40 protein-coding genes, 1 pseudogene and 1 riboswitch are annotated in these 41432 nt (G+C 38.5%); of the genes and pseudogenes, 22 read left to right on the forward strand and 19 right to left on the reverse strand.

Translation table 11 applies throughout. The annotated features are described in order from the left end of the window. Window positions 1-378: 378 nt before the first annotated feature. The 4 genes from VXK47_RS16660 to VXK47_RS16675 form a co-directional block, all read right to left on the reverse strand. Window positions 379-1359 (reverse strand): OmpA family protein, encoded by a 981-nt coding sequence (locus VXK47_RS16660; RefSeq protein WP_435549910.1) that lies wholly within the window; start codon window positions 1357-1359, stop codon window positions 379-381. A gap of 37 nt (window positions 1360-1396) precedes the next feature. Further along, complete coding sequence (locus VXK47_RS16665; RefSeq protein WP_435549911.1) at window positions 1397-1783, reverse strand: DUF4398 domain-containing protein; 387 nt, start codon at window positions 1781-1783, stop codon at window positions 1397-1399. 113 nt (window positions 1784-1896) lie between these two features. Next, window positions 1897-2166: a YtxH domain-containing protein gene (locus VXK47_RS16670; RefSeq protein WP_435549912.1), complete on the reverse strand. Its 270-nt coding sequence runs from the start codon at window positions 2164-2166 to the stop codon at window positions 1897-1899. A gap of 287 nt (window positions 2167-2453) precedes the next feature. After that, entirely contained in the window at window positions 2454-3551 is a 1098-nt protein-coding gene (locus VXK47_RS16675) for a transposase (RefSeq protein ID WP_435549913.1), read from the reverse strand. Window positions 3552-4052: 501 nt separating this feature from the next. Between VXK47_RS16675 and VXK47_RS16680 the strand changes: the two genes are divergently transcribed. From VXK47_RS16680 to VXK47_RS16690, 3 genes are all read left to right on the forward strand, one after another. Beyond that, window positions 4053-4277 (forward strand): hypothetical protein, encoded by a 225-nt coding sequence (locus tag VXK47_RS16680; protein ID WP_435549914.1) that lies wholly within the window; start codon window positions 4053-4055, stop codon window positions 4275-4277. 160 nt (window positions 4278-4437) lie between these two features. Next, window positions 4438-4854 (forward strand): nucleoside-diphosphate kinase, encoded by a 417-nt coding sequence (gene ndk, locus VXK47_RS16685; RefSeq protein WP_435549915.1) that lies wholly within the window; start codon window positions 4438-4440, stop codon window positions 4852-4854. Window positions 4855-4856: 2 nt separating this feature from the next. Further along, the gene (locus VXK47_RS16690; protein WP_435549916.1) at window positions 4857-5627 is read left to right on the forward strand and encodes an RNA methyltransferase; all 771 of its coding nucleotides are present in this window, start codon (window positions 4857-4859) and stop codon (window positions 5625-5627) included. On the opposite strand, the gene VXK47_RS16695 is transcribed toward VXK47_RS16690, so the two are convergent. Continuing rightward, the gene (locus tag VXK47_RS16695; protein ID WP_435549917.1) at window positions 5624-7279 is read right to left on the reverse strand and encodes an NAD+ synthase; all 1656 of its coding nucleotides are present in this window, start codon (window positions 7277-7279) and stop codon (window positions 5624-5626) included. The genes VXK47_RS16690 and VXK47_RS16695 overlap by 4 nt on opposite strands. A gap of 5 nt (window positions 7280-7284) precedes the next feature. Continuing rightward, window positions 7285-7551 (reverse strand): hypothetical protein, encoded by a 267-nt coding sequence (locus VXK47_RS16700; protein ID WP_435549918.1) that lies wholly within the window; start codon window positions 7549-7551, stop codon window positions 7285-7287. A 144-nt stretch (window positions 7552-7695) separates the two neighbouring features. Here VXK47_RS16700 and VXK47_RS16705 point away from each other — a divergent pair, with 144 nt between their 5' ends. The 6 genes from VXK47_RS16705 (at window position 7696) to VXK47_RS16730 (ending at window position 12069) form a co-directional block, all read left to right on the forward strand. Further along, the gene (locus tag VXK47_RS16705; protein ID WP_435549919.1) at window positions 7696-9219 is read left to right on the forward strand and encodes a MarR family transcriptional regulator; all 1524 of its coding nucleotides are present in this window, start codon (window positions 7696-7698) and stop codon (window positions 9217-9219) included. A 140-nt stretch (window positions 9220-9359) separates the two neighbouring features. Continuing rightward, window positions 9360-9599 carry a DUF4160 domain-containing protein gene (locus VXK47_RS16710; RefSeq protein ID WP_435549920.1) on the forward strand — a complete coding sequence of 80 codons (240 nt, stop codon included), beginning with the start codon at window positions 9360-9362 and terminating at the stop codon, window positions 9597-9599. After that, window positions 9580-9852 (forward strand): DUF2442 domain-containing protein, encoded by a 273-nt coding sequence (locus tag VXK47_RS16715; RefSeq protein ID WP_435549921.1) that lies wholly within the window; start codon window positions 9580-9582, stop codon window positions 9850-9852. Before VXK47_RS16710 ends, VXK47_RS16715 begins: the two co-directional genes overlap by 20 nt. Before the next feature lie 175 nt (window positions 9853-10027). Next, entirely contained in the window at window positions 10028-10240 is a 213-nt protein-coding gene (locus VXK47_RS16720; protein WP_435549922.1) for a DUF2281 domain-containing protein, read from the forward strand. A 102-nt stretch (window positions 10241-10342) separates the two neighbouring features. Then, window positions 10343-10567 carry a hypothetical protein gene (locus VXK47_RS16725; protein ID WP_435549923.1) on the forward strand — a complete coding sequence of 75 codons (225 nt, stop codon included), beginning with the start codon at window positions 10343-10345 and terminating at the stop codon, window positions 10565-10567. A 347-nt stretch (window positions 10568-10914) separates the two neighbouring features. After that, entirely contained in the window at window positions 10915-12069 is a 1155-nt protein-coding gene (locus VXK47_RS16730; RefSeq protein WP_435549924.1) for an ATP-binding protein, read from the forward strand. A gap of 592 nt (window positions 12070-12661) precedes the next feature. On the opposite strand, the gene VXK47_RS16735 is transcribed toward VXK47_RS16730, so the two are convergent. The 6 genes from VXK47_RS16735 to VXK47_RS16760 all read right to left on the reverse strand — a co-directional run bounded on the left by VXK47_RS16735 (window position 12662) and on the right by VXK47_RS16760 (window position 19745). Then, entirely contained in the window at window positions 12662-13093 is a 432-nt protein-coding gene (locus VXK47_RS16735; protein ID WP_435549925.1) for a DUF1566 domain-containing protein, read from the reverse strand. Between the two features lie 26 nt (window positions 13094-13119). Further along, window positions 13120-14757, reverse strand: a complete 1638-nt coding sequence (locus tag VXK47_RS16740; RefSeq protein ID WP_435549926.1) for a reverse transcriptase domain-containing protein — start codon at window positions 14755-14757, stop codon at window positions 13120-13122. A 117-nt stretch (window positions 14758-14874) separates the two neighbouring features. Further along, complete coding sequence (locus tag VXK47_RS16745; protein ID WP_435549927.1) at window positions 14875-15264, reverse strand: four helix bundle protein; 390 nt, start codon at window positions 15262-15264, stop codon at window positions 14875-14877. A gap of 92 nt (window positions 15265-15356) precedes the next feature. After that, window positions 15357-17474 carry a DUF1566 domain-containing protein gene (locus tag VXK47_RS16750; protein WP_435549928.1) on the reverse strand — a complete coding sequence of 706 codons (2118 nt, stop codon included), beginning with the start codon at window positions 17472-17474 and terminating at the stop codon, window positions 15357-15359. 382 nt (window positions 17475-17856) lie between these two features. Then, window positions 17857-17967, reverse strand: a riboswitch (cyclic di-GMP riboswitch). A gap of 165 nt (window positions 17968-18132) precedes the next feature. Continuing rightward, window positions 18133-18696: a hypothetical protein gene (locus VXK47_RS16755; RefSeq protein WP_435549929.1), complete on the reverse strand. Its 564-nt coding sequence runs from the start codon at window positions 18694-18696 to the stop codon at window positions 18133-18135. A gap of 773 nt (window positions 18697-19469) precedes the next feature. Continuing rightward, a complete protein-coding gene (locus VXK47_RS16760; RefSeq protein WP_435549930.1) occupies window positions 19470-19745 on the reverse strand; it encodes a hypothetical protein in 276 nt (91 codons plus the stop codon). An 840-nt stretch (window positions 19746-20585) separates the two neighbouring features. Here VXK47_RS16760 and VXK47_RS16765 point away from each other — a divergent pair. The 12 genes and pseudogenes from VXK47_RS16765 to VXK47_RS16820 all read left to right on the forward strand — a co-directional run bounded on the left by VXK47_RS16765 (window position 20586) and on the right by VXK47_RS16820 (window position 33350). Further along, window positions 20586-21227 carry a succinate dehydrogenase cytochrome b subunit gene (locus VXK47_RS16765; RefSeq protein ID WP_435549931.1) on the forward strand — a complete coding sequence of 214 codons (642 nt, stop codon included), beginning with the start codon at window positions 20586-20588 and terminating at the stop codon, window positions 21225-21227. A gap of 13 nt (window positions 21228-21240) precedes the next feature. Then, window positions 21241-23154, forward strand: coding sequence for a fumarate reductase/succinate dehydrogenase flavoprotein subunit (locus VXK47_RS16770; RefSeq protein ID WP_435549932.1), 1914 nt, complete (start codon window positions 21241-21243; stop codon window positions 23152-23154). Further along, the gene (locus VXK47_RS16775) at window positions 23151-23915 is read left to right on the forward strand and encodes a succinate dehydrogenase/fumarate reductase iron-sulfur subunit (RefSeq protein ID WP_435549933.1); all 765 of its coding nucleotides are present in this window, start codon (window positions 23151-23153) and stop codon (window positions 23913-23915) included. The genes VXK47_RS16770 and VXK47_RS16775 overlap by 4 nt, the downstream gene beginning before the upstream one ends. Window positions 23916-24051: 136 nt before the next feature. Beyond that, complete coding sequence (locus VXK47_RS16780) at window positions 24052-25302, forward strand: DNA-methyltransferase (protein WP_435549934.1); 1251 nt, start codon at window positions 24052-24054, stop codon at window positions 25300-25302. 8 nt (window positions 25303-25310) lie between these two features. Then, window positions 25311-26558, forward strand: a complete 1248-nt coding sequence (locus VXK47_RS16785; protein ID WP_435549935.1) for a glycosyltransferase family 4 protein — start codon at window positions 25311-25313, stop codon at window positions 26556-26558. Between the two features lie 95 nt (window positions 26559-26653). Then, window positions 26654-27247: a cysteine hydrolase family protein gene (locus VXK47_RS16790; protein WP_435549936.1), complete on the forward strand. Its 594-nt coding sequence runs from the start codon at window positions 26654-26656 to the stop codon at window positions 27245-27247. Window positions 27248-27371: 124 nt separating this feature from the next. Continuing rightward, entirely contained in the window at window positions 27372-27566 is a 195-nt protein-coding gene (locus tag VXK47_RS16795; protein ID WP_435549937.1) for an addiction module protein, read from the forward strand. Window positions 27567-27604: 38 nt separating this feature from the next. After that, window positions 27605-27865, forward strand: a pseudogene (locus VXK47_RS16800) (hypothetical protein); the annotation flags it as partial. Window positions 27866-28165: 300 nt separating this feature from the next. Then, window positions 28166-28435, forward strand: a complete 270-nt coding sequence (locus tag VXK47_RS16805) for a hypothetical protein (protein ID WP_435549938.1) — start codon at window positions 28166-28168, stop codon at window positions 28433-28435. Between the two features lie 27 nt (window positions 28436-28462). Next, the gene (locus VXK47_RS16810) at window positions 28463-30313 is read left to right on the forward strand and encodes a DNA methyltransferase (protein ID WP_435549939.1); all 1851 of its coding nucleotides are present in this window, start codon (window positions 28463-28465) and stop codon (window positions 30311-30313) included. After that, window positions 30313-32907: a DEAD/DEAH box helicase family protein gene (locus VXK47_RS16815; protein WP_435549940.1), complete on the forward strand. Its 2595-nt coding sequence runs from the start codon at window positions 30313-30315 to the stop codon at window positions 32905-32907. Before VXK47_RS16810 ends, VXK47_RS16815 begins: the two co-directional genes overlap by 1 nt. Window positions 32908-33095: 188 nt before the next feature. After that, on the forward strand, window positions 33096-33350 hold the full coding sequence (locus VXK47_RS16820) for a glutaredoxin family protein (RefSeq protein ID WP_435549941.1): 255 nt from the start codon (window positions 33096-33098) through the stop codon (window positions 33348-33350). Window positions 33351-33436: 86 nt separating this feature from the next. On the opposite strand, the gene VXK47_RS16825 is transcribed toward VXK47_RS16820, so the two are convergent. The 6 genes from VXK47_RS16825 to VXK47_RS16850 all read right to left on the reverse strand — a co-directional run bounded on the left by VXK47_RS16825 (window position 33437) and on the right by VXK47_RS16850 (window position 40386). Further along, on the reverse strand, window positions 33437-34738 hold the full coding sequence (locus VXK47_RS16825; protein WP_435549942.1) for a helix-turn-helix domain-containing protein: 1302 nt from the start codon (window positions 34736-34738) through the stop codon (window positions 33437-33439). Window positions 34739-34755: 17 nt separating this feature from the next. After that, window positions 34756-35418, reverse strand: a complete 663-nt coding sequence (locus VXK47_RS16830) for a thymidylate synthase (RefSeq protein WP_435549943.1) — start codon at window positions 35416-35418, stop codon at window positions 34756-34758. Between the two features lie 10 nt (window positions 35419-35428). Further along, complete coding sequence (gyrB, locus tag VXK47_RS16835; RefSeq protein ID WP_435549944.1) at window positions 35429-37876, reverse strand: DNA gyrase subunit B; 2448 nt, start codon at window positions 37874-37876, stop codon at window positions 35429-35431. Further along, complete coding sequence (gene dnaN / locus VXK47_RS16840) at window positions 37873-38994, reverse strand: DNA polymerase III subunit beta (protein ID WP_435549945.1); 1122 nt, start codon at window positions 38992-38994, stop codon at window positions 37873-37875. The genes gyrB and dnaN overlap by 4 nt, the downstream gene beginning before the upstream one ends. A 256-nt stretch (window positions 38995-39250) precedes the next feature. Then, window positions 39251-39769, reverse strand: a complete 519-nt coding sequence (locus VXK47_RS16845; RefSeq protein ID WP_435549946.1) for a hypothetical protein — start codon at window positions 39767-39769, stop codon at window positions 39251-39253. Window positions 39770-39771: 2 nt separating this feature from the next. Beyond that, complete coding sequence (locus VXK47_RS16850; RefSeq protein WP_435549947.1) at window positions 39772-40386, reverse strand: recombination-associated protein RdgC; 615 nt, start codon at window positions 40384-40386, stop codon at window positions 39772-39774. Between the two features lie 118 nt (window positions 40387-40504). Between VXK47_RS16850 and VXK47_RS16855 the strand changes: the two genes are divergently transcribed. Next, complete coding sequence (locus tag VXK47_RS16855) at window positions 40505-41284, forward strand: endonuclease Q family protein (RefSeq protein ID WP_435549948.1); 780 nt, start codon at window positions 40505-40507, stop codon at window positions 41282-41284. Here the strand turns inward: VXK47_RS16855 and VXK47_RS16860 are convergent. Then, window positions 41281-41432 (reverse strand): ISAzo13-like element transposase-related protein (locus VXK47_RS16860; protein WP_435549949.1); only part of this gene is annotated, 152 nt, incomplete at its 5' end. The two genes, VXK47_RS16855 and VXK47_RS16860, sit on opposite strands and share 4 nt — an antisense overlap.

Here is a 41432-nt window from a genome sequence, read left to right on the forward strand (position 1 = left end):
ATAGAGCATTCTCTTTATTAAATCAATATGTTATTTGGTATTTCAACTGCTTTTTATAAAAATAATCGGATCAATGCGAGACTTTTGAAATTACCTCTAGAGTATAATCATAATATTTTATAATGTATTATAGAGAACTGACAGGATATTCAGCTCATTTATATAGAAACAATTCAAAAAGCATAAACATGTTCTTTATTCCGTAATTTGATTGTCCGGACATATTTTTTTTGGATAGTTGACTCATAACTTCCCTTTATTGATTTGCAACTTTAGGTACTATTGTTATGAGTCAACAAAATCTATCATCCTTTGGACATATTATATTTTTATTAAGCATTTCATCAACTTGCTTAGAGATAAAGCACAGTCAACAAATTATTGCGCGGTTTCCGCAGTATTGGAAATAATTATTTCCACGCGGCGATTTTGCTGCCGGCCGGCAGAGGTATCATTGCTTGCCACAGGATAGACCTCGCCCTTGCCTATAGTTTGGATTCTTGCCTGGTCGATCCCTCTTGCAACAAGGGCATCCCGAACCGCATCAGCGCGTCGCTGTGAAAGACCAAGATTATAAGTGTCGCTTCCTCTGCTGTCGGTGTGGCCTTCAATTACAACCATTCGCTCGGCATGCTTCTTAAGAAACTCTGCGAGTTGGTCTATAGTGCGCATAGCTCCTGGTTGAAGGTTTGCCTTGTTGTTGGCAAAAAGCACATCGCCTAAAGTAAGCACAATGCCCCGATCGGTCTGTTTAGCCTGAAGCTTATCAATCTCCGCTTTAAGCTCTGCTGCCTTTTTCCGGGCTTGTTCAGCCTCAAGAGACATGGCTTGAGATTCCTGTTTTGCCAATTCAAGCTTTTTCATTTGTTCCAGAGCTTCCTGCTGTTTTATTTCAAGTTGTTGTGCTTTTTCTATTGCCATCATCTTGGCTTGATTTGCTTCCTTAGTGCTGGCATCGGCCTTTATATTGGCCTGCTTAGCTTCCAGGCTGCGACTCTCCATCAGTATACGATTCCGCTCCTGATTAAGCCTCTCAACCTCAGCTTCAGCCTTTTTTTTCTCCGCCATAGCCACAGCGATCTGAACCCGCCTTTCCGCAAGATAAGCTTTCTGGTCTATATCTTTCAGCTCTTTAGCTGCCTCAGCAAGTTCCAGTGACTTCTTGGCGTCATACATGGGCACTTGTGCATTAGTTACTATATCAGGATTAGCGATTGCATCAGAGTAAGCGGTGCGAGCACGTTCCAGTGCCTCATTTGTCTTGGGAGTTGAAGCGCAACCAAGCATCATGCTTGCTGTCATCGTTACAATCATCAAAAGTCCCAGATAGATGTTTACATTTTTCTTTGTTTTCACCATGGTGTGTCTCCTCCTTAATCCTTAAAACCGTTGATTTCTATTTTGATTGCATACGATTGATTTCTGACTGAAGGCTTTTAATGCTTTCCTGAAGCTCTCCGGTGAATTTTTTCGCCTTTGCTTCATTTGATTTTGCTCTCGCAAGGGTGGCATCAACTAAGGCTTTATCCGCCAGCCCCTGAGCCTTTTCATATTCTTCGTTTTCCATGGCAGCCTTGGCAGCCTTCAGATTATCCTGCGCCAATCTCAGTTCCAGCGGAGCATAGTTGTTGGCATCACTTTCTACTGCCTGTTTAATGTTCATTTCCGTGTTTGCTATTTCATTTGTTGGTGGGGTACCAGTCGTTCCACAACCGCCAAGGGTCAAGAAACCCAAAATAACTGAAACAGCAGTTGTTATTACAATATGTTTCTTTGCTTTCATATCTCTTTTCCTCCACATTATCTGAAAATTATAAATAGCGATACTTTATGGTAATTCCAAACCGGCTCGTACAAGAACACAAATAATTATAATTTAAAAACTTCTATACTCTATTATTCTTTTTCGAGCATCTCCTTTTTATAAGCTTGTTTACCAGTCTCTACAGCAGCCGAAAGTGCAGACTTTTTTTCTTCCAGAACATTCTTAGCGCCTTCAACTGAAGAAGCAACTTTTTCTTTCATTGATCCTGCATAATCTTTGATTTTTTCCATTGTTTCCTGGCCCGATTTGGGTGCTAGAAGAATTGCAACACCTGCTCCGATTACACCTCCAAGAATAAATGAAGCTAACAACGCTCCCTGGTTATTGTTTTTTTCTTCCATATTAAATTCCTCCTTTTATGATATTTTTAGCCAAAAATCATACTTCCAAATTATTTTGTCTATAAAACCTGCCACACTCTTAAAAAGTTAATCTAGAGCTAATTTCAAAACGATTAAAGGCGGCTTGTTAAACAGGTCAACAGTTGAAATCCCGGCAATAGAGCGGACTTAAGGGCTCCGATTTTCATTGGAGAACCACAAAAGGCAATAAATGCCGAGTTTTTGACAATACCTGCCCGATCGTTTTGTAAAAACGTTATTATAAACGAAAGCTTATTCGTTCTTTGTCATTGAAGCAATCGAAATATCTGCATAGCTGTGATCGATATTATCCCGAACATCAGATGGGCCATGACTTTTGTGGCTCCCTGTACTCTGATGTTGCGGCCGCCATAATTATCCTTGAGATTGGAGTTGACTCGTTCAGCGCTGGTTCTTTGCGCAAAACGAGATTTTGTTGCAGGATCCATCAGAACCTTTTCCCCACATCTCGGGTTATTATCAACAATCGGCCTATGTCCCAGTGATTTACTGAATTCATGAATTTGCGGTGAATCATAAGCCGCATCCATTAAATCATAAAGGTTGGCAACCCGCTTTGAACTCATCTGTGCAAGAGGTATCGCAACCTGAGAATCATGCAATGAGGCCGCTGTAAGAATGGCGCTTATCGGAATATCCCCATCAATGCAATCAAGGTGAAGTTTATAGCCGATCCAGGTTTCCTTATAGCCCTTGCTGTTCTTTTTGGTGCCGACGTTACAGTGGGTCGGCAAATCATTTAAATTGTCTTCCAAACTCCTGGTGGCCTGGAGATCCACACGTTTTTCCGGTTTGGAAGGTAGAACTTCACCTTTACGTGGCCTGCCACGTTTACGTTTGGGGCCAGGGGTTACTTCATCTTTTTCTGTCTTCACCGGCTTTTCACGCGCTTCAATGGCCGTAGCATCGCGGCTTATGTGACCAGCAAGCTTTTGACCACAATACTTTATTACCATGGCTTCATGAATATTCTGCGGCAACCTGCTATCGGCGAACTCCTTGAAAGCCCTGGAGAAAGTTGCCTTGGATGGTATTTGGAATGCATTTTCCCATCCGCATAGCCGTCTGGTATCATCGCATTTCTTCAGATATTCAATAAGAGTATCTGTGTGGTCAAACTTGAATACCATCTTTGCAACAAAGGCTTTTGCAATACTAATGCGATCTTTTCTTTTACGCCCGAACCCGTGCCACCTGAATTTATTCATATGGCTCCTCAAATCCAGCAGAGAGACAATCTTTATGAATTCCTTATCCTTTGCGGAAATTGGACCAAGTTCATTTTCTAATGCTGGAAAAAGTTGTCTTTGTATGGTATTCCAAATGTCAAAGAGAGTGCTCATATTATCATCCTTTCTTGAATTGGTGAATTTAAGAAGATAATAGAGCATTCTCTTTATTAAATCAATATGTTATTTGGTATTTCAACTGCTTTTTATAAAAATAATCGGATCAATGCGAGACTTTTGAAATTACCTCTTAATGTCAGGAATATAACATTTCATTTCGTTTAACTCTTAATATTCCACGCAAATCAAATGATATTTTCAAATGTATCACTTTATTTTACAATTGAAGCTTAGCTCAAATATCATATCTTTTTGGTCTTGTATAGTATCCCAAAGTATACCTTTTATGTTTTTTTTGTATAATTATGTTTCTCTTCCGATATACAAGTCATTATTGCCAAACATCTTCTTTTATTAAAAAAAATAAAAGCCTCCATATAACAACGCTACTTACAAATGACCTACAGATTGAGTAAATAATGAATTCTTTCTCATTTAATTTTCCTTTTATATTTCGCCAAAATTAATCTGAACCCTATTATTGATCCGGATTTTATGTCTGAATCTGAAACATATGATCTTAGGACGAATGCTGTCTTTCAATATCAACAATTTATTGAAAGCTGCTATATTCACTCAATGTCAGTTTTTGGCAAGATTGAAGACGGCAAACCATGGCGGGGAGCTAACGGATTTTCCTATAGCCAGAATGTCAAAAGCATTGAAGGGTTTTTAGCAAAATCGCTTTTGTTTCCGGATACCGGATCAAGTCCGGCATGACGGTTTGGGTGTTTTAGATGGCATACTAATTCCAAACGCGTTTACCCTGACATAGTTTCCCGGCGTTATTGACTTCAATATCTGCTTCTGGTAAATCAGCACAAACAATAAAAACATGGTTATTAACAAAGCCGCAACACTTGAAAGGATTATATAAATTATGGAAAGATCATTGTCTATTATAAAACCGGATGGAGTATCACGTGGTCTGATAGGTGAAGTAATCAGGCGTTTGGAAAAAAACAATATTAAGATTGCCGCCATGAAAATGATATACATGACCAAGGCTCAGGCTCAGGGCTTTTATGACGTTCATAAAGAACGCCCTTTTTTTGCAAGTTTAACCGATTTTATGTCTTCCGGTCCTGTTGTGGCCATGGTGCTTGAAGGCGAGAACGTAATTCCGAAGTACAGGGAATTGATGGGGGCAACCAATTATAAAGAAGCGGCCCCCGGAACAATTCGTGCGGATTTTGCTACTGATATTGAAAAAAACATTGTACACGGTTCCGATTCCCCTCAAACGGCAGCTTTTGAAATCGGTTATTTTTTCAATAGTTTTGAAGTAATAAGCTGATTGTGCAAAGAGTAAATTCCGATAATATTACAATTGTCATGGTCCGGCCCAGATTTCCTGAAAACATAGGATCATCTGCAAGGGCCATGTTGAATATGGGGATAAGAAATCTTGTTGTTGTTTCTCCTGAAAATTATGATCTTGAAAAAATCCGAAAGCTTGGAACCCACTTTTCTTCCGATGTTATCGACGGTATCCAACTGTTTGAAAACCTAAAAGAAGCTCTTGCTTCATATAATTATGTGGTCGGAACCACTGCCCGCCTCGGCGGAGAGCGTGCGATACTTTCAACTCCTTCGGGCATGGCAGAAAGGCTTGCAGATCTTTCCCAAAACAACAAAATCGCCATTCTGTTCGGTTCTGAAGACAGAGGGCTTGTAAACGAAGATATCCGCCTTTGCCACGAGCTTATAAATATTCCTTCCTCGGATTTTTCTTCGCTCAATGTTTCTCAGGCGGTTTTACTGGTGTGCTACGAGCTTTTTCTTGCCGGGATTGAAGAGAAGACAAAATATTCTCCGAGGCTCGCATCAAGACATGAGTTAGACGGGATGTACGAACAGGTAAAAGATATTCTTGTAAGGATCGATTATATAAATAACGAAAATCCCGACTACTGGATGAATAAGCTGCGTCATTATTTCACAAGGCTTAAGCTCAGGGCCGGGGAAGTAAGCATCATCAGAGGGATATGCCGTCAGATTGACTGGTATGGAAAAAGCTCTTATAAAAAAGGGGCTGAAGAAAAAATAAATCCGAAAGGCACTCTTTAAATATCTCTTTGAGTGTATCTCTGAGCCAGCGGATATCTTCTGCCATAGCCGAAAGCCTTTGATGTAACCTTGAGTCCGGGGGCGGCCTGATGCCTTTTGTATTCATTTCTGTCAACCCGTAAAATCACATCTTTAACTGTTTTTGCATCAAAACCTTGAGCAATAAGCTCTTTCGCCCCTTTCAAATCTTCAATATATCCTTTTAATATGGCATCAAGAAGATCATAGGGCGGAAGATCATCCTGGTCTGTCTGGTCCGGCTTCAGTTCGGCTGAAGGGGCTTTCTTTATTATATTTGCCGGAATAGTTTCTTTGCTGCGATTTATAAAGTGAGAAATTTCATATACAATTGTTTTTGGAATATCCGATATTACGGCAAGCCCTCCGTTCATATCTCCGTACAAAGTGCAATAACCTACGGCAAGTTCGGACTTGTTTCCGGTAGAAAGAAGAATACGGTTTTCTCTGTTTGATAAAGCCATCAGTATGGTTCCTCTGATTCTGGCCTGGATATTCTGCTCAGTTACTTCGGGCTCATTTTGTTTAAATGAAGGAGAAACAAGTTTTAAAAATCCTTCAAAAACACTGTCTATAGGAATGATTTCATACTTTGTTCCGATATTTTGAGCAAGTTTTTGCGTATCCCCATAATTTTCTTTTGATGTGTAGGAAGACGGCATAAATACCGTCAGCACATTTTCCGGGCCTATGGCTTGCGCTGCAATAAAAGCCGTAATCGCTGAATCTATTCCGCCGCTTAATCCAAGCACTACTTTGGAAAAACCGCATTTTGTCACATAATCGCGCGTTCCCATAACGAGAGCCTTTAAAACGGCTTCGGTGTTGCTTGCGGATACCGGGTGCATGTTTTCCTGCAAAAGATTTCCGGATGGATTGTCAGTATCATAAAATATCAAATCCTGATCAAAATCACGGGCAAGAGCGATTATCCTGCCGTTTGTGTCAAAAACAGCGCTTGTTCCGTCAAAAAGGACGCTGTCATTACCGCCTACCTGATTAGCAAAAATAAACGGAACCTTATATTTGCGTGCTATAGCTCCGAACATGTTTTGCCTGAATTGTTGTTTGCCCATATGAAACGGGGATGCTGAAATATTTATAATCAGGTTTGCTCCGTTTTTAATCATAAGACTTACCGGATTTAAATGATATTTTTTTTCCCCGGAACTGTTATCATCGTTCCATGCATCCTCACATATTGCAATGCCGATTATTTTGTCTTTATAGCTATAGGGAGCAAATTCTGCGCCTGCTTCAAAATATCTGCTTTCATCGAATACATCATATGTGGGAAGCAGTCTTTTATTTGTTTTGTGAAGGATTTTTCCGTTTTCAAACAGAACCGCCGAATTATAGAGAAGATTTCCTTCATCTGCTTTATCCGCAAATCCGCAGATTACACCTATTCCCCTTATTTCATCGACAAGCCGGGAAAGATATGAAAGATTTGCTTCAATGAAATCTTTTTTTTCCAGAAGATCACGGGGGGGATAACCTGTAACAGAAAGCTCCGGGAAAACCACAAGATCACAGTTTTGTTTTATGGCTTTACCGGCAAAGCTCTTTATCAGGTTAAAATTATATTCAAAATCACCAATAACAGGGTTAATTTGCGCTATGGCTATTTTCATATGGGTTACTTTCTGAAAGATTCATTTTCCGCAATCAGCGATCTTGCTATTTCAATATCATAAGCTTCATTGGGGTTAAATTTAGAACCATCATATAGTGGGATCGCCTGTTTTATGGCGCTGTAAGGAACCCATCCATGTTCTTCCCATAGTTTAGAGTCATCATTATTCCAGAGTCTGAAACAAATCTCATCTTTTGACTTATTTACATACATGCGAACTTTCTGGTTCTGAGGGAAAGGATAATAATACAAACCCCGTTTGTCTTTCATATATAGCTTCCTTAATAACTGTTCCTTTTATAAAATATAAAGCATTTTTGATATCATAAAGCCTAACCCGGACAAGCCGGAACCAAGAATTTTTAGTTAAACCATGCTAAAATGAGTGTAACATTTTTAGCATGGAGGTTTAGTATGTTGATTACCGAACGATATAAAGAGCAAATCACGGGTGTTCTTTCATGTTACGACCGTATTGTCATCCAGGGCACCCTGCCTGGATGGTGTTATGATCAGGGGATGACCGCTTTTCTTTACTCCCAGGGCATCAGGATATTCGATTATCCCGGGTTTGCGCAAGGTCTTCGGGAGGAGATCAGACAGAATGCTGAGCGTATTGCCGAAGAACAGGGCATTCAGATTGAGTTCATCCGTAAGATCAAGGCGTTTCGTAAAGAGGCTCGTATCAAAGCCATTTTGAAAGAGCGAGGGCAACATCCCGGTCTTGTGCATATCTTTTCCGCCATGGAAGCCTGTACCAGTTATAGGCCATGGCATGACAAAAATTCAGGCAAGACATTCCTCCGTTATGATTCCGGTAAATGTCTCCATTATTACTTTTATTTCATCGACAAGGTTTTCGGCCTCTGTTATCTCCGGGTTCCCACATGGTGTCCTTTCCGGCTACAGTTTTACTTTAACGGTCATAACTGGCTGGCTCATCAGTTGGATAATGCCCAGATACCATATGTCATGAATGAAAACGCCTTTCTTGATATTGACGACTTCAGTAAAGCCCAGGATATCTCGGACAGCATCAGGGTTGAAGCGTTACATGCAGCCATGGATGTTTTTGCCGAACAATACTGCCCCGTTATCAAGAACTACGACCTGCGTTACCGCTGGAGCATCATGCAGGCCGAATACGCCACCGATATTGTTTTCAAAAAGCAGGCTGATTTGAAAGAACTGTATGAATCCATTGTTCGAACCGCCATCCACTCCGTGAAACCGGAGAACATCGCCTCTTTTCTGGGGCAAAAGCTGCATGGTAATTATCAGGGAGAAATGGGCAACCGTTTCAATACGCGAATTCTCGGAACGAGAATCAAGCACCAGATGGGTGCAGTATCCCTCAAGATGTATGATAAATTCGGTCTGATCCTGAGGATTGAAACCACAACCAATGATGTTTCTCAGTTCAAACACTTCCGTAAAGTTCAACAGAGAGACGGCCATTCGGTTGTAAAGAATGCCTCTATGAAAAAGAACATCTACAGTTTGTTCCCCCTTATGAATCTTCTAAAGGCTTCCAATCGTCGCTACCTGGAGTTTATCTCCACCTTTGATGATCCAAGCCATGGGGTCAAACAACTCCGGAAGATTTCAAAGACCGTCACCGCTGATAACCGCTCCTACAAAGGAATCAATTTCTACAGTGATGATGATCAAGCGCTTCTAAAAATCCTGGCACGGGGAGAGTTCAACAGCAACGGCCTGCAGAACCGTTCTCTTCGTCAATATCTCCCCGGTAAAGGCAGCGGCGCTGTCTCCAGAATCCTCAAACGATTAAAAGCCCACGGTCTCCTTAAAAAAGTTCCCAAAACCTATAAATACTATCTGACTAAGTTGGGCAAGGCCGTTATCGTTACCGGTTTAATGATCAGGGAGATGTTCGTAATCCCTGAACTGGCAAGACTCAGAACCGCTTGCCAATAAATTCTTTTGCCATTTTTGCAAGAACTTTACAATTAAGGGACTAACAACGTACCAATTACTACTATAAAAAATATTTTTAGATATTGTAGATCGTAGAGAAAAATGATAAAAACAATAGTGATTAAAATAAAAGGGGAAAAATGTCACCAGCAGTTTTGAGGTCAGGACCATACAGGTTTTATTTTGTAAGTCATGACTTGCACGAACCACCGCATGTCCACATTGACCGAGATGCCTTCTCAGCCAAGTTCTGGCTCAATCCTGTGGCGTTGGCATACAATCTTGGTTTTCCGGCAAGAGAATTGCGAAAATTGGAAATGCTTACTACGGAGAACCAAAAAGAATTATTGGAGGTATGGAATGAATTCTTTGGAGCCTAAAGCGGGAGAACGCGTAAGGGATGTACACATTACTGATGATACCATTAGTGTGGATCTTTTTGATGGACGAACCATAACTGTCCCGATAGCGTGGTACCCACGTTTACTGCATGCCACACCAAAGCAGCGCGCAAACTGGCGAATTGCCGGAGCGGGATACGGAATACATTGGCCGGATGTTGATGAGGATCTAACTACCCAAGGTCTTTTGCAAGGAGCCCCCGCTCCACGGGGAGCTGCAAAAGCCGCATAGACAGACTTATCCTTTTTCATAAACCGCTTTGCGCAAAGACATCATGCAGGATTGCATAAAAAACATAGAGGTCCCGAACTACCCCGTTTGCTGTATAAACAAATTGATATTATTTGTAAAATAATGGTATAATTATTAAAAAATCAATTAAGCGCCATAATAGAGGAGTTGTCTTATGAAATTTCAAGATATCGAAGCTAAAATTGATAAATTACCGGCACATGTAATTCCCGAAGTTAATGACTTTATAGATTATTTATTAGTTAAATATGGCGAAAAAAAGGTTAAGAAAAGCAAATTTAAGTTTGATTGGGAAAGCGGTTTATCAAATTTAAAAAATGAATATACTTCTGTAGAGTTGCAACATAAAGCGCTGGAGTGGCGATAGTGTATCTGCTTGATACGAATATATTTATAGAAATTCTACTACAGCAGGATAAAAGCAAAGACTGTAAATTCTTCATAGTTCATAGAAAAGGGTATCGGCAAGTTGAATATTTCTGATTTTTCTCTACATTCTATTGGCGTGATTCTTTTTAGAAAAAATAAAGAACAGATTTTTTTAAAATTTATTTCAGATATTCTATCGAAAACAAATCTAATTTCCCTTCCTAAGGATGATTATAAGGAAGTTATAATCATTAAAAAGAAAATCCAATTAGATTTTGATGATTCTGCGGTAGTCGGGGAAACTGTACAGTTGCTTAAGTGGTAGAGCTGTTCTAAAGCCTTATTCACAAACCTCTTTCAATATACATCATATGAAATCGCATAAAAGCATAGACATCACGATTACTACTCTCAACAAAAATATACTCCCGAAGGCAAATTAAAAATCCCCTTTGTTTATACTTTCATAATAGTTTAATAATATGGCATATTCTATATAAAACTATAAAAATAAAGGGCTCCAAGTAACCCCTTTATTTTTTAGGTAAACTGAAAAATGTTTATTGCGAATGCTAAAAAAGAGTTGCAAACTCCATAAATATATGCAAAATGGAGTTATTAAGGCCAAAATGAACTTCTTGCTAAAAACATCTAATTTTTTAAAATCCCAAAATGGAATCAAATAAAATATTTGAACGAATTATTGCTTTAGCCCCAGATAAGAGCTGTTTTCTATTTGGTCCCAGAGGAACGGGCAAATCTTTCTGGTTAAGGCGGCAGTATAAAAAAAGCATTTATATTGATCTATTGGAGTCGGAAACATATTTTCGTCTTATAAGTTCCCCTGAAAAACTTGAATCCTATATTCCCGAAGATTTTTCAGATGTAATCATCATCGATGAAGTGCAAAAGGTTCCCAAACTCTTGGATGAAGTTCACCGATTGATTGAAAAATTTGGATACCGGTTTATACTGACCGGTTCCAGCGCAAGAAAACTAAAGAAGTCAGATATAAATCTTTTGGCAGGCAGGGCGTTAACGGCTTATATGCATCCTTTATGCTGCAAAGAACTTTCTTCCTATTTTAATTTAGCACACTCATTGAAATACGGTCATTTGCCATGTGCATACACTGAAAAAGACCCTGCTTCATATTTAAGCTCATATGTGGTTACATATTTAAAAGAAGAGGTTTTTCAGGAAGGGTTGACCAGAAACATAGGGGGCTTTTCAAGGTTTTTGGAAACGGCCAGCTTTTCCCAGGGAGAAGTATTAAACCTTTCTGAGATTGCAAGAGAGTGTTCATTAAACAGAAAACTTGTTGAAAGCTATTTTTCCATACTTGACGATCTGCTGATTTCCTTGCGATTGCCTGTATTTACAAAAAAAGCAAAAAGAAGAATGATACAGCACCCGAAATTCTATTTTTTTGATGTGGGTATCTTTCGAACAATCAGACCAAAAGGCCCGCTTGATTCCCCGGAAGAAATTGAAGGCCCTGCACTTGAAACCTTGTTTTTACAGGAGCTAAGAGCGATAAACGATTATTATAAACTCGGATATGATATTTACTATTGGCGCACGTCAAATCAGGTTGAAGTAGATTTTGTCTTATACGGAGAAAAGGGCATATTTGCTTTTGAGATTAAAAGGAAAGCAAAATACTCAGCCAAAGATCTTAATGGGTTGAAACTGTTTTTACAAGACTACCCGATGGCAAAAGCTTTTTTGCTATACGGGGGCACTAAACGATTTTATGAAGAAGGAATTCAAATTATTCCGATTCAAGAAGCAATAACACAAATGTATCAATTATTGAAATACTGATTTTAGAGCTTTGACAAATAGATGTGCGTTATTGTTAAAAAGGGAAGTAAAGGCCATTTTATTATAACTGCATATTTTACTGACACCATAAAGAGGTGTGAAGCATTATGGCAGAAGCAATAAAAGTTTGGTATGATAAAGAGGGAGACTACCTTGAAGTTCTCTTTGAAAGGAAAGCCGGTTATTTTAAAGAGACCGAAAATGAATCATTCAACATCTGAAAAAGATAGAAAATCTTCCACCGGCTCAACAAAAAAACATCTCGCTTAAAACCATCCAAAACCATCCAGGCGATATCCCCGAAGGAACACTAAGGGCAATCTTGAGAGAAGCCGGTATTGCTCCGGATGATTTTTTAAAAAAGAAATAAATCTACATCCTTCTTCACAAACTTCTTTCTATAAAGACATTATACTTATAAAATCATTGCGTTATATATAAACGGATAAAGTAAATGCCCCCGGTATACTCCCGAAGACAAATCGAAAACCCCGGGCTTTTATTTGGGGGCGGAATCGTGATGTTTCGTCTGAATTTCTCACTCATTTCCACCCCCGGCATCCGCTAAATCACCAAATATTCAAATCACCAATCACTGTCCACCGCGGACGGCACGCACATAATAACTAGAGGACTTATGGCCGTGGTTGACGCTGCCGTAGTAGAAACTCACGAGCCACGCGTAGGCCGGGTAACTAGCGCTAGTAGTGGACGACCAATAATAGGACGACATCGCCCCGGGAAACGCCACAGTATCGATGGCAGGATTGTATTTCGAATAATCGACGAGGGATTGAAGCTCGTTGCGATTCGGCAGCCGCCAATCGCTGTAACCGGCAAGCTGAAGGTTTTCACAGTAAGTCAGGGCAGCCGTCCAGGTCATCGTTCCGGCTCCGGCCTGCTGCCACATGAGCCCGGTTTTCGTATCAGTCACTGTGCCATCGTTATTGTCTACTAAATCAGCGTATGCCGCTGAACAAAAAACAAACAAACTCATTATTAAAATCAAAAAGCCTTTACGCATTTTTCCAATCCCCTTTTTTAGAATAGTTATAAAATACGATAGAGGTCATCGACATATCGCTTCTTTACATATTTGCCGGCTCCAGCCTCTCTGATCACGGCCACGTCTCTTCCCATCTCAAGCAGTTTCTTGATATTACGCGGTTCAAAGCGAAGTGGAAAACCGGCCGAAACGCCTATCCCTCTCTTGTTCTCCTGAAGGATAAGCCCCAGCGCCTTTCCGGCGGATACGGCATCACCATCATATATTTCCAGGAAAAGCCCCACCTCAATCAAAAGCACAGTATCTTTCAACTTTGCCCTAAAAAACCCAACCTGCGATCTCAAAGACCGAAAGCTTCCCTTGTACACAAGCTTTCTTGTCAGTTTTTCCCCGTTGAAAGTGAAATATTCGTTCAACCATGGGTGCTTTAAAAAAACAGTACGCGTCAGACGATAGCTGTCGGCATGCTTGAAATGACCAAGATAGGATGCCAGTGTCTGCATCAAATCATCTGTTGCATCTGGGGTCATCTTCATTTTCAAAATCATTCGGCCGTTCACATCTTTCCGGCATTCCACCATTTTCTTATGGTGTTCGGCCAATTTTTCTTTCATGGCATTGACGACCCGATTCCTGACCAGGATATACTTCGGCCGCACGATATATCCCAGAAAATCGGCCCCCTCTGAAACCGTTTTTACTCTCCACCCGTCTTTGAGTGTCAACAAAAGCTTCTTTTCGAGATAATCGGCAATTTGAAGCACCCATTGCTCAAGACGGGTCGGGCTATCAGCCAGCAAAACGAAATCATCAACATATCTCACGTAATAGCGGCACTTAAGCCCGTGTTTGATAAAGTGGTCCATTTCGTTCAAATAAACATTCGCAAAAAACTGCGAGGTCAGGTTGCCTATCGGAAGCCCCTTGCCTTCGCCGACCTTGAGAAGGCTTTTATGCGGCGGCACCTTGTCGAGCATGACCGGATTTCCCTTGAAAACAAAATCCCGCTCGCAGGAATGATAAATAATACGGTGCAGCAGATAGAGCAGAACCCATGAGCTTGTGTCGCCCTTTGTTGAAAGTTTGCGTTCAAAAATTCCGAAAAGCACATCCTTATCGATACTCATGAAAAACGACCGTATATCGAGCTGAATCATCCACGCCTGCCGCTTGCCGTTATTTGTTGCCTTCAGCATGAAATTCTGAAGTCGGTGAACGGCGCCATGAGTTCCCTTTTCCTTTCTGGAAGCGTAGGAATCAAAAATAAAGTAAGGCTCCCATACTTTTTCCAGCTCCCGGACCACCAGGTGATGCACAATCCTGTCCGTAAAATCCGCTGCGAATATTTCCCGCAGCTTGGGGCTAGTTGTGATAAAGCAAACAGAGCGGGCCGGCCGGTACGTTCCTTGTTGTAATGACATCGCCAGATCAAATATCTTATCCAGAGATCCGATCTCGAATTTAAGCGCATTAATCGTACCCCTCTTCCGCTTCCGGCAATCCAGATAAGCTCCGTACACCGATTCAAAAGAGAGCAGCGAACACTTTCCACCGCGGACGGCACGCACATAATAATTATTTGACTTATTGTTGTTGTTGACGTTGCCGTTGTTGAAATTCACGTTCCACGCGTTGTCCGGGTTATTAGCGTTAGTAGTGGACGACCAATAATTGGACGACATTTCACCGCCTCACTTTATGACATTTACGTCCACCGGAAACCGATCGCTCGGCGCCCTGTATTTCAATGCCTTGCTTTTCGGCAAGGCGGAGGCGGCGCACAGTGTTCTTCAGCACGCTCATCTACCCGCTCTTTCGGGCGGTTGACAATTCAGGCTCTTTTTGCTGCTCTTAAGCCAGCCTTCACTCTGTTTGCTCAGTAAAACAGCCATCTTTGATAGCTGCTGAAATGAATTAAAGTTATCGAACGCCTTACCTTCCTTTGCGAATACCAGCATCGTTTTGAAAAGCTCGCAATTTTCAACCAGTTCCTGAAGCACTTCCGATCTGCCGGATTCGGTCGAGTTCGCACGGACGATCAACCGAATGATGCGTATGGATACTTCCCTTAATTCGGAACCGATCGAGTACTTGTTATACCGGCTGAACTTTCTGACCACGCCCTGGAGAAATATCCCCAGTTCCATCGCCAGCTTGTACGCCGGTAAGTGTTCGTATCTGGCCATCATTCACCCCGTAAAAACGACCTGCCGTCCACTGAAATGGCAACCACCACACCGCTGCTCAAATCACCAAATGACCCCAATCACCCAATAATCAATCACTGTCCACCGCGGACGGCACGCACATAACAACTATAGGACTTATTGTCGTAGTGGACGTAGCCGCGGTAGAAATCCACGAGCCACGCGCCGTCCGGGTAACTAGCGTAAGTAGCGGACGACCAACAAAAGGACGACATAGTGTTCTGAAAATATGTTGTATTGATTGTCGGCCCGGGATAGGGTTTATCAGCATGCACCAGCATGGAAAGCTCCATGGCTGTGGGAAGACGCCAGTCCAAATGCCCGCCGAAATTGCTGTTATTGAGCTGGGTAATAAAGACGCTTTGGGCGTCATACCAGGTATAATAATTATCCTTATCGTGAATTCCGCCGTCATCAGTTTTATTTTCCCAGATCAGGCCAGTTACATTATCTTTGACCATAACCCATTGGCTGGCGCTGTCCGGAAGGGCGTTTCCGTTTGCATCCAGCTTGGTATAAGATTGAGGATTAATATTGTAGTCCGAATCTTCGCCAAAGGTATTAGTATAAGAAGTGGTTTGGCCGGTGTCGGGTATTTTATTTGTTGTTTCGACCACAGGTTCAACGATATCGACAATTCCGTTTCCATTACTATCCAGACCTTTCCTTATTTCAGCAACTTGAGCTATACAGTTATTGATAAATTCATCTACCTCATCAGGATTATAGTCTCTTGTTAAAAGGCACTCCATACCGATAAATCCATCATATCCAAGACGTTCAGCTATTGATTTTATGATATCAATTCGCGAACTGGAAGCAGCGTTAACATAATCAGCAAGTAGCGACTCATCTCCTCCAAAAGAATAATAATCCCATAAATATTGACGAGCGATAAGTAGGTCTTGGCTTTGCTGTATTGCAGAGCAGTAACCTCTAATCGCAATAGGATCAGTTGCAAGCCTAACTAAATCATTCAATACTACACCAACACAAGCTTCCATATTGCCTGTGATATAGGTTTCTGCCATACATACGGCATGATTTGTGATTAGCTGCGCCAACTCATCGCTGAAAAGAACACCTGTAAGAGAAATAGACTTTCGAATACCTAATTCGATTAGTTTTTCAGGCCCCAAGCTGCTTAATTGCAGCAAACTAGCAGCGTTTTCAGTAAGTTTGGTAAGCGTTTGTAATGCCTTAGCTTCATCATATTTGTTTTCGGCACTGGCAAGAATCATCTGTTGATGTGCTTCGATATTTTTTGAAACATCCTTCATAAATATTATCGCATCAAGCCTCTGACTGCAATCCGGTGATATCTTGAAAAAACTATTTAAATTCGGGATGCCGCAAATAGTATTAGGCCGTATCACGCCATAGACACCAGATTTTATGGCACCTGGGAAAGGCGGGTATTGCGATATCAATTCATTGCCCACGATACCAACCCTATCAACAATGGCCATCATATCCGCATCCTGACCTTTAATTATCTTTGCTAAATAAAGATTTTCTCCTGAAATTGTTGAATCTGGTAGTGGAAATGCCAGCTCGGCGTTTTGCAAGAGTTCCTTGTCGCCTATATTAAATTCCATGATGCCCAATATATCTACACTTTCTTTCATATCTGTATCGATTCTAAAAGAATCAATATCCGCCGATGCGAGTGAAACAATAGTATCCTCCGGCAACGCACCACCAGGGATTATTGCCTTTAGGCCCTGCTGACTAGATATGACTCCGCCTTCAGATCCTATCACAGCAGCAGCCTCCGGTATGGTTGCATGAACAGTTTTTGTAAAGGTAAATCTCGCCACTTTCGGATTATTAAATTTTATTCTCTTACTACCGGTTGTTTCTCCGGACAAAAATTGACCAGTATTCGTCATATATTCAAAATAAGGTTTTCCTTCGGAAGTAACGCCATCCGCATTCGCAACAGTTACATCAGGCGTACTTATGCTGTCGATTACAATTTTAATAGGAGTCAGCAAAACTTCATTTGAGATATTCTTCACCGAAACATCCAGATAATTTTGGCTGGTTAAACGATCAAACAATAATCTTGACTGGATAAGCTGTACCTTATCAGAAACATCGGTTTCCGCAAATACTGCTGCCGGAAGCCCCATAACAGCCATAAAAAAAATACCAATTACTATCGCATAGCTTTTTCGTAATATTGTCATTCTCATGTCAGCTCCTATTTTATTTCATATAATTTATTGATATTCATTATTTTTTAGCAGTATCTGGCAGTTTTTCCTGTTCCCCTTCCCCTCACCCTGACCCTCTCCCACAAGGGGCGAGGGAAACATTGGATGATGTCATCCGGCATCCGGAACTAATTTAAATTCCTGGATACCGGCTTTCGAGGCTGTGACGCAATTCATTTTTGTGTCATTTCGAAGCGAAGCGAGAAATCTTGGTTTCAATAAATTCAGAATGTTAAGATTCCTCGTTATTCTGTCTTCTGACTTCTGTCTCCTGTATTCTCATGCTTCGTTGTGCCCGCCCCGGGCATGGGGAGGTTAGTCAAAAAAAACCGGGCCGCAAAAGTTATTTTAAACTTCTGGCAACCCGGCTATTCTTTCTTTGAGAACCCGTGGCTTCCCGTTCTGCCTTTTTTCTATAAAAGATCAATTTAGTTTTAAGATCACAGGCAGTTTGGCTTTATCAGAAGTATATTCAAGTAGTAAGAGCCACTTTCAAAACGTTTCAGTTTGGTCAAGCTCAAGGCGGGAGAGAATTTCAACCACAGGAATACATTGAGTATTTCGAGGATTGAAATTTGAGCCCAACGCAGAGATCGGCCAAAATGGGGCGTTTTGAAACTGGCTCGTAAATTTATAAATTTTTAAGAATCTTTCTTCTTCCGATACCAAACAAACCGGCTATTCCAATACCTAATAAAATGATCGATCCTGTCTCAGGAACTGGAATGGAAGCTATTTGTAAATCAATATTAGAAACTGTTGCTATTGTATCTGCATACCAATCATTTGCTTCCAAGCCAAAAGCCAAGCTTATATAAGATCCCTGAAAAGGAGTCATATCAATAGAACCTGTTCCAGATAATATTTGAGTGTCAACATCAGAAGAGTTCCAATCTCCAATTTCAAATTCATAAATAGAATCTATCTGGACTATAAGATAGTCTTCATTATCCGGCCCCAGTTCCAATAAATAGTCAAATGTTAAAGCAGTTGCATTCGGATCAACAAAGAAATTATCATTATAAAAGTAAATACCATAAGAGTTGATATCCTCTGTAAAGTTTACGATACCGCCACTCTCACTAACCCCAACATCGGCTGTAAAAGTGCTTAAATTCAATGGGTTTGCTAATAAAACATTTGCCCACAATAAAAAAGTAAAACAGGTCAACAAACAAATCGAAATGCGCTTCATGAACAGGTTCTCCTTCTGCTATCAAAATTCTTTATATTATTTCTTTAATACAAGATTTATTTTACCGCTTATTTGCAAGCAATAATAATACCATAATAATATTATATAATAATGATAGATAGATAGATAGATAGATAGATAGGATGTTTTGTTATTATTAAAAAGTGTAAACTTTTCCGACAGTTTTTGAGAGAATTTTCAGTATTTTTAAAACAAAATCATATGATGTACTTATTTAATAATTTAAATAACTAATTATTTGCATCAGTTATTATCATATTTTGCTGCACCATGGCTTTTATTCAAAATTGTAAAGAATCCCGACGTTTTTAGCAAAATAAAGGCGTATATCCGCAATATACACTGAATATTTCATATTATACAATGTGTTACATTGATAATGGTTAATATTTTTTTTTGTAAAGAATCCCGACAGGTAAAGTTTCCGGAGTGGAAATTTGGCCGGTTAATATAAGAGATCTTTATGTTACCGGCTTGAAACAAAATCTGTTTGTTAAATGCTCTTTCATTTACACTAATATCTTTTTAAAATCAAATGATTATTGTTGAAGATTTATGTTCAAGACAAGTTTGTTATCAGGAAAAGCGCAACATATGGAATTGTAATCTTTGGCAAATGATGGGGAAGTTGAACACTATAATAAGATTTTGGAAACGTGCAGTGCGGATTGCTTGCCGATCTTGTAAGCTGAGGCAGAAAATCCTCAGTTACTAAAATCGGCGTTTTCATGAAAGTCTTCACTGCCGTCGGTTTATGCGATAGGCTCTGAATCAACGCTTCGCATAACCGGCACGTTCGTACGTAATAGAACCTGTTTAACCGGTTGTGGAAAATCTACGAGAACAAAATACCTGGCCGGGTACAAGTAGTCTTCACCTTCATTATCAATAACCCGTAAATAATCTGATTTTGCAGCATTGTCATCAGGCAAGACTTGATAGACCATGCGTGGTGTGAGTAAATCAGGGTCATCTGTATCTACGCAAATTGCAAACCGAATTGATAAATTTTTATGTTCATTAATCATGGCTTAGTCCAAAAACTTTTTAATTCTAATTTTCTTTTTTCCGATGCCGTGAGCTTCAAACCAATGCAATTCTGCAAATCGAAGCGTTCCATCACTCAAGCGGACAGTGGCAGTACCTTTTAGTTTCTTCCAATTCCCTGCACCATATTGTTTCCGTAAAAGGGGCAGTATCCGAATACTACTCCCAGAGGCGATTGTTTCAGTTCGAATAATCGGAGTTACAATCTCAAAATGCATTATATGATCACATATCCGTCATGAATGAACAAGCATCCCGACAACAATTGATATTCGCAATCTTTAAGTTAACAGGCTTGAAACAAAATTTGTTTGTTGAATACTTTTTTTTACACTAATATCTTTTTAAAATCAAATGATTATTATCGAAGATTTATGTGTAAAACGTATTTTATGAAAATATAAAAAGTTGGAAAATTTATATTTCTCATGCCGGATATGATAAGCCTGCCCCGGCATGTGGTAAGCCGGGGGGCATCCAGTTAATGTTCTGGATACCTGCCTTCGCCGGACATGACGGTTTATGATATTATATGGGTTTGGCTGAAATTGTAAAGAATCCCGACAGGTGAAGTTTCCGGAGTGGAAATTTGGCCGGTTTTTTGCTGTCGTTTTGCTTTGAAATAGTTCTTATTATGATCAGACATTGTTGAACCGCTACTATGAATATTTATCTGTTTTCAAAATTAAAATAGATGGAGTTATTACAAGGCTACTAATTTTTTATTGACACAGAGTGTATAACTCAATATTTAAATTCCACTAATAAAGAAAGCGTTATGCAAACATCTTCAAAGGTCTCTTTTCAACGGAGGAAGTGTGATGAACTGGTTTATAAGAACCTTAACAAGTTCCATAGGCAAAAAATGGCTTATGGCAATTACGGGGCTTAGTTTTTGCGGGTTTCTTACTTCACATCTTTTAGGAAACCTGACATTATATGCAGGAAGGGATGCCTTTAATTCATATGCAGAACACCTGCATTCTCTTGGAATACTAATCTCGGTTTCCGAAAAAGGCCTTTTATTTTTTGGAATAATTCATGTTTTTACCGGCCTTGTTCTTTTCATCCAAAATATCAAATCCAGGCCGGTAAGATACTCGGTTAAAAAAAATGCGGGGGGCCGGACCATAGGTTCTTTCACAATGCCTTATACAGGCTTGATACTCATTGCCTTTATAATAATACATCTGATCAATTTTCATTTCGTCGATAAAACCGGTACAACAATATTTGAAATAGTGAAGAATGCGTTTTCCAGTCCAGTTTATATAGCAACTTATGTATTTGCCATGATTGTGGTTGCCGTGCACGTGAGTCACGGGTTCTGGAGCGCTTTTCAGACACTTGGAGTAAACCACCCAAAATATATGCCTTTTATAAGAAAGGTGAGTATCGCCTTCAGTATTATAGTAGGGCTTGGTTTCGGCTTCATTCCGGTTTTTATTTCTCTTACAACATAAGGAAGGAAATATTATGCAGCTTGATGCAAAAATACCGGCAGGTCCTCTTGCTGAAAAATGGGACAAACACCGTTTCGAGCTGAAACTTGTCAATCCGGCAAATAAAAGGAAATACGATATAATTGTCGTTGGAACCGGTCTTGCCGGAGGTTCGGCATCGGCATCCCTTGCCGAACTTGGATACAATGTAAAAACATTCTGCATACAGGATAGTCCGAGACGCGCTCACAGTATTGCAGCCCAGGGCGGAATCAATGCTTCAAAAAACTATCAGAATGACGGAGACAGTGACCGGCGGCTTTTTTATGATACGATAAAAGGCGGCGATTTCAGGGCAAGAGAAGCTAATGTTTACAGACTTGCCCAGTTAAGCGGCAATATTATCGATCAATGCGTAGCCCAGGGAGTTCCGTTTGCCCGTGAATACGGAGGCCAGCTTGCAAACAGAAGTTTCGGAGGAGCACAGGTTTCAAGGACTTTTTATGCAAGGGGCCAGACAGGACAGCAGCTTCTCTTAGGAGCATACAGCGCACTGTCAAGACAGATTGCAGCAAAAAAAGTTGAGATGTACACCAGAAGGGAAATGCTGGATGTTGTGCTGATAGATGGCCAGGCAAGAGGAATAGTTGTGCGCAATCTTGTTACCGGTGAAATTGAAAAATATGCCGCTGATGCGGTTGTCCTCGCCACAGGCGGCTACGCCAATGTCTTTTTTCTTTCAACAAATGCCATGGGATCAAATGTTACAGCAACTTACAGGGCATATAAAAAAGGCGCTTTTTTCGCCAACCCCTGTTTTACCCAGATTCATCCCACGTGTATACCTGTTCATGGAACGTATCAGTCAAAACTCACTTTAATGAGTGAAAGCCTGAGAAATGACGGCCGTGTCTGGGTTCCGAAAAAACCGGGAGATAAAAGAAAGCCTTTCCAGATACCCGAAGCGGAACGTGATTATTATCTTGAAAGCAAATATCCGAGTTTCGGAAACCTTGTTCCCCGTGATGTGGCATCGAGAAACGCCAAGGAGCAGTGCGATAAGGGAAAAGGCGTTGGTGAAACAGGGCTTGCCGTTTATCTTGATTTTGCAGATGCGATAAAAAGAGACGGAAAAGATACAATAGCAAAAAAATATGGAAACCTTTTCCAGATGTATGAGAAGATTACAGCCGATAATCCTTATGAAACACCCATGATGATTTATCCTGCTGTCCACTATGCTATGGGTGGGTTATGGGTTGACTATAATCTGATGAGTACTATCGACGGCCTTTTTGTTCTGGGGGAAGCCAATTTTTCAGACCATGGCGCAAACCGTCTTGGGGCAAGCGCTCTCATGCAGGGTCTTGCGGACGGATATTTCATAATCCCTTATACTATAGGCGGATATCTTTCTACAGCTTCGAAAAAACAGGTGAAAACGGATCATCTGGCATTTAAGGAATCTGAAAAAAAGATCAATGATTTTACCAATAAACTCCTTTCCATAAAAGGAAAGCGGACAGCCGATGATTTTCACAGGCAGCTTGGAAATATTTTGTGGGAATATTGCGGTATGTCCAGAAATGATGCCGGTCTTGAAAAGGCGCGAAAACTCATACAGGAGTTAAGAGGAGAATTCTGGAACAATGTTCTTGTGCCGGGTTCCGGCATGGAGTTTAACCAAAGCCTTGAAAAAGCCGGACGTGTTGCAGATTTTCTTGAATTCGGCGAATTACTGGTAATAGATGCTCTTTCACGCAAGGAATCCTGCGGAGGCCATTTCAATGAAGCCCATCAAACGGAAGAAAATGAAGCAATGCGGGATGATGAGAATTTCTGCTTTGTTTCCGCATGGGAATATAAAGGTGACGGAAATGATCCTGTTCTTAACAAGGAGCCGCTTACTTTCGAAAATGTCAAGCTGACACAAAGGAGTTACAAGTGACAAAGACTCTTAACTTAACACTCAGGGTCTGGCGGCAGAAAGGGCCGGACTCTGCCGGAAAACTTGAAATATATAACGCAAAAAATATTTCCACGGACATGTCGTTTCTGGAAATGATAGATGTAATAAACGAGCAGCTTACACTTGAGGGCAAGGAACCTATAGCGTTTGATCATGATTGCCGGGAAGGCATATGCGGCATGTGCGGCGCCGTCGTAAACGGCCGTCCGCATGGTCCTGAAAAGGGAACTACCTTGTGCCAGCTTCATATGCGTCATTTTTCGGATGGTGATACAATTGTTATTGAGCCCTGGCGTTCGAGGGCGTTTAAATTAATAAAAGATCTTGCCGTTGACCGGAGTGCTCTGGATAAAATCATACAGGCCGGAGGCTATGTTTCCGTTAATACAGGAGGCGCCCCCGATGCCAATGCCATGCCGATCTCACAGGAAACAGCCGAAAAAGCAATGGATGCCGCTGCATGCATAGGCTGCGGAGCATGTGTGGCTGCATGCCCGAATGCTTCTGCAATGCTTTTTGCAAGCGCTAAAATTTCTCAACTGGCACTTCTTCCCCAGGGAAAACCGGAAGCAGCTAAGCGGGCTATAGAAATGGTACGGACAATGGATAAACTGGGATTTGGAAACTGCACCAATGAGAGGGAATGCGAAGCGGAATGCCCGAAGGAAATTTCTATTGTTAACATCGCCCGAATGAACAGGGAATTTTTTAAGGCTTCTTTTTTTTCAGATGTAACATAGCCGCTATTGTAGCATGTTTTAAGTGTTAGGTGTTAGGAAATACAGTGTAATCAATTTAGTTACTTAACACCTACACCCTTACACTTATAAAAAATATATGACGAACCATACCATTTATATAGCTGATTCACGTATAATGTCTGAGGTTTGCGACAAATCTGTTCATCTTGTTATTACTTCTCCGCCTTACTGGCAGTTAAAAGATTATGATGATATCCGGCAGATAGGTTTTTATGATACATATGAAGAATATATCAACAATCTTAATCTGGTCTGGAAAGAATGCCACCGCGTTTTAAAAGAAGGCTGCCGCCTGTGTATAAATATCGGAGACCAGTTTGCAAGGGCTGCATATTATGGCCGCTATAAAGTTATTCCAATCCGAACGGAAATAATCAAATTTTGTGAATCAGCAGGTTTTGATTATATGGGAGCCATTATCTGGCAGAAGGTTACGACCTGTAATACAACAGGAGGAGCTTCTATCATGGGCTCATTTCCTTACCCGCGAAATGGAATTTTAAAGATTGATTATGAGTTTATTCTGCTTTTCAAAAAACCGGGCGATCCCCCTTCTGTTGAAAAAGAAATTAAAGAAAAAGCAAAATTGTCAACAAAAGAGTGGAATGAATATTTTGCCGGGCACTGGATTTTTCCGGGAGAAAAACAGAATAAACATCTTGCGATGTTTCCTGAAGAACTTCCCAAACGCTTAATCAGGATGTTTTGTTTTGAGCAGGAAACTGTTCTTGATCCCTTTTCGGGAAGCGGCACAACATCTCTTGCTGCCAAAAATCTTAACAGGCATTCAATAGGCTATGAAATTAATGAATCATATTTACCTGTTATAAAAAAGAAATTGGGAACTGAGCAGGTTGATATTTTCACTGATTTTTCTATTAAAATCAAAAAACCCAAGCGTGATATTGCAGACTACGGGCAAAAAATAAATCAATTGCCATATATATTTTGTGACAAGATCAAATTTGACAAGAAAAGCGATCCGAGAAAAAATACATACGGTTCAAAAATTGAAGCAAAGAAAAAAGAAAAAGTTAAATATTTAAGATTAAGACATGTGATTGCTCCAAACATCATAGAGCTTAACAATGATCAGACAGTAAAGCTTATCGGCATAGCTGCGAAAGCAGGAATGGAGACAGAAGCCATGAAGTGGCTTGAAGACAAATTGAAGGGCCAAAGCTTTTACTTAAAATCCGATCAAAGCGAATGTGACGAAAATAATAATCTTCTTTCCTATTTGTATCTTAAAAATAAAACATTTATCAATCTTCATCTTCTTCGCACAAACTTAGTGGAAATAGACGAGTCCTTACCATTTAAATATCATAAAAAGTTCAAAGCTGTTCAGGAAGAAACAAAATAAATTAATTGATGAAACAAAAAAAGCTCAAAATTCTTCATCTGCTCAGCCAGCGTCCCGATTCAACGGGAAGTGGTTTCTATGTCCAGGCCATGCTGCGCGAATCTTCATTGTGTAATCATGAAAACTTTCTGGTAGCAGGCATACAATCCGGCCTGCCTGCCGATCTTGATTGTATCAGTATCGACCAGTGTGAATTTGTAAAGTTTTTTGATGCTGATGTTTCCTGCCAAATTCCGGGTATGAGCGATGTTATGCCCTATGAAAGCTCAAAATTTTGCAATCTTTCATCGGGTGATATAAAACAATATATAAATTCGTTTACAGAAAAACTTGAAAAAGCCATAAATGCTTTTAAACCGGATATCATACACAGTCATCATTTATGGATAGTTACCTCTTTAGCAAGGCAGCTTTTTCCCGAAATTCCTATAGTAACTACCTGTCACGGAACGGATCTGCGTCAATTTAAAAATTGCTCTCATCTGCAGAAAATGGTTTTAAAAGGTTGCCGCAAACTGGATGCTGTTATGACTTTATACGAGATACAAAAAAAAGATATTGTAAACTTGTATAATATACCGGCGGATAAAATTTTTGTTGCCGGAGCCGGATACAATGAACGGCTTTTTACATTAACATCAAAACCTGATCCTAATCCCGTGCAACTGGTATATGCCGGAAAGCTAAGCAAAGCCAAAGGCGTGCCCTGGTTTTTAAGGGCGCTATCTACCATAGATCATCCCTTGTGGCAGTTACACCTTGTTGGAAGCGGAAGCGGCGAAGAACGCGATTATTGCCTTAAACTTGCAAAAGAACTGGGCGAACGGGTTGTTGTCCACGGCGCTGTTTCGCAAAAGAATCTGGCTGAAATTATGAAGCAGTCTCATATTTTTGTGCTGCCTTCTTTTTATGAAGGATTGCCCCTTGTTTTGCTGGAAGGCCTGGCAAGCGGTTGCAGAATAGTTGCGGCCGATCTTCCGGGAATAAATGAAATATTCGGAGGTATCCAAGCCGATTTTATCAGTTTGGTCAAAACTCCCCGTCTCAATATAGATGTTCCTTATAATGAAGATGAAGCATTATTTGAGAAAAATCTGGCATATGCTCTAAAAACTCAAATTTCTGCTTCTTATAAAAATCCGGGCATAGACATCTCGCTTATTCGTGATAAAATAGCTCCTTATTCATGGACGGATGTATTTAATAAAGTTCAGAAAATATATTATAATGTTTTAACGAGATATAATAATTTGTAGCTGCTCAGATTCACAGTTCAAGATTCAAGGCGAGCAACCGTAAACCGTGAACCTAACAACCTGAGTAGTTTCATTTTTTAACAAAAGGAGAAAACATGGATTCAATCAAAGATACCTGTATAGAAATTTCCGATATTTCACCTAAAACAACAGCTTTATTGATAATCGATATGCAAAACGATGTTATGAATATGGTGCCTCCGGGCAGGCAGGTTATCCCGGTTATAAAGCAAGTTCTCGATGCCTGCAGAAATAAAGGCATTTCTGTAATTCATAAAGTCAGAATTCAGCGTCCTGATGGAATCGATGTTGAACGATTCAGGGTTGAGATGTTTAAGAACAAACCATATCTTGTTGAAGGAACGCCAGGCGCTGAAATAGTGCCTGAATTAAAACCTGCCAAAGGAGAATTTCAGGTAAAAGGTGCTCGTTTCAGCGGTTTTTTTCAAACAGACATGCAGCTGGTTTTGACAAGACTTGGAGTAAAAAACCTTGTTATTTGCGGAGTGCAGACGCCTAATTGCATCCGTTCGACAGTTACAGATGCCATCGGCTATGATTACGATGTTATTTTACTCAAGGATGCAATTGCCGCACAAACCGAGCAGGTTCACGAAGCAAATCTGTTTGATATGAAAAATATGGGAGTTACAATAATACTATCTGATGAATTTTTAGGCATGATATAGGAGTTAATTATGTTAAATGTAACGGAGGAGATGACTGGGTTGTACCGACTCTTGAATTTTACAGAAAAAAGGAAAAATAAAAACGGAAAGAACAATTGAAGATATAACAACTGAATTGATCAAATTGCCGAAAAAAGATCGTCTGGAACTAGCGAGATTCCTCCTTTTTCTTGATAATCGATCTATAGACTCTAATGATGTTGATTTAAGTTGGGAAAAAGAAATCACCGAAAGAGTTCGAGCTGTTGAACAAGGGAAAGCAACAGGCATTGATTATGCCAAAGCAATGAAGAGCATTGAAAAGCGATTTGAATCATGAAAATAATAATGCTTCAGTAAGCATTTGAAGAACTAAACGATGCTATCGAATATTATGAAGAACAAAGGGCGGGATTAGGTCTGAGATTGAAGGAAGAAATCGATCAACATGCAAAATGGATTACTCGAAATTCTGATATACCAAGGATTCGTAAAGGTGGTTACCGCCGTGTTAACATCAAAGTCTTCCCATGTTACATCGTTTATATTATACATGAAAATATTTTATGGATTCTCGCAATTGCAAATAGCCATAAAAAACCTGAATATTGGATTAAAAGAAAGGACGAGGTCAGCTAATCGGGTAGATGAAGTTTTTCTATCTCATCCGCCACGGCACTAATGCATCCAGGCCCGCACTGTGCGTTTCCAAAGTTTTTACAGCTTCCGACCCGTCCGCCTTTCCCCAAAAATTACAATTCTTATTTTGCGCTTTTTCTGGCAATAAAACATGCTTCACACATAAATCATCAACAATAATCATTTGATTTTATGGAAATATTAGTATAAAAAAAGCCAATCAAAATAATAGATTTGTTTCGAGCCGGTAAATTAAAAATTACGCATATCAATTGTTGTGGCACTAAATAAGTAATAATTATGGAATATTGGAAGAATTTATCGAACATCATCCAAGCAATTATCACATCTATAGCAATAGTCATTGGTGGTATATGGACATACTTATTATTTGTGCGACAGCGGTTGAATTTTCCGAAAGTAAATATTGATTTAATTATTGAAGATAAATTGATTTCAGATTCCCACCGCCTGGCGCACGTTAAAGTATCAATTAATAATGTTGGTAGTGTAGTTCTGCGTTCAAATTTTGCAGAACTTCGTATTCGTCAAGCTTTACCTGTCTCTTAATAGAAATCACACGATAAAGGATGCAATATGGCAAAGAACTTTAATGATAAGCTGATCGAACTGCTTAGGTCAGATTCCCGGTTCGTTGATGATGAAGATGAACTGGTCAAAGCGGCGGTAATTGATCGGGCATGGAAGATAGACCGTGATTTGGTGAAGCTTCTGCTTGGAAAGCCGGAGATAAAAGACAAATTCTTTGACGAGATTGAAGGACATTGGATTTTCAATATCAACACATTTATTGAATATATTGCCGATAAGAACTTTTTGGCAAATTCCTATACTCGTTTCAGAAACAAAATAGGCCTGAATATAGACGGTAAATTTTTGCGGGAGCGGGGTGAGGTGTCGCTTGTATGGCCATATAAAGATTGCGTGCTGGAAGGCGGACAGACAAAAGAGGAAGAGAAACGCAAAGAGATATTTTTCAATGAAATTCTTGCGCAGGATGAGATTGACCGATTATTTGACACTAAGGTGCTGGCCAACTGGAAACGATATACAGTTGAAGGCGAACAGAAAGTAACGGAAATAAAGCGGGACGAAAACGGTACAATCCGGGAGAATCTGATTATCAAGGGAAATAACCTGTTGGCATTGCATACGCTGAAAAAGCAGTTCCGGGGCAAGGTGAAACTGATTTATATTGACCCCCCGTTTAACACAGAAAGAGATAGCTTCACTTACAATGATAGTTTTTCGCATTCGACATGGTTAACATTTATGAGAAATCGGTTATTGGCAGCGCATGAATTCTTGACGAAGGATGGAAATATTATTGTTCATATTGATAACAATGAATCTCATTACCTAAAAATATTGTTAGATGAAATCTTTGGAAGAACAAATTTTGTTAATGAAATAATTTGGCATAAAGGCAGAGAAGGTGGCAGCTCAAGGTCGCATTCGGCAAGCTCATCAATGCCAACTGAATATCAGAATATCTTTGTTTATGCAAAAGAAAAAAGCATAAGATATTGGTCGCTTCCTTTAGGGCCTTATAAAAAATCCACAATCGGTGGAATCGATAAAGATGAAAAGGGGTGGTTTTACACAAGGGGGCGCATGAGTAGAACGCCTGCTGAATGGGAGTTGGCGGAAAAGGCAGGACTAAAGACATATGTTTCAGACAGAATTGATCTTGAAAAAAGTGAAGTAATAAAACTTATTACCGCATCAGATGCAAAATATGTTGCTTTAGGTGACGTTTGGGGCAATGACTTCATAAAAAACACAAAGGAAGCCGATTATGATACGTCGAAACCTGAAGGTTTGCTAAAAATAATTATAGAAGCAGCAACTCAACCAAAAGATATTGTACTTGACTTCTTTCTGGGAAGCGGAACAACAGCGGCTGTTACTATTAAGTTAAACAGACAATGTATTGGTATAGAACAGTTATCAGGAGGGATGAATATCTTATTGCCGAGATTGAAAGAAGTCATCGGTAAAAAAATTAAAAAAGATGGGAAGATATTTGAAGAAATTGAGTGCGATCAGGGCGGTATTTCCAAATCCGTCAACTGGCAAGGCGGTGGCGATTTCATCTATTGCGAATTGATGAAATACAACGAAGACTTTATAGACAAGATACAGGCAGCCGCATCATCCGAAGAGTTGGTCGATCTTTGGAAAGACATTGCTGAAAACTCCTTTTTGAACTGGTATGTTAATCCTGAAATGCCGGAAGAGGCAGTGAATGATTTTATCAAAATCGGCAAGAGTGAAAATGGGCTGGATAAACAAAAGAAACTGCTCGCGGAGCTACTGAACAAGAACCAGCTTTATGTCAATCTTTCGGAAATAGATGATGCTGATTTTGGTGTCAGCAAAGAAGATAAAAAATTGAATCGGTCATTTTATGGGGAGTGCTTGTAATGGCTGATAAGTTTTTATATGAAACACTTGATTCCGCTTCCGAATTGGGATTTTTGAAAAAAGAAATTCCCGATTTTATCAAAGATAACATCGATCCAAAGTTTGAATTGCGCGCTTATCAGCAAGAAGCATTTGCCCGTTTTTTTCACTGCTTGAACATCGAATTTCCGGGCAAGATCTTTCCGCTGCATTTTTTATTCAACATGGCAACCGGCAGTGGCAAGACCCTGATTATGGCTGGGCTGATCCTTTACCTTTATAAAAAGGGCTATCGCAATTTTCTGTTTTTCGTCAACTCCTCCAACATAATCGAAAAAACCAGGGATAACTTTCTCAATCCTTTGTCATCCAAAGTTCTTTTTGCTGAAAATATCCGGTTCGGAACAAAGCGGGTTGCTGTAACGCCGGTTGCCAATTTTGAAGGCGTCAACGAAACCGACATCAACATATGTTTTACAACAATTCAGAAACTGCATTCTGATTTGACCACGGAAAAGGAAAACTCCGTTACTTACGAAGATTTTAAAAACAAAAAGATAGTGTTGCTGGCGGATGAAGCGCATCATATCAATGTGAGCACAAAAGCCCAAATAGACTTTGAGGAATTAAACTGGGAAAGTACGGTTGAACGAATTTTTCACCAGAATGAAGACAACCTGCTTTTAGAGTTTACCGCTACACTGGATTACTCTCATAACCATATTGCAGATAAATACAGGAATAAAGTCCTGTACCGGTATGATCTACGACAGTTCAGAAATGACGGGTATTCCAAAGATGTTTATATAGTTCAGGCGGAATTTGAGGAAAAAGAGCGGATCATTCAGGCGCTTATCCTGAGCCAGTATAAACAGGAAGTTGCGGCTAAACACAGAATCAACCTGAAGCCGGTAATTTTATTTAAGGCGCAAAAAACTATTGCCCAATCAAAAGAAAACAAGACTAATTTTCACAAGTTGATTGAACAACTTTCGGGAGCCGATATCAGGCGGATACAGGATAAATCCGATATTCCATTGGTAAAAAGGGCGTTTCAATTTTTCAAGGAAAATAATATCGCAGCCAACCAACTGGCAGAAAGGCTACGCCGGGAGTTTGATGAAAGCCGCTGTATTTCCGTCAACGAGGAAAAAGAAAAGGAAAACCAGCAAATTCTGCTTAATTCACTTGAAGATATTGACAACCGTATCCGGGCTATATTTGCCGTGCAAAAGCTTAATGAGGGGTGGGATGTTCTGAACCTTTTCGATATTGTCCGGTGTTATACAGCCAGAGATTCAAAATCGGGCAAGCCGGGAAAAACAACTATTGCCGAAGCCCAGCTTATCGGTCGTGGGGCGCGGTATTTTCCCTTTACTACCGATGAACATAATGACCGTTACCGACGGAAATATGACAATAGTCTGGAAGATGAAATGCGGGTTTTGGAAGAATTGCATTATCACAGCATCAATGACTCCCGGTATATTTCAGAGCTTCGCACAGCCCTGATTGCAGAAGGCATGATGGATGACCGCGAAGTCAATAAACCGCTGAAACTCAAAGACGCTTTTAAGGAAACGGATTTTTATAAGGCCGGATTGATATATCTCAACGAGCGGATCAAAAATGATTATCTCTACGTCCGATCATTCTCAGATATGGGCGTTACAAAGAAGAATTATGCGCATACCCTTTCAAGCGGTCGGGGCATGTCGGGCGCCTTGCTCAACGAGAATGGAAATATTGAAAGGGTCGCCGAATCCGGCAGAAAAGATGTCAAAGTAAAAGAGATGCCACGGCACATTGTTTATAACGCCATATCACGTAATCCATTCTTCACGTTTCAATCCATTCACAAATATTTTCCACATGTTTCCTCAATGCGGCAATTTATCGAATCGGATGATTACCTGGGTTCTCTTGAAATCACGTTTCAGGGCGTTTCTGCTGACCTATACAGCCTGTCCAATAAAGCTCAACTTGATAGCTTGACCGGACTGCTTGAACGGATTGAATCCGAATTGCGTAAAAACATCACAGACTACAAAGGTACGGAAGATTTCAAATTGAACCAGGTTTCCACAGTCTTTTCAGACAAAGTACTTAAACTGATTGAAGGCAGTGAACGGGCCAACGGCGATGAGCAGTTTGTGGCGGATAAGGGCTGGTATGTTTTCAACGCCAATTACGGAACCAGCGAAGAAAAGGCCTTTGTTAAAATGCTTGACCGCCAGATGGACACGCTCAAAGAGAAATATGACGGCATATATCTTGTTCGTAATGAAAGGCATTTCAAGATTTATAGTTTTTCCGACGGGCAGGCATTTGAGCCTGATTTTGTACTTTTCCTGCGTGAGAAAAACGGGAGCATGTTGACCTATCAGATATTTATTGAGCCAAAGGGTAAGCACCTGAAAGAGTATGATAAGTGGAAACAGGAATTCCTTAAAGAAATTACTGAAAAATTCAAGGGAAAAACACTGGAATTTAAGACACAGCAAAGGACGCAGAAATATAAGCTTGTGGGTGTGCCGTTTTATAACAATGAGGATGAGAATAAATTCAAACAAAGCTTGTATGAGGTAGTGGAAGGCAGAAATGTGGTCTGTTAGATTTTAAGGTTTTGTAGCTAAATCTACTATTTGTTTGATATGAAAAATATGGGAGTTACAATAATCCCGGCTGAAGAGTTTTTAAGCAATATTGCTTAAGATGATCTGAAAAGTTAATTATTTCAGGATCAGCTGAAAAAAAGCTGCTGATCTTATGAAGAACAAAAAATTTATAAAGGAAACTTATTATGTTAAAAGTTTATGCAGCCAAGTGGTGCCCTCATTGTGTAAAAACGATTCAATTTCTTAAAGATAACTATATCGAGTTTAACTATATCGAGATAGAGGAACAAACTCAGGATGTAATTAAAATCGTTGCTGATGCCAACGGAGGAGATTGGATTGTGCCAACCCTTGAATTTAATGGATGCTGGCGTCCTGGCAAAATATACAAAGAAAACGAACTCAGGAAAGATCTTAAAGAAATGGGGGTTATAATGTGACCCAAACAGCTGATTGATTAAAGTTTTTTATCATGCACATGCGATTTTCTATCCGGAAATTCCGGAGAAAATATAAAAAATATTATCTACTTTATATTTAGCCATAGAAGAGCTGCTGTTTCTGTGTATGGGTTTCTCCATTGTGTGGGTACTTCTGTTGTAAGATATATCAGATCACCTGCTTTAGCGGTATGCATTTTGTTTTTCAGTTTAAATTGAAGTCTTCCTGATAATACATAGCCTACCTCATCTCCTTTATAAATGAAAAAATGCGAAGATATGCTTGTTTTTGGCGGTATGTTGATAAGACAAGCTTTTACTCCGGAGTCGAGTTCTAACGGCATTAGAGTCTTGCCGTTAATAACTCCTTTGGCTGAATTTGAAAATTGAATGCCGGTTGCCTTTGATGGCGAAAAAACCACTTGTTCTGAGACAGTATCTAATTCGCCGAAAAAGGAACTTATCTTAACGGAAAGTGTCTCAGCTATTTTTATAAGAGCCGGAAGAGACGGATATATCTGATTGCTTTCAATTTGAGATATTGTGCTTGAAGTTACACCGATAAGTTTTGCAAGCTCTGTCTGAGAAAATCCCCTTTTGGAGCGTATTTCCTTCAAGCGTGTTCCAAGATCAAGCTGTGTCTGTGTCCGCTTCTCAAAATCAATATTTATATCAAGACCCTTATTCCAATAACAAAAAGACTCATTGAATATCTCAATATTTCGTTTTTCGGCTTTAATTACAGAAAGAAATGTTTTGCCCCGTTTAAGTGAAAGCTCAATCGCAACCTGGGCAATTTTATTTATGTTGGCTTTTAAGCGCTGGGAATGGGCTTCTTTTTCAACAACCCAATATGCTACAGTATTTAATTCATAAAGCCGCGGACAGGAATGTGAATAAAATTTTTGTATTTGCTCTTCTCCTCCCCACAGTTCCTGCATCCCTGTAAGACTGTCAAAAATAAAACGCACATCACCCTTCATGGTTTTATGAAGACCATAAAAAGCTCCCGTTACATGATCTGCATTACGAGGCTCATCAATTGTAATAATCTTGCAAGCTTTTTTTGATTCATCTTCTTCATAAAACTTGAGAAAAATCTCGGCCCCATCTCCCTTTCCGAATGTAAAACAATCGAGTATGGTTAATTTATCATAATCGGATAGAGTACCGAGCCGCTCCATAAGAGTTTTAATTGAATGGTCAAAATTTATATAAATAATAGATTTTTTTTCTGATTGAGAGATTTTTATGAAATTGAGGTAAAATACGGGGGCCAAACTTCCTGCATTATCGTACCAAACTACATTATCGCCTATACGAAGTCCGCCAAGAAGTTGATCCAGCTGATTTACACCGGATGCTACCAGAGGTTTTTCGGTTAACATGAACTTTTTGTCACAATTCAGTATTCTGTTCTTAATGTTCTGAGCTTGGCAAGTTCCCAGATATAATCATATAAATGAAGGCCTTTGCTTGCAGCAATTATCTCACCGTCCTGCACACCTATTTCTAAAGACATGTATTCTTTTAAAAGCTGTATCGCACCAAGATTGGCGGGAAAGCCGTTCCATAAATCCCAGGATCTGAAATAAACCATAAAATGTAGTTTTCCATATCTTATTCTTGTATCTATACCTCTTAAGCAAGGGGGATCTCCAAGGTATATAGTCGATGGATCACCTACTGTCATATACGCCTGGTTTGTTCCATGCCCGTCGTTTTTATACATCTGTATGACTTCTTTTATCTGGCTTTCAAGGTATTGACCGTAGGTATAATCTTCATTTTCACATTTTGCAGATGTCATAAGATATGGCAGATATTCTTCAAGATAACCTTCGGCAACAGGATTCGGTATGTTTAAGGCATGCGGAATATCCGGTATAAGCGGACGCGTTCCGGGGTGTTTAATATGTACCGTGATATAATCAAATTCCAATCTTTCCTGACCACAAAAACTTCCTCTGTCAATTACGTATTTATGCCCATGCTCTATTATATTATAAATACATTGAAACCAGGCATCCGGAATATCTCTTGCCGTAATTGAAACTATATTTAACATAATTTTTCCATTATATATCAAGCATTCTTACGTCAAGCGCATTGTTTTGAATAAATTCTCTTCTGGGTTCAACATCATCACCCATAAGAATAGTAAAAATTTCATTTGTATCAACAGAATCCCCAACTTTTACCTGAAGAAGATTTCTTTTTTCAGGATTCATGGTTGTACTCCACAACTGATCCGGGTTCATTTCTCCAAGACCTTTATATCTTTGTATAACAAGCCCTTTTTTAGCTTCTTCCAGTATAATTCCAAGCAGTTCCATTTTATCGTTTATCTTTGTTTCGGGATTAACAGGCTCTGTATCATCCTTCCCGGTTATATAAAAAGGCGGTTTGTCGTACTTAAAAATATTCTGGCCTATATTTACACATTTCTGATAATCAGCGGAATAAATAAGGCCTATACCTATTTTTACCCTGTTTGTTTCATCTTTTACTAAACCTTCCTGTCTTTTATTATCAGATAAACCTTCCGGATATTCTACAGTTAATTCATATATATTTCTTTCGGGATTCCAGTTTATTTCTTCAGTCTTATATTTTTTTTCACTTAATAGATTTTTTATATAAGACATTTTATCATAATCTTGCAGAAAAGATTTATCTTCAACATGATTTTTTAATAAAATTTCAACAAAATCAGCTTTTATCCCATTTCTTTCAAGCCTTCTTAAAACAGATGAATACTCCGCCAGATTAGTAACAAAAAGATAAAGACCGTAATCGGATAGCGTTTGTGTATCGCTTTCTATAAAAAGCTTATTTTGCTCACAAAATATTTTTATTGTGTAATCGTTTAGCTCCTGCTCATCTTTAAAATATTTTTCATTTTTACCTTTTCCTACTTTCAAAAGCGGGGGTTGTGCTATATATAAATATCCCTTTTCAATAACTTCCGGTAGTTGTCTGTAAAATAATGTGAGAAGAAGAGTTCTGATATGTGAACCGTCAACATCGGCATCCGTCATTATAATAATTTTATGGTATCTGATATTATCCACAACATTTTCTTCACCACCCACTCCGGTTCCAAGAGCTATTATAATATTTTTTATTTCTTCGCTCTTTAATATCTGATCGATTCGTGCTTTTTCTACGTTTAAAATTTTTCCTTTAAGCGGAAGAATGGCCTGAAATTTTCTATCTCTTCCCTGTTTTGCACTGCCTCCTGCAGAATCTCCCTCTACAAGAAAAATTTCTCTTTCCGATGGTTCGGATGACTGACAATCTGCAAGTTTGCCCGGCAATGTCGCATCAACCATAGAACCCTTGCTTCTTACCAGATCTCTTGCTTTTCTTGCTGCAAATCTTGCTCTTGCTGCATCAATAGCTCTGGATAATACTTTTTTTGCTATGGCAGGATTTTCTTCAAAAAACATCGCCAGTTTTTCGTTTACAAGCGATTCAACCAAACCTTTTATTTCACTGTTACCCAATTTGGTTTTTGTCTGACCTTCGAATTGAGGATTTTTCAGGCGAATACTTATAACAGCTGTCAATCCTTCCCTTACATCTTCACCGCTTAGTTTTTCTTTGAGATCTTTTGATAGGTTTCCGTTTGCAGCATATTGATTTATAACTCTTGTTAAAGCAGTTTTAAAACCTATAACATGAAAGCCTCCCTCTACTGTATTTATGTTATTTGCAAAAGAAAAAAGCTTTTCAGAAAAAGTATCGTTATATTGTAAGCAAACCTCTACCATTACATCATTCTTATTTCCCTCAAAGTATATTGGACTATGCAAAACAACTGTGTGTTTATTTATAAACTCAACAAAAGAGGTTATTCCTCCCTCATAATAAAACTCTTCTTTCTTTTCTGATCGTTCATCCTCAACTTTTATTCTCAATTTTTTGTTTAAGAAAGCAAGTTCTCTTAATCTCTTTGATATAACTTCAAAATCAAAATTATCTGTGGTTAAAATCTCCGTATCCGGTTTAAAATGTATTTTTGTTCCTCTTTTTTTTGTTTCTCCTGTTATGGTAAGTTCTGTTACTTTTTTTCCTTTTTCAAATGCCTGACTGTATATTTTTCCATCTGTATAAATTTCAAGATCAAGCCTTACTGAAAGAGCATTTACAACTGAAACCCCAACTCCGTGAAGACCGCCTGAAACCTTATATGAATCATTATCGAATTTACCACCTGCATGCAGTTTAAGCATTACAACTTCAGCAGCCGGTACTTTTTCAGTTTTGTGTATTCCAACAGGAATACCTCTTCCATCATCTTCAACGCTTACACTGTTATCAGTATGTATAATTACATTTATAAAATTACAGAACCCTGCCATAGATTCATCAATACTGTTATCTACAATTTCATAAACAAGATGATGAAGGCCCTGTAAATCAATGTTTCCAATATACATAGAAGGTCGTTTTCTAACAGCTTCAAGACCTTCTAATACTTTAATACTATCTGACGTATATGTATTCTGTTCTTCTTTCATATTCTCATCGGCATTATTACACTTAAAAAGTTTTTATTATTCTCAGCTTCTACAAGACACGGACTTTTTTCATTTATAAGCATTATTATAACATTGTCATCTTTAATAACATTTAATGTATCTATAAAATATCTTACATTAAAAGCTATCTCCAGCGGATCAAAATCATAATTTATTATCATCTCCTCTTTGGATTCTCCAAGATCCGGATTCGTGGAAGATACCAAAAGTTTTTCTTTATCAAAATTAAAAATAACCCCTTTGAAATTATCTGAAGTAAAAATAGACATTCTTTTCAGCATCATTAAAAGTTTTTGTCTTTCTATTGTTATACTGAAAGCTTCTTTTTTATCTATTATATATTTATATTCAGGAAAATTTCCTTCCAGCAGTCTTATAATTACAGTTTCATTTTCTTTTTTTAAAACAAAATTACTGTTATTATATCCAATTTTTATATTTTTATTTGTATCAAGAAATTTATTTAAATCACTCAAACCTTTTTTAGATATTATAATGCCCGGTTCTTCCGATAACTCTAAAGCATTTTCATATTCACAATCAACTTTTGCGAGTCTGCTTCCATCGGTTGATACAAGCCTTAATTTATTTATTCCATCTTCCAATATTTTTTCAAGATATACTCCATTTATATGAGGCCTTTTTTCTTCTGTTATACCTGTAATAAATATTGTTTTTTCTATCATATCTTTAAAAACAGATGCTTTTATATCAAAATATGTAATATTTTCAACATCTGGAATACCTGGAAAATCATCAGGATTCATACCTGCCATTTTATATTCAACATTGTTTTGATTTAATATTTCAATCCATAAATTATCTATTTCATTAATATAAATTTCTTCATTAGGAAAATCTTTTATGATTTCAAAAAGCATTTTAGCATTTATTGCGATAGCTCCTTCTCTTTCTACTTCAGCAGAATAAAAACCTGTAAACCCTGTTTCCATATCCGTTGAACTAATATTAATTCCTGAGTCAGTTGCCCTGATCAAGACAGCTGTTGTAATGGCTAAATTTGTTTTTCTTCCTGCAATGGTCTGAAGTTTTGAAAGAACGTCAGATATTTCTTTTTTTATAATTTTTATTTTCATAATTACTCTTCTTTATTTTTTATAGTTAATAAATAGGATATGTATAATATATTGTGTTAATAACTATAATAACTAAATAACTAATTGAATTAATATTTAAAACAAGTGAAGATAATTTACAGTTTTTATAAAATAAATTTTTTATAAAAAGATAAATATTGGTTACTGAAAACAAATTGTTCAAAACTAAAAGAATTTAATATAATAATGAACAATAAAAAGCCGACTTTTTATAATATATGAAGTTTTCTTTTCTCTAAGAATTTATCCAGGTTTTAATATTAGTGGTGATGTTTATCCATTTGTCTGAAATTCTTAGTAAAATATAGTTTTTGTATAAATTGTCGATTAAGGAATAAATTGAATTGTAAAGATACATTTTTTCAACAACAAAACCTTCAACATCTTTTTTGGATTCTATAAAACCAATATCAGGTGTTTTTAAATTTGAAAAACTTAAACTCTCTCCGGTTAATGTAAAACTCCACTCTTTATCTTCTTTTTTATATAAAAGATTCAGCTCTTTAACAATTGATCCTTTTTTAAGAGAAAGCATAGCCTCTTCAAGACCGGCTTCTTCTCCCTTTATTGTTATTTTTTCGAGAGAATTATTCATATTTCTTTCAAGAACTATTTTATTACCAATTTCAATAAGTTCGTTTTTATTGTCAAATAAATTATATGAATCCGGGTTGCTTGTACAAAACCAGAGCCAGAGTAAAAATTCACAGCCAAGAAAACTGTATCTATGATAAGATAATGAAAGATCTTGCATAATTATTCCGTAAATATTGAGGGTGACAAGCCGGAAAGTTTATCTCTTTCGGTTTCTTGTAGATCTAATAATAAATTTGCTTCAAAAAAAGGAAAAATTTTAATTAAACGAAATTTAAAAGATTTTTGGAAAAAAATTTCAAGTTCTTCATTAGCAGCTTTGTTATTTGAAAAAAACCAAAGTGTTGATTTTTCAAAATTCCACACAACATCAAAAACATTCGGTGTTGCCGGTATTCTGAGATAAAGTACATTTAATACATGCTCCTTTATCTGTTTTTTTTCATTTGCAGTTAAATAGTCTTTTTCACTTTTTTCAAGTTGTTTGGCCATTTCTATGTGATAAAACTTTTTTATTATTTTTGGTGATAAGGTTTTTTTATCTATTCTAAAAGAAAAAACAAAAACATCATCAATAATAAAAGAAGAACCACTAAAATCAGGGTTGAAATGATTATTAAAAGAGGTCCACCCGGAAATTTTGTCTGAAGATTCTTCATCAATTTCTTTAAAGGAATATTTTATTAAACCTTCTCTTACTATTTCAAGGATGGAATCAGTAAATTTTCCATCGACATGATATCTGTTTATAGATACTGAAGATGATAATAAACCCATATAAAATTTAAACCCGATTAATAAATTTGTATTAAAAAATAATATATTATGTGGTATAACCTTGTATAGGTTATATATACGGATTCTTTAAAAAAAACAAGAGTTTTTAATTATAAAAATGAAATTTCTGGCTGATCTTCATATCCATTCAAGCTATTCTTTAGCATCTGCAAAAAACATTAATGTTGAAAACCTTTATGTTGCTTCCAGGATGAAGGGGCTTACGGTTTTGGGAACAGGAGATTTTACGCATCCCGGCCGGCTTAATGAATTAAAAGAAAAACTTATTTTAGATAATAATGGGTTGTACAGGTTAAAAAATAAAATTAAAAATAGTTGTGAAGAGTTTATTCCGCAATCATGCAAAGGTTTATTCAGATTTATTCCAACAGGAGAAGTTTGCAACATATATAAAAAAAATGGAAAGACCAGAAAAATACACAGCATTTTATTATTTCCCGATTTAAATTTGGTTGAAAAATTAAACGGAAAAATAAAAAAATTTGGAAAAACGGAATCAAACGGAAGACCGATATTAAAATTGGATGTTATTAATTTATTTGAAATAATTCTTGAAATTTCAGATAAGGCGATGCTTATACCGGCACATATTTGGACACCTTGGTATTCCATATTTGGCTCTAAATCAGGGTTTGACTGCATTAAAGAATGTTTTGAGGATTTTTCACAATATATTTTTGCAGTTGAAACAGGCTTATCATCAGATCCTGATATGTGCAGAAAAGTTTCGGATCTGGACAACAGAACACTGATATCCAATTCGGATGCACATTCACCTTCAAAATTAGGAAGAGAAGCAAATATATTTGATACGGATCTTTCTTACAGGGCAATAACAGAAGCTATGTGGTTTAGAAAATATAAGCTGAACATTTAGCATAATGGCCTTGGTTTTATTTTATAATTCCACTCTCCATGGAAACCATCCCTCTCGATAGCAATCTTTCGGAGTTCTTCATCAGAGACTTTGATGCCGGTCTTGTAGGAATTGGTGTCTAATTTGGCTGTAATCTCAAGACCTTTTT

This window comes from Desulfobacterium sp. N47, assembly GCF_051233685.1.
Classification (GTDB): Bacteria; Desulfobacterota; Desulfobacteria; order Desulfobacterales; family RPRI01; genus RPRI01.

What these genes read in the sequence shown, in the direction of transcription:
- VXK47_RS16660 (WP_435549910.1), bottom strand. Translation starts at nt 1,359, where the DNA reads ATGGTGAAAACAAAGAAAAATGTAAACATCTATCTGGGACTTTTGATG.
- VXK47_RS16665 (WP_435549911.1), bottom strand. Translation starts at nt 1,783, where the DNA reads ATGAAAGCAAAGAAACATATTGTAATAACAACTGCTGTTTCAGTTATT.
- VXK47_RS16670 (WP_435549912.1), bottom strand. Translation starts at nt 2,166, where the DNA reads ATGGAAGAAAAAAACAATAACCAGGGAGCGTTGTTAGCTTCATTTATT.
- VXK47_RS16675 (WP_435549913.1), bottom strand. Translation starts at nt 3,551, where the DNA reads ATGAGCACTCTCTTTGACATTTGGAATACCATACAAAGACAACTTTTT.
- VXK47_RS16680 (WP_435549914.1), top strand. Translation starts at nt 4,053, where the DNA reads ATGTCTGAATCTGAAACATATGATCTTAGGACGAATGCTGTCTTTCAA.
- ndk (WP_435549915.1), top strand. Translation starts at nt 4,438, where the DNA reads ATGGAAAGATCATTGTCTATTATAAAACCGGATGGAGTATCACGTGGT.
- VXK47_RS16695 (WP_435549917.1), bottom strand. Translation starts at nt 7,279, where the DNA reads ATGAAAATAGCCATAGCGCAAATTAACCCTGTTATTGGTGATTTTGAA.
- VXK47_RS16700 (WP_435549918.1), bottom strand. Translation starts at nt 7,551, where the DNA reads ATGAAAGACAAACGGGGTTTGTATTATTATCCTTTCCCTCAGAACCAG.
- VXK47_RS16705 (WP_435549919.1), top strand. Translation starts at nt 7,696, where the DNA reads ATGTTGATTACCGAACGATATAAAGAGCAAATCACGGGTGTTCTTTCA.
- VXK47_RS16710 (WP_435549920.1), top strand. Translation starts at nt 9,360, where the DNA reads ATGTCACCAGCAGTTTTGAGGTCAGGACCATACAGGTTTTATTTTGTA.
- VXK47_RS16715 (WP_435549921.1), top strand. Translation starts at nt 9,580, where the DNA reads ATGAATTCTTTGGAGCCTAAAGCGGGAGAACGCGTAAGGGATGTACAC.
- VXK47_RS16720 (WP_435549922.1), top strand. Translation starts at nt 10,028, where the DNA reads ATGAAATTTCAAGATATCGAAGCTAAAATTGATAAATTACCGGCACAT.
- VXK47_RS16730 (WP_435549924.1), top strand. Translation starts at nt 10,915, where the DNA reads ATGGAATCAAATAAAATATTTGAACGAATTATTGCTTTAGCCCCAGAT.
- VXK47_RS16735 (WP_435549925.1), bottom strand. Translation starts at nt 13,093, where the DNA reads ATGCGTAAAGGCTTTTTGATTTTAATAATGAGTTTGTTTGTTTTTTGT.
- VXK47_RS16740 (WP_435549926.1), bottom strand. Translation starts at nt 14,757, where the DNA reads ATGTCGTCCAATTATTGGTCGTCCACTACTAACGCTAATAACCCGGAC.
- VXK47_RS16745 (WP_435549927.1), bottom strand. Translation starts at nt 15,264, where the DNA reads ATGATGGCCAGATACGAACACTTACCGGCGTACAAGCTGGCGATGGAA.
- VXK47_RS16750 (WP_435549928.1), bottom strand. Translation starts at nt 17,474, where the DNA reads ATGACAATATTACGAAAAAGCTATGCGATAGTAATTGGTATTTTTTTT.
- VXK47_RS16755 (WP_435549929.1), bottom strand. Translation starts at nt 18,696, where the DNA reads ATGAAGCGCATTTCGATTTGTTTGTTGACCTGTTTTACTTTTTTATTG.
- VXK47_RS16760 (WP_435549930.1), bottom strand. Translation starts at nt 19,745, where the DNA reads ATGATTAATGAACATAAAAATTTATCAATTCGGTTTGCAATTTGCGTA.
- VXK47_RS16765 (WP_435549931.1), top strand. Translation starts at nt 20,586, where the DNA reads ATGAACTGGTTTATAAGAACCTTAACAAGTTCCATAGGCAAAAAATGG.
- VXK47_RS16770 (WP_435549932.1), top strand. Translation starts at nt 21,241, where the DNA reads ATGCAGCTTGATGCAAAAATACCGGCAGGTCCTCTTGCTGAAAAATGG.
- VXK47_RS16780 (WP_435549934.1), top strand. Translation starts at nt 24,052, where the DNA reads ATGTCTGAGGTTTGCGACAAATCTGTTCATCTTGTTATTACTTCTCCG.
- VXK47_RS16785 (WP_435549935.1), top strand. Translation starts at nt 25,311, where the DNA reads ATGAAACAAAAAAAGCTCAAAATTCTTCATCTGCTCAGCCAGCGTCCC.
- VXK47_RS16790 (WP_435549936.1), top strand. Translation starts at nt 26,654, where the DNA reads ATGGATTCAATCAAAGATACCTGTATAGAAATTTCCGATATTTCACCT.
- VXK47_RS16805 (WP_435549938.1), top strand. Translation starts at nt 28,166, where the DNA reads ATGGAATATTGGAAGAATTTATCGAACATCATCCAAGCAATTATCACA.
- VXK47_RS16810 (WP_435549939.1), top strand. Translation starts at nt 28,463, where the DNA reads ATGGCAAAGAACTTTAATGATAAGCTGATCGAACTGCTTAGGTCAGAT.
- VXK47_RS16815 (WP_435549940.1), top strand. Translation starts at nt 30,313, where the DNA reads ATGGCTGATAAGTTTTTATATGAAACACTTGATTCCGCTTCCGAATTG.
- VXK47_RS16820 (WP_435549941.1), top strand. Translation starts at nt 33,096, where the DNA reads ATGTTAAAAGTTTATGCAGCCAAGTGGTGCCCTCATTGTGTAAAAACG.
- VXK47_RS16825 (WP_435549942.1), bottom strand. Translation starts at nt 34,738, where the DNA reads ATGTTAACCGAAAAACCTCTGGTAGCATCCGGTGTAAATCAGCTGGAT.
- VXK47_RS16830 (WP_435549943.1), bottom strand. Translation starts at nt 35,418, where the DNA reads ATGTTAAATATAGTTTCAATTACGGCAAGAGATATTCCGGATGCCTGG.
- gyrB (WP_435549944.1), bottom strand. Translation starts at nt 37,876, where the DNA reads ATGAAAGAAGAACAGAATACATATACGTCAGATAGTATTAAAGTATTA.
- dnaN (WP_435549945.1), bottom strand. Translation starts at nt 38,994, where the DNA reads ATGAAAATAAAAATTATAAAAAAAGAAATATCTGACGTTCTTTCAAAA.
- VXK47_RS16845 (WP_435549946.1), bottom strand. Translation starts at nt 39,769, where the DNA reads ATGCAAGATCTTTCATTATCTTATCATAGATACAGTTTTCTTGGCTGT.
- VXK47_RS16850 (WP_435549947.1), bottom strand. Translation starts at nt 40,386, where the DNA reads ATGGGTTTATTATCATCTTCAGTATCTATAAACAGATATCATGTCGAT.
- VXK47_RS16855 (WP_435549948.1), top strand. Translation starts at nt 40,505, where the DNA reads ATGAAATTTCTGGCTGATCTTCATATCCATTCAAGCTATTCTTTAGCA.